Annotated in this window: 57 protein-coding genes and 2 pseudogenes (1 of these 59 cut by a window edge); 32 read left to right on the top strand and 27 right to left on the bottom strand. The window is 54.1% G+C overall.

All coding sequences use genetic code 11. The features are described 5' to 3' along the window. Together proQ and OK412_RS03825 are read right to left on the bottom strand one after the other, a co-directional pair. A protein-coding gene (proQ, locus tag OK412_RS03830) for an RNA chaperone ProQ (protein ID WP_010258776.1) crosses the window boundary here: on the bottom strand, positions 1-538 show its 5' portion. The gene continues 164 nt to the left of window position 1, outside the view; only the first 538 of its 702 coding nucleotides appear in the window; its start codon is at positions 536-538; its stop codon lies off the left edge, out of view. Positions 539-634: 96 nt separating this feature from the next. Next, entirely contained in the window at positions 635-1,135 is a 501-nt protein-coding gene (locus tag OK412_RS03825) for a GAF domain-containing protein (protein ID WP_010258773.1), read from the bottom strand. Between the two features lie 214 nt (positions 1,136-1,349). Between OK412_RS03825 and yebS the strand changes: the two genes are divergently transcribed. The 3 genes from yebS (at position 1,350) to rsmF (ending at position 6,786) form a co-directional block, all read left to right on the top strand. After that, on the top strand, positions 1,350-2,594 hold the full coding sequence (gene yebS / locus OK412_RS03820) for a membrane integrity lipid transport subunit YebS (RefSeq protein ID WP_022625536.1): 1,245 nt from the start codon (positions 1,350-1,352) through the stop codon (positions 2,592-2,594). Beyond that, positions 2,563-5,196, top strand: coding sequence for a PqiB family protein (locus tag OK412_RS03815; protein WP_010258767.1), 2,634 nt, complete (start codon positions 2,563-2,565; stop codon positions 5,194-5,196). Before yebS ends, OK412_RS03815 begins: the two co-directional genes overlap by 32 nt. 162 nt (positions 5,197-5,358) lie before the next feature. Then, positions 5,359-6,786: a 16S rRNA (cytosine(1407)-C(5))-methyltransferase RsmF gene (rsmF, locus tag OK412_RS03810; RefSeq protein WP_264352705.1), complete on the top strand. Its 1,428-nt coding sequence runs from the start codon at positions 5,359-5,361 to the stop codon at positions 6,784-6,786. 1 nt (position 6,787) lies between these two features. Here rsmF and OK412_RS03805 read toward each other — a convergent pair whose 3' ends face one another. The 4 genes from OK412_RS03805 to OK412_RS03790 form a co-directional block, all read right to left on the bottom strand. After that, positions 6,788-7,435 (bottom strand): metallophosphoesterase, encoded by a 648-nt coding sequence (locus OK412_RS03805; RefSeq protein ID WP_192034167.1) that lies wholly within the window; start codon positions 7,433-7,435, stop codon positions 6,788-6,790. A gap of 281 nt (positions 7,436-7,716) precedes the next feature. After that, the gene (locus OK412_RS03800) at positions 7,717-7,929 is read right to left on the bottom strand and encodes a DUF1272 domain-containing protein (protein WP_264352704.1); all 213 of its coding nucleotides are present in this window, start codon (positions 7,927-7,929) and stop codon (positions 7,717-7,719) included. A gap of 147 nt (positions 7,930-8,076) precedes the next feature. Further along, entirely contained in the window at positions 8,077-9,426 is a 1,350-nt protein-coding gene (locus OK412_RS03795; protein ID WP_033757897.1) for an MFS transporter, read from the bottom strand. Positions 9,427-9,567: 141 nt separating this feature from the next. Next, a complete protein-coding gene (locus OK412_RS03790; protein ID WP_010258753.1) occupies positions 9,568-11,598 on the bottom strand; it encodes a choline transporter in 2,031 nt (676 codons plus the stop codon). Between the two features lie 255 nt (positions 11,599-11,853). Between OK412_RS03790 and betI the strand changes: the two genes are divergently transcribed. The 8 genes from betI to OK412_RS03750 all read left to right on the top strand — a co-directional run bounded on the left by betI (position 11,854) and on the right by OK412_RS03750 (position 18,774). Beyond that, positions 11,854-12,447: a transcriptional regulator BetI gene (gene betI / locus OK412_RS03785; RefSeq protein ID WP_122458331.1), complete on the top strand. Its 594-nt coding sequence runs from the start codon at positions 11,854-11,856 to the stop codon at positions 12,445-12,447. 14 nt (positions 12,448-12,461) lie between these two features. Continuing rightward, positions 12,462-13,934 carry a betaine-aldehyde dehydrogenase gene (gene betB, locus OK412_RS03780; RefSeq protein ID WP_264352703.1) on the top strand — a complete coding sequence of 491 codons (1,473 nt, stop codon included), beginning with the start codon at positions 12,462-12,464 and terminating at the stop codon, positions 13,932-13,934. 23 nt (positions 13,935-13,957) lie between these two features. After that, positions 13,958-15,640, top strand: a complete 1,683-nt coding sequence (betA, locus tag OK412_RS03775) for a choline dehydrogenase (RefSeq protein ID WP_033779020.1) — start codon at positions 13,958-13,960, stop codon at positions 15,638-15,640. Between the two features lie 429 nt (positions 15,641-16,069). Beyond that, entirely contained in the window at positions 16,070-16,420 is a 351-nt protein-coding gene (gene mdtJ / locus OK412_RS03770; RefSeq protein ID WP_010258741.1) for a multidrug/spermidine efflux SMR transporter subunit MdtJ, read from the top strand. Then, the gene (gene mdtI, locus OK412_RS03765; protein ID WP_010258739.1) at positions 16,407-16,736 is read left to right on the top strand and encodes a multidrug/spermidine efflux SMR transporter subunit MdtI; all 330 of its coding nucleotides are present in this window, start codon (positions 16,407-16,409) and stop codon (positions 16,734-16,736) included. The genes mdtJ and mdtI overlap by 14 nt, the downstream gene beginning before the upstream one ends. Positions 16,737-16,936: 200 nt before the next feature. Next, on the top strand, positions 16,937-18,079 hold the full coding sequence (locus tag OK412_RS03760) for an acyltransferase family protein (protein WP_010258734.1): 1,143 nt from the start codon (positions 16,937-16,939) through the stop codon (positions 18,077-18,079). Positions 18,080-18,225: 146 nt separating this feature from the next. Further along, on the top strand, positions 18,226-18,486 hold the full coding sequence (locus OK412_RS03755; protein WP_010258727.1) for a hypothetical protein: 261 nt from the start codon (positions 18,226-18,228) through the stop codon (positions 18,484-18,486). A 102-nt stretch (positions 18,487-18,588) separates the two neighbouring features. Further along, entirely contained in the window at positions 18,589-18,774 is a 186-nt protein-coding gene (locus tag OK412_RS03750; protein WP_010258724.1) for a hypothetical protein, read from the top strand. 97 nt (positions 18,775-18,871) lie between these two features. Here the strand turns inward: OK412_RS03750 and OK412_RS03745 are convergent, their stop codons facing one another. Together OK412_RS03745 and adhP are read right to left on the bottom strand one after the other, a co-directional pair. Further along, positions 18,872-19,009 (bottom strand): hypothetical protein, encoded by a 138-nt coding sequence (locus tag OK412_RS03745; protein ID WP_010258717.1) that lies wholly within the window; start codon positions 19,007-19,009, stop codon positions 18,872-18,874. 213 nt (positions 19,010-19,222) lie between these two features. Further along, positions 19,223-20,245 carry an alcohol dehydrogenase AdhP gene (gene adhP / locus OK412_RS03740; RefSeq protein WP_264352702.1) on the bottom strand — a complete coding sequence of 341 codons (1,023 nt, stop codon included), beginning with the start codon at positions 20,243-20,245 and terminating at the stop codon, positions 19,223-19,225. Between the two features lie 966 nt (positions 20,246-21,211). Here adhP and OK412_RS03735 point away from each other — a divergent pair. The 9 genes and pseudogenes from OK412_RS03735 (at position 21,212) to OK412_RS23500 (ending at position 27,237) form a co-directional block, all read left to right on the top strand. After that, complete coding sequence (locus OK412_RS03735; protein ID WP_191919868.1) at positions 21,212-21,670, top strand: STM2901 family protein; 459 nt, start codon at positions 21,212-21,214, stop codon at positions 21,668-21,670. Further along, a complete protein-coding gene (locus OK412_RS03730) occupies positions 21,664-21,963 on the top strand; it encodes a DUF1493 family protein (RefSeq protein ID WP_033771984.1) in 300 nt (99 codons plus the stop codon). Before OK412_RS03735 ends, OK412_RS03730 begins: the two co-directional genes overlap by 7 nt. Positions 21,964-22,376: 413 nt before the next feature. Next, positions 22,377-22,679 (top strand): hypothetical protein, encoded by a 303-nt coding sequence (locus OK412_RS03725; protein ID WP_264352701.1) that lies wholly within the window; start codon positions 22,377-22,379, stop codon positions 22,677-22,679. Between the two features lie 6 nt (positions 22,680-22,685). Next, positions 22,686-23,906, top strand: coding sequence for a PfkB family carbohydrate kinase (locus OK412_RS03720; RefSeq protein WP_264352700.1), 1,221 nt, complete (start codon positions 22,686-22,688; stop codon positions 23,904-23,906). After that, positions 23,903-24,499: a 7-cyano-7-deazaguanine synthase gene (locus tag OK412_RS03715; RefSeq protein WP_264352699.1), complete on the top strand. Its 597-nt coding sequence runs from the start codon at positions 23,903-23,905 to the stop codon at positions 24,497-24,499. Before OK412_RS03720 ends, OK412_RS03715 begins: the two co-directional genes overlap by 4 nt. Before the next feature lie 217 nt (positions 24,500-24,716). Then, the gene (locus OK412_RS03710; RefSeq protein ID WP_319633950.1) at positions 24,717-24,932 is read left to right on the top strand and encodes a DUF2732 family protein; all 216 of its coding nucleotides are present in this window, start codon (positions 24,717-24,719) and stop codon (positions 24,930-24,932) included. Between the two features lie 499 nt (positions 24,933-25,431). Then, a complete protein-coding gene (locus tag OK412_RS03705; RefSeq protein ID WP_264352697.1) occupies positions 25,432-26,196 on the top strand; it encodes a hypothetical protein in 765 nt (254 codons plus the stop codon). Between the two features lie 66 nt (positions 26,197-26,262). Next, positions 26,263-26,846 (top strand): annotated as a pseudogene (locus tag OK412_RS03700) (phage baseplate assembly protein V). 20 nt (positions 26,847-26,866) lie between these two features. Continuing rightward, positions 26,867-27,237 (top strand): annotated as a pseudogene (locus tag OK412_RS23500) (baseplate assembly protein). Positions 27,238-27,391: 154 nt separating this feature from the next. On the opposite strand, the gene OK412_RS03685 reads toward OK412_RS23500, so the two are convergent. From OK412_RS03685 to copC, 5 genes are all read right to left on the bottom strand, one after another. Continuing rightward, a complete protein-coding gene (locus tag OK412_RS03685) occupies positions 27,392-27,832 on the bottom strand; it encodes a hypothetical protein (protein WP_264352696.1) in 441 nt (146 codons plus the stop codon). 21 nt (positions 27,833-27,853) lie between these two features. Beyond that, entirely contained in the window at positions 27,854-28,600 is a 747-nt protein-coding gene (locus tag OK412_RS03680) for a hypothetical protein (protein ID WP_264352695.1), read from the bottom strand. Between the two features lie 491 nt (positions 28,601-29,091). Continuing rightward, the gene (locus OK412_RS03675) at positions 29,092-29,439 is read right to left on the bottom strand and encodes a YebY family protein (RefSeq protein WP_010258700.1); all 348 of its coding nucleotides are present in this window, start codon (positions 29,437-29,439) and stop codon (positions 29,092-29,094) included. A gap of 28 nt (positions 29,440-29,467) precedes the next feature. Further along, the gene (gene copD / locus OK412_RS03670) at positions 29,468-30,343 is read right to left on the bottom strand and encodes a copper homeostasis membrane protein CopD (RefSeq protein WP_264352694.1); all 876 of its coding nucleotides are present in this window, start codon (positions 30,341-30,343) and stop codon (positions 29,468-29,470) included. A 5-nt stretch (positions 30,344-30,348) separates the two neighbouring features. After that, a complete protein-coding gene (gene copC, locus OK412_RS03665) occupies positions 30,349-30,726 on the bottom strand; it encodes a copper homeostasis periplasmic binding protein CopC (RefSeq protein WP_010258695.1) in 378 nt (125 codons plus the stop codon). A 151-nt stretch (positions 30,727-30,877) separates the two neighbouring features. Between copC and OK412_RS03660 the strand changes: the two genes are divergently transcribed. Both OK412_RS03660 and exoX read left to right on the top strand, forming a co-directional pair. After that, positions 30,878-31,111, top strand: a complete 234-nt coding sequence (locus OK412_RS03660; protein ID WP_010258692.1) for a DNA polymerase III subunit theta — start codon at positions 30,878-30,880, stop codon at positions 31,109-31,111. After that, a complete protein-coding gene (gene exoX / locus OK412_RS03655) occupies positions 31,108-31,779 on the top strand; it encodes an exodeoxyribonuclease X (protein ID WP_022625523.1) in 672 nt (223 codons plus the stop codon). The genes OK412_RS03660 and exoX overlap by 4 nt, the downstream gene beginning before the upstream one ends. On the opposite strand, the gene OK412_RS03650 is transcribed toward exoX, so the two are convergent. After that, positions 31,773-33,836: a prolyl oligopeptidase family serine peptidase gene (locus tag OK412_RS03650; protein WP_033769232.1), complete on the bottom strand. Its 2,064-nt coding sequence runs from the start codon at positions 33,834-33,836 to the stop codon at positions 31,773-31,775. The genes exoX and OK412_RS03650 overlap by 7 nt on opposite strands. A 126-nt stretch (positions 33,837-33,962) precedes the next feature. Continuing rightward, positions 33,963-34,619, bottom strand: coding sequence for a tellurite resistance TerB family protein (locus tag OK412_RS03645; RefSeq protein ID WP_010258682.1), 657 nt, complete (start codon positions 34,617-34,619; stop codon positions 33,963-33,965). Between the two features lie 166 nt (positions 34,620-34,785). Here OK412_RS03645 and purT point away from each other — a divergent pair, with 166 nt between their 5' ends. After that, a complete protein-coding gene (gene purT, locus OK412_RS03640) occupies positions 34,786-35,964 on the top strand; it encodes a formate-dependent phosphoribosylglycinamide formyltransferase (protein WP_264352693.1) in 1,179 nt (392 codons plus the stop codon). Positions 35,965-35,998: 34 nt separating this feature from the next. Here the strand turns inward: purT and OK412_RS03635 are convergent, their stop codons facing one another. Both OK412_RS03635 and zwf read right to left on the bottom strand, forming a co-directional pair. Further along, positions 35,999-36,637: a bifunctional 4-hydroxy-2-oxoglutarate aldolase/2-dehydro-3-deoxy-phosphogluconate aldolase gene (locus tag OK412_RS03635; RefSeq protein WP_010258674.1), complete on the bottom strand. Its 639-nt coding sequence runs from the start codon at positions 36,635-36,637 to the stop codon at positions 35,999-36,001. 214 nt (positions 36,638-36,851) lie between these two features. Then, positions 36,852-38,327 carry a glucose-6-phosphate dehydrogenase gene (gene zwf / locus OK412_RS03630; RefSeq protein WP_010258671.1) on the bottom strand — a complete coding sequence of 492 codons (1,476 nt, stop codon included), beginning with the start codon at positions 38,325-38,327 and terminating at the stop codon, positions 36,852-36,854. 364 nt (positions 38,328-38,691) lie between these two features. Here zwf and OK412_RS03625 point away from each other — a divergent pair, with 364 nt between their 5' ends. The 3 genes from OK412_RS03625 to OK412_RS03615 all read left to right on the top strand — a co-directional run bounded on the left by OK412_RS03625 (position 38,692) and on the right by OK412_RS03615 (position 42,438). Further along, positions 38,692-39,561, top strand: coding sequence for a MurR/RpiR family transcriptional regulator (locus OK412_RS03625; protein WP_187484296.1), 870 nt, complete (start codon positions 38,692-38,694; stop codon positions 39,559-39,561). Positions 39,562-39,678: 117 nt separating this feature from the next. Next, entirely contained in the window at positions 39,679-41,121 is a 1,443-nt protein-coding gene (gene pyk / locus OK412_RS03620) for a pyruvate kinase (RefSeq protein WP_033757915.1), read from the top strand. An 84-nt stretch (positions 41,122-41,205) separates the two neighbouring features. Continuing rightward, positions 41,206-42,438 carry an MFS transporter gene (locus OK412_RS03615; RefSeq protein WP_264352692.1) on the top strand — a complete coding sequence of 411 codons (1,233 nt, stop codon included), beginning with the start codon at positions 41,206-41,208 and terminating at the stop codon, positions 42,436-42,438. Between the two features lie 120 nt (positions 42,439-42,558). On the opposite strand, the gene lpxM is transcribed toward OK412_RS03615, so the two are convergent. The 3 genes from lpxM to znuA all read right to left on the bottom strand — a co-directional run bounded on the left by lpxM (position 42,559) and on the right by znuA (position 45,951). Next, complete coding sequence (gene lpxM / locus OK412_RS03610; RefSeq protein ID WP_022625518.1) at positions 42,559-43,533, bottom strand: lauroyl-Kdo(2)-lipid IV(A) myristoyltransferase; 975 nt, start codon at positions 43,531-43,533, stop codon at positions 42,559-42,561. A 125-nt stretch (positions 43,534-43,658) separates the two neighbouring features. Then, positions 43,659-44,990, bottom strand: a complete 1,332-nt coding sequence (gene mepM / locus OK412_RS03605) for a murein DD-endopeptidase MepM (RefSeq protein WP_010258653.1) — start codon at positions 44,988-44,990, stop codon at positions 43,659-43,661. A gap of 13 nt (positions 44,991-45,003) precedes the next feature. Then, positions 45,004-45,951, bottom strand: coding sequence for a zinc ABC transporter substrate-binding protein ZnuA (znuA, locus tag OK412_RS03600; RefSeq protein ID WP_033757918.1), 948 nt, complete (start codon positions 45,949-45,951; stop codon positions 45,004-45,006). Positions 45,952-46,028: 77 nt separating this feature from the next. Between znuA and znuC the strand changes: the two genes are divergently transcribed. After that, on the top strand, positions 46,029-46,784 hold the full coding sequence (gene znuC, locus OK412_RS03595) for a zinc ABC transporter ATP-binding protein ZnuC (RefSeq protein WP_010258646.1): 756 nt from the start codon (positions 46,029-46,031) through the stop codon (positions 46,782-46,784). Further along, positions 46,781-47,566 carry a zinc ABC transporter permease subunit ZnuB gene (znuB, locus tag OK412_RS03590; RefSeq protein WP_010258643.1) on the top strand — a complete coding sequence of 262 codons (786 nt, stop codon included), beginning with the start codon at positions 46,781-46,783 and terminating at the stop codon, positions 47,564-47,566. Before znuC ends, znuB begins: the two co-directional genes overlap by 4 nt. On the opposite strand, the gene ruvB is transcribed toward znuB, so the two are convergent. From ruvB to aspS, 6 genes are all read right to left on the bottom strand, one after another. Next, positions 47,567-48,571, bottom strand: a complete 1,005-nt coding sequence (ruvB, locus tag OK412_RS03585) for a Holliday junction branch migration DNA helicase RuvB (RefSeq protein WP_010258640.1) — start codon at positions 48,569-48,571, stop codon at positions 47,567-47,569. An 8-nt stretch (positions 48,572-48,579) separates the two neighbouring features. Then, positions 48,580-49,194: a Holliday junction branch migration protein RuvA gene (gene ruvA / locus OK412_RS03580; protein ID WP_003849207.1), complete on the bottom strand. Its 615-nt coding sequence runs from the start codon at positions 49,192-49,194 to the stop codon at positions 48,580-48,582. A gap of 96 nt (positions 49,195-49,290) precedes the next feature. Further along, complete coding sequence (ruvC, locus tag OK412_RS03575; protein ID WP_003849205.1) at positions 49,291-49,818, bottom strand: crossover junction endodeoxyribonuclease RuvC; 528 nt, start codon at positions 49,816-49,818, stop codon at positions 49,291-49,293. Between the two features lie 37 nt (positions 49,819-49,855). Continuing rightward, the gene (locus tag OK412_RS03570) at positions 49,856-50,599 is read right to left on the bottom strand and encodes a YebC/PmpR family DNA-binding transcriptional regulator (RefSeq protein ID WP_010258633.1); all 744 of its coding nucleotides are present in this window, start codon (positions 50,597-50,599) and stop codon (positions 49,856-49,858) included. 284 nt (positions 50,600-50,883) lie between these two features. Further along, positions 50,884-51,315 (bottom strand): dihydroneopterin triphosphate diphosphatase, encoded by a 432-nt coding sequence (gene nudB, locus OK412_RS03565; RefSeq protein WP_010258628.1) that lies wholly within the window; start codon positions 51,313-51,315, stop codon positions 50,884-50,886. After that, positions 51,315-53,093: an aspartate--tRNA ligase gene (gene aspS / locus OK412_RS03560; RefSeq protein ID WP_010670804.1), complete on the bottom strand. Its 1,779-nt coding sequence runs from the start codon at positions 53,091-53,093 to the stop codon at positions 51,315-51,317. The genes nudB and aspS overlap by 1 nt, the downstream gene beginning before the upstream one ends. A 211-nt stretch (positions 53,094-53,304) precedes the next feature. Between aspS and OK412_RS03555 the strand changes: the two genes are divergently transcribed. From OK412_RS03555 to cmoB, 4 genes are all read left to right on the top strand, one after another. Further along, positions 53,305-54,126: a DUF72 domain-containing protein gene (locus tag OK412_RS03555; protein WP_010670805.1), complete on the top strand. Its 822-nt coding sequence runs from the start codon at positions 53,305-53,307 to the stop codon at positions 54,124-54,126. 69 nt (positions 54,127-54,195) lie between these two features. After that, complete coding sequence (locus OK412_RS03550) at positions 54,196-54,591, top strand: MAPEG family protein (RefSeq protein WP_010258617.1); 396 nt, start codon at positions 54,196-54,198, stop codon at positions 54,589-54,591. A gap of 81 nt (positions 54,592-54,672) precedes the next feature. Beyond that, positions 54,673-55,401, top strand: coding sequence for a carboxy-S-adenosyl-L-methionine synthase CmoA (gene cmoA / locus OK412_RS03545; RefSeq protein WP_010258614.1), 729 nt, complete (start codon positions 54,673-54,675; stop codon positions 55,399-55,401). Next, positions 55,398-56,366 (top strand): tRNA 5-methoxyuridine(34)/uridine 5-oxyacetic acid(34) synthase CmoB, encoded by a 969-nt coding sequence (cmoB, locus tag OK412_RS03540; RefSeq protein ID WP_010258611.1) that lies wholly within the window; start codon positions 55,398-55,400, stop codon positions 56,364-56,366. Before cmoA ends, cmoB begins: the two co-directional genes overlap by 4 nt. A gap of 4 nt (positions 56,367-56,370) precedes the next feature. Here cmoB and OK412_RS03535 read toward each other — a convergent pair whose 3' ends face one another. Then, positions 56,371-56,991 (bottom strand): LysE family translocator, encoded by a 621-nt coding sequence (locus OK412_RS03535; RefSeq protein WP_033757930.1) that lies wholly within the window; start codon positions 56,989-56,991, stop codon positions 56,371-56,373. Positions 56,992-57,105: the final 114 nt, after the last annotated feature.

Genomic DNA, 57,105 nt, shown 5'->3' with positions numbered 1-57,105 from the left:
GTCGGGCTTCCTGCTCCGGACGTGGGGCTGGCTTGCGATGCTGTGAGGCGGTCGCACGCGGTGCAGTGGTCTGCGGACGCGGTTTACGCGCGGCTTCGCCTTCTGCAGGCTTACGTGCCGCGGGCTTGCGTGGACGACGCGGTGCCGCGCCCTCTTCGCTTTCGCCTGCTTCACGACGCGCGGCGCGCTGCTGGTCACGCTGCGCCTGGACGCGTGCTTTCGCTTCTTCCAGCTGCTTACGTGCATGCTCAACGTGTTGCTCATCCAGCACGCCACAGGCGTTACCGTCGAGATCGACACGGATAGCACCGGCTTTGATGCCGTACAGATAACGCCAGCTTGACGTATAGAGACGCAGCGCGGAACGCAGCTGTGTTTTGCTCAGACCCATTTCGCCCTGAACACGCTCGACCAGATCCTGAAAGATACCGATTTTGAGCGGACGCGCTTCACCTTCAGCGCTAAAGCAGTGCGGAAAGCGCTCCGCCAGAAAAGTGATGACTTCTTTACTGCTATTCAACTTAGGTTGATTTTCCATGAAATTTCCTGATTACAACGGGTTTGCCGACCAGCGCAGGCATGAACAGGCGACATTATAATGACAACATCGCTAAATGCCATGTGATCCAGTCGATTAGCTGCGCGTCAGCTGCAGATATTTTTCTAAGTCGCTGTTCGCAAGCACTTCACAAAGCCCATCAGTCAGTGTGACCAGCCCCGATTCGTCGTCGCTGTCAAAGCGATTGTACGCCACGCTGTCGATGTCCAGCACCCCAACCACAGTGCCATTCACTTTCAGAGGAATCACAATCTCAGCATTGCTGGCAGCGTCACAGGCGATGTGGCCCGGGAAGGCATGCACATCATCTACGCGTTGCACTTTTTCTTCTGCCAGCGCCGTGCCACACACACCTTTACCGACCGGAATGCGCACACAGGCGATTTTGCCCTGGAACGGGCCCAGCACCAGCGTATCCGCTTCCGTCAGCAGGTAGAAACCAGCCCAGTTCACGCCATCGAGACGTTCGTACAGCAGCGCGCTAAAGTTTCCCATCGCGGCGAGGAACGCCGTTTCTCCCGCCAGTAAGGCGCGCATATCGCGATTCAAATCGGCGTAAAAGGCAGTTTTGTTCATTATTTAACCGTTACCAATGACATCTGAACGGGGCATTAAAGACCGTTCGTTAAAAATAAGTTTTAAATATCCAGAGCCACAAGGTGAATCATAGCGTTAGTTGCTATACCCTTAGCATTCTGTGGATCGAAGCGTGATGCCCGAGACAGGCACACAGACAATGTCTTTATGACCGATATCTGTTACTTCTGAAGAGCGAAGATTGCATCACCCTATGAAAATTCACGCTATCAGCCAGACATTGCCTCACGCACGTTATCAGCGTTGCCCGCAATGCGATACCCTTTTTTCCTTACCGGATGTGAAATCTCATCAGTCGGCACATTGCCCACGCTGTAACGCCGAAATTCTCAGTGGTCGCGACTGGCCGATGACCCGTCTTATGGCGATGGCCGCCACCATGATTGTGTTAATGCCCTTTGCTTTCTCCCTGCCGCTGGTAGATATCCGGCTGCTTGGCATGCGCATCAATGCCAGCGTACTGGAAGGCATCATACAGATGACCCAGCAGGGTGATGTACTGACGGCCTCAATGGTGGCGTTCTGCACCATCGGCGCGCCGGTGACGCTGGTGGCGGGTATCTGTTATCTCGGTATCGGCCACCGGCTGGGCATGAACCTGCGTCCCGTGCTGCTGATGCTGGAGAAGCTGAAAGAGTGGGTGATGCTCGATATCTATCTGATCGGCATCGCCGTGGCGTCAATTAAAGTGCAGGACTATGCTTCGCTGGAGATTGGCTACGGGCTGGCGGCTTACATCGCCCTGACAGTGCTGAGCGTGCTGACACTGATCCATCTGAATATGGAGCAGCTGTGGGAGCATTTCTACCCACAGACGCCTGGCAATATGGCCCGTGACGATATGCAGGTCTGCCTGAACTGTCACAACACCAGCATACCCGATGAACGGGGCCGCTGCCCGCGCTGCCATACGCCGCTCGACTTCCGACGCCGCCATAGCCTGCAGAAATCCTGGGCCGCGCTCATCGCATCGATTGTGCTGTTGATCCCCGCAAATCTGATGCCGATCTCCGTGGTCTACCTTAATGGCTCACGGCGTGAGGACACCATCTTCTCCGGCATCCTGGGGCTGGGCGAAGGCAATATTCCGGTGGCGGCAATTGTTTTTATCGCCAGTATTCTGGTGCCGTTTATCAAGGTGCTGGTGATGCTGACTCTGCTGCTCAGCATTCATTTTCGCTGTGAACAGGGGCTGAGAACCCGCATCCGCTTGCTGCGGTTTGTCACCTGGGTTGGCCGCTGGTCAATGCTCGATCTGTTTGTCATTTCGTTAACCATGTCGCTGGTCAACCGTGATCAGCTGCTGGCTTTTACCATGGGACCGGCGGCGCTATTTTTTGGCGCGGCCGTCATCCTGACCATTATGTCTGTTGAGTGGCTGGACAGCCGCCTGCTCTGGGATGCACATGCAACAGGAAACGCCGACTACACCGACTAACGCAACGCTGCGTAATAAGCGCAAAATTTCGCCCTTCTGGCTGCTGCCGATTATTGCGATGCTGATCGCCTGCTGGCTGCTCTGGACCAATTATCAGGAGCGCGGCACCACCATCACCATCAATTTCCAGACGGCGGATGGTATCGTGCCGGGTCGCACCCCGATCCGCTATCAGGGCGTGGAAGTGGGCACCGTGCAGGGCATTAATCTCAGTGATGATTATCGCAGCATTCAGATTAAAGCCAGCATCAAGAGCGACATGCGCGATGCGCTGCGTGAAGATACGCAGTTCTGGCTGGTGACGCCTAAAGCCTCGCTGGCGGGTGTGTCGGGGCTGGATGCGCTGGTCGGTGGTAACTACATCGGGATGATGCCAGGTAAAGGTAAACCCAGCGAGTCGTTTACCGCGCTGGATACGCAGCCCAAATATCGGGTGAATACCGGCGAATTGATGATCCATCTGCATGCGCCCGATCTCGGCTCGCTCAACACCGGCTCGCTGGTCTATTACCGCAAAATTCCAGTTGGCCGGGTCTATGACTACAGCATTAACAGCAAATCCGATGGCGTGTCGATTGATGTGCTGATTGACCGTCGCTTTATCAATCTGGTGAAAACCAACAGCCGTTTCTGGAATGTGTCAGGCATGAATGCTGACGTCAGCCTGAGCGGGGCTAAAGTGCAGCTGGAGAGTCTGGCGGCGCTGGTCAATGGCGCGATCGCGTTTGACTCGCCACAGGGTGCGGAAACGGCCAAAGCTGAGCAGAATTACCGGCTCTATCCCGATCTGGCACATAGTCAGCGCGGCGTGCAGATCACACTGGATCTGCCTAACGGCAACAATCTCAAGGCGGGCAGCACCCCGCTGATGTATCAGGGACTGGAGGTCGGCACGCTGACCAAACTGAACCTGCAGGATGGCGGCAAGGTCACCGGCGAGCTGACGATTGATCCCTCTGTTGTCGGTCTGATGCGCAGCGGCACCCGCATTGAGATGCACAGTCCGAAAATCAGCCTGACGGATACCAGCCTCAGCGCGCTGCTGACCGGCAACACGCTGGAACTGGTGCCGGGTGAAGGCGAGCCGCAGCAGCACTACACCGTGCTGGCGTCCAATGAGACTCTGCTGCAGAAGCCCAATGTGCTGACGGTAAAACTCAGCGCGCCAGAGAGCTATGGTATCGATCAGGGCCAGCCGCTGATGCTGCACGGCATGCAGATTGGTCAGGTGATGTCGCGTACGCTGGATGAAAATGGCGTGAATTTCGTGGTGGCGGTCAATCCTGAAAATCGCAATCTGGTGCATGGCGACAGTAAATTTATCGTTAACAGTCGGCTGGATGTGAAGTTCGGTCTTGATGGCATGCAGGTATTAGGTGCCAGCGCCCGTGAATGGGTGGATGGCGGTATCCGGCTGGATCCGGGCAAAAAGGGTGAGCCAAAAAGTGCCTATCCGCTGTTTGCCGATGCTGAAAAAGCGGAAGAAGGCATTACCGGCGATGGCCCTTCTACCACGCTGATGCTGACCGCCAACAGTCTGCCTGACGTGCAGGCCGGCTCTGTCGTGCTTTACCGCAAATTTCAGGTGGGTGAGATCGTCAAAGTCACGCCGCGCGCTGACGCGTTTGATATTGCGGTACATATTCAGCCGGAATATCGCAAGCTGCTGACCAGCGAAAGCGTGTTCTGGGCTGAGGGTGGCGCACGCGTCAGCCTTAACGGCAGCGGCCTGACGGTGCAGGCATCGCCGCTTAACCGCGCGCTGAAAGGCGCGATCAGTTTCGACAATATGAGTGGTGCGCAGTCGGCCAAAGGGGCCAAACGCGTCCTCTATCCGTCTGAAACCGCCGCCCGCGCGGTGGGTAGCCAGATTACGCTGCACACCTATGACGCCAGCAAGCTCTCTGCCGGGATGCCGATTCGTTACCTGGGTATTAATGTCGGCCAGGTGGAGTCACTGTCGTTAAGCAAAGATAACAATCAGGTGGTGGCGAAAGCGGTACTCTATCCGGAGTATGTCAACGATTTCGCCCGTCTCGGCAGCCGTTTCTCGGTGGTCTCACCGGAGATTTCCGCTACCGGCGTGAATCATCTGGAAACCCTGTTGCAGCCTTACGTCAACGTGGATCCCGGTAAAGGCGGCGCCGCGCGCACGTTTGAGCTGCAGGAGAGCACCATTACCGACTCCCGCTACCTTAATGGCCTGAACATTTATGTTGATGCCACTGAGGCCGGTTCACTGTCGCTGGGTACGCCGGTGCTGTTCCGTGGTGTGGAAGTGGGTACCGTGACCGGCACCTCACTGGGTAATATGGCGGATCGTGTGCAGATCGCCCTGCGCATCAGTAAGAAGTACCAGCATCTGGTGCGTAATAACTCGGTGTTCTGGCTGGCATCCGGCTATAACCTGGACTTCGGTCTGGTGGGTGGCGTAGTGAAAACCGGGACCTTCCAGCAGTTTATTCGCGGTGGCATTCAGTTTGCGACGCCGCCGACGGTGCCGCTGGCGCCGCAGGCGAATCCGGATAAACACTTCCTGCTGCAGGATGAAGCGCCGAAAGATTGGCGTAACTGGGGAACGGCGATCCCGTCTCCGCGCTAAAGGCTATCTCAAACGGGCAGACTGTTCTGCCCTTTTGAGTGTTTAAAGTCAGCACCGGCTCAGGGATCATACGCCTTATTCACTTCCTCAAACGGGCAGCCTGGCTGCCCGTTTCCTTTCCTCATGGTACACTGCCGCCTTTGCCTTAACTGGAATGTGCCCGTGTCAGATGCTTCTTCGCTTTTCCCCGCCGATTTTCTCTCGTTAATTCGCCAGAGCCTGCCCGATGAGGCGAGCCTCGCGCAATTTATTGCCTACAGTCAGCAACCCCTGCGCCGCAGTATTCGCGTCAATACCCTGAAGATCAGCGTGGCTGACTTTCTGAGTCAGACGGCTAATTATGACTGGCAGCTGACGCCGGTGCCGTGGTGCGAAGAGGGATTCTGGCTCAGCCGGGAAGATGAGAGCCTGCCGCTGGGCAGCGTGGCTGAGCATCTCAGTGGCCTGTTCTACATTCAGGAGGCCAGCTCCATGCTGCCGGTGACCGCGCTGTTTGACGCTCAGCCAGAGGTCAGCGCCGTGATGGATATGGCGGCGGCACCGGGTTCTAAAACGACCCAGATTGCTGCGCGGATGGGCAATCAGGGCGTTATTCTGGCTAACGAATTCTCCTCCAGTCGGGTAAAAGTATTGCACGCCAATATCAGCCGCTGCGGCGTCAGCAACAGTGCCTTAACGCACTTTGACGCGCGGGTCTTCGGACCAGCCCTGCCGGAACAGTTCGACGCCATCCTGCTCGACGCCCCCTGCTCAGGCGAAGGGGTGATTCGCAAAGATGCTGATGCGCTGAAAAACTGGTCGCTGGCAAGTACGCATGAGATCGCCGCGACCCAGCGCGATCTGCTCGACAGTGCCTTCCACGCCCTCAAACCCGGCGGCACGCTGGTTTACTCCACCTGCACCCTGAATCAGATTGAGAATCAGCAGGTCATTGCCTGGCTGCTGGAGCGCTATCCGGACGCTGTTGAGGTTGTAGCACTCGATGGTCTGTTTGAGGGTGCCGGACAGGCCGCGACGCCCGAGGGCTATCTGCATGTCTTCCCACAGATGTTCGACAGCGAAGGCTTTTTCGTTGCCCGGCTGCGTAAAACCGCGTCGGTCGAGCCCTTACCGCTGCCGGGCTACAAAGTGGGTAAATTGCCCTTCTCCCACCTCAGCCGCAAGCTGGAAAGTGAGATAGCCCAGGCCGCCGCCGCTGTCTCTCTTAAATGGGATGCGTCGCTGGAGCTGTGGCAGCGTGATAAAGAGATCTGGCTGTTCCCGAAGGCCGTCACCCCGCTGCTGGGCAAAGTGCGGTTCTCGCGCATCGGCCTGAAGCTGGCAGAAACCTTTGCTAAAGGCTATCGCTGGCAGCATGAAGCGGTAATTGCGCTGGCAAAACCGGATGCGGCGCAGACTTTTGAGCTCACCGCAGCAGAGGCGGAAGAGTGGTATCGCGGCCGGGATATCTACCCGGAAACGGAACCTACCCGTAATGAGATGATTGTCACTTATCAGCAGCAGCCGCTGGGGCTGGCTAAAAAAGTCGGCAGCCGTATCAAGAACAGCTATCCGCGGGAGCTGGTGCGCGACGGACGCCTGTTCCGCTGAGTCACTTTATTTGCAGCATCGTCAGATGATTGCCAAACACTGCGCCGGTATCGATGTAATGCAGATTGGCAATCGTCAGCGACTGTTTCAGCGGCGTGTGTCCGAAGTAAAAGGCGTCTGCGCCACGGATGCCCGCCCGTTCGCCTGACTCCATCGCCTCCAGCCGCTGACGGCTCCAGACCACCTGCTGCCAGTCGAGTGGCTTATTCAACGCATATTCCCGGGCCGGATAATCAGCATGAGCAATCACAATAATTCGCTCTTCGAGTTGCAGATGGAGAATCAGCGGCAGCTCACGGCAACGCTGCAAGGCGTGACGCGCCGCAATCAACGCTGCACCACGCAGCCGAAAGAACCAGTCGCCACCGTTCATCTGCCAGAGCGCCATTTCCTGCCCCTGTAGTGCTGAAAGCGCCATCTCCTCATGATTCCCCCGCACGCAGCGAAACCAGGGCTCCTCCAGCAGCGCCAGACAACCCAGGCTGTCGGGACCGCGATCGATGATGTCACCCACCGAAATCAGTAAGTCCTGCTGCGGGTCAAACTGATGCTGCTGCAACAGCGCATCCAGTTCGCGGCGGCAACCATGCAGATCGCCGACCACCCAGATCCGTCGCCACGCTGCGCCATTCAGGGATTGGTAATACATCGCTACACCCGGCCTTTGTCTGCTGAAAACATCTTCAGAGTATAGTCAGGGCCGACACTGTACTTGCATGACGCGCTGGAAAGCAGAATGCAAATGAGGCTGGCTGAAAGGGAACAATAAGGTCGGGCCAGGCGATTAAAGAGAGGTGAAAGGTACGTCCCTCCCGGCGCTTATCTCCGGCACTCAGTAAAGGTGGTAGCTCTGTCAGGGACGAAATACATCATAATGCGATCAGGCGCGCCAGGCTATTCTGCCCCAACCATATCTGTAGTCATTTGGGATCAGCTACGCCTTTTAGCCGGATATTTCTGCAGTTTCTCTGCCGGACGCACCGGGCGGCGCACCAGCTCACCGCCGCAGTTAGGGCAAAGATGAGTGAGATGCTCAGCACAGTCAGCGCAGAAAGTGCATTCAAACGAGCAGATGCGTGCCGCCAGAGAAGATGGCGGCAGATCAACGTCGCAGCGTTCACAATTGGGGCGAAGTTCCAGCATGGTGTGACTCCTTAAAAAAGCGGTATGCGCCAGCTTCGCGGTTGCTGACCCCAATGTCGAGCCAGCAACCGGACAAGAGTGTGTCAGATCCGGACATCCTGCTTTAACGGTACAGTCAGCGGCGAATGGCATCCTGCTGTGCCGCTGCTATTTGTGCCGCTGATCCTCAGGAAGGTCATCAGGCAAATCCTCTTCGTCAGCTGTGCCATCGAACTCAGCACTCTCCTCTTCCGGCTCCTGACCGCCCATCGACGCATGAATCACCTCCTCTTCCAGCGTCGGGATCAGCGCGGCACCCAGTGGCGAGGTCGCCAGACTGTCAGGCATCACCACATGCGGCAACGGCACTTCGGTCGTCGGAAGCGGACCCGGCGCACGCACATAACTCAGTCCGCCAATCACCAGCGCACAGAGCATAAAGAAGAGATAGAGCATATTGCTGCCCAGCGGCTGCATCAGCGCACCGACCACCAGCGGGCCGATACTGGCGCCAATACCAAACGCCATCAGCAGACAGGCGGTTAACGAGACACGACGATCGGCGGCGACCTGATCGTTGGCCAGCGCCACCTGCAATGGATAGAGCGCAAACTGCATCATGCTGGCGGCAAAGGCGATGCCAATCATCCAGTGGAAGGTCAGATGCGGCAGTACCACCAGCGGCACGCAGGCCACGGCAAAGAGCATGGCAATAATGAATAACAGCCGCTGGCGGTCGTAGCGATCAGAGAGCCAGCTTAGCGGAAACTGCGACACCAGCCCGGCAAAAATCGTGAGACTCATAAAATAACCGGTCTGGCTGGTGGTGAAGCCTTTGCTGCTGCCATAAACCGGTGCCAGGCCATAGAACGCGCCAATCGCCATGCCGGTCACCAGGGTGGTGCCGAGCAGTTTGGGAATAGTGCGGATAAAATAGCCCAGCTCCATCGGCGCCGGTGTCATGGGCCGGACGTGAGTGCGGGTGGTCAGTGCAATCGGCACCAGACAGAGCGCGAAACAGAGCGCCACAATCAGCAGCGTGCTCACCCCAAACCCCGATTGCAGGCTCAGTATCACCTGTCCGCCACTGAGTCCAAGGTAGGTGGCGACCATATAGAGGCCGAAAATCATGCCGCGCTGGGAAGATTCCGCCTGATCGTTGAGCCAGCTCTCCAGCACCATGTACTGGCACATCATGCAGAGCCCGATAATCAGACGCAGAAAGACCCACAGCGGAATAAAGTCCGTCAGCCCGTGACCTACCACCGAGGCGGTAATGATCCCGGCACAGGCCACGTAGGCACGGATATGGCCGACGCGGGCAATCAGGTTGTGCCCCACTTTGCCGCCAATCACCAGCCCGATATAGTTAGCCGCAATAATCGCGCCGATCAGCGCACCATTAACCTGCTCACTGGCCAGTCGTAACGAGACGTAGGTAGTCAGTAAACCGGAACCCAGCAGCATCAGAAGCGTAGTGGTATAGAGCGGCAGAAACGTACTGAATATTTTTCCCATATGACTCCCTGTCTACGCTTTTCAGGCATCAGGCCAGCAAAGCCCTAAAGATAGTCGATTTCGGCAGGTGAAGCGGTATTGTTCATGACGACGGTAGCGAAAAAAAAGCCCGCCAGCAATTGCTCACTGACGGGCCCTGATTTAAGCGCTTGGGAAGCTGATGTTGCTGCCCGGCGCTTCACGGTTGAGATGGATGAAGTTCAGGTGTCGCTCATACTGATCCAGTATGTCGATGATCACCTGCTCTTTGCTGTAATCCATTAAGTCGTTACCCTGGCTGCCCTCCATCAGGAAGGTTTCCAGCCGGTAGTAGGTCGACTTACCGCTGCGGGCGCGATAGGTAAAGCCCGGAATCGAATATTGCTGCGGCCAGACCTGATAGATAAAGTCCTGCTCCTCGCCCAGATGGACGCGCAGATCCAGATAGCCAATCGGGTTGCTTTCATCCGCCTCAACGCTCTCCAGCGTGACCCGGCCATCCCGCAGCTCCAGCTCTTTCGCCACTTCCTGCATCGCCGGATAGATGGTTTTTTCCATCATCTGCTGGGTATAACGCGAGCCAGGGTAGTTCATCAGGCGCGACAGACGCTTCTTCCAGGTCAGGCGATCGGTCGCATGAGCCAGATAGGGCGCGGTGTCGCGCGTGGCGCTGGCCCGACGGTGATCTTCAATCTTCAGGGATTTAAACAGCCCCGCCATGACAAAGAAGATAACAAAGCTGAACGGCAGCCCCATGATCACCGTGGTGTTCTGCAAGGCAGTGATACCGTTGGTCATCAGCATGCTCAGGGTCAGTACCCCAATCGCCACAGACCAGAAGATACGCAGCCAGTTCGGTGCATCACTGTTGATGTCTTTCAGTCGCGAGGTGAAGTTACCCAGCACCAGCGAGCCGGAATCCGCCGAGGTGACGTAGAACAGCATACCGGTGATCGTCGCGACCGAGGCGCTGAGTTTAAACGCCGGATACTGCGCCAGCAGGCTGTAGAAGCCGCGCTCCGCATGGTTCATCACTTCCTGCGCAAACTCCGTATTGCCGTGAATGATCTGATACAGCGCGGCATTACCGAACACTGACAGCCACAACAGCGTAAAGGTAAACGGAATAATCAGCGTGCCCAGCACGAACTCGCGGATGGTACGACCGCGCGAAATACGCGCCAGGAACAGGCCGACGAATGGCGACCAGGCCACCCACCATGCCCAGAAGAAGAGCGTCCAGCTGTTCATCCACTGGGTCGGACGATCAAAGGCAAAGGTATTGAGCGTCATGCCCATGAAGCGATTGATGTAATCCCCGACGTTCAGCACCAGCGCATTCAGCAGGAACTCGGTGTTGCCGAAGAACAGCACAAACAGAATCAGTCCCAGCGCCATCACCACGTTCAGCTCAGAGAGAATACGGATCCCTTTATCGACGCCCGATGTGACAGAAATGGTGGCGATCACCACGGAAAGGACAATCAGCGCGGCCTGCGCGGTAAGGCCTTCCGGGATATCAAACAGCACTTTGAGGCCATAGTTAAGCTGCACGACCCCGATGCCGAGCGTGGTGGCGATACCAAAGATGGTGCCGACCACGGCGGCGATATCTACGGTGTGGCCAATCGGGCCATAGATGCGTTTACCAAAGATAGGATAGAGCGCTGAACGGATGGTGAGCGGCAGGTTATAGCGATAGCTGAAGTAGCCCAGCGCGATGCCCATCAACGCATACATTGACCAGCCGGTCAGTCCGTAGTGGAACAGCGTCCAGACCATCGCCTGGCGGGCCGCTTCCATCGTCTGCCCTGCCCCCTCCGGCGGCTGCATATACTGCGTCACCGGCTCGGCGACCGAGAAGAACATCAGGTCGATGCCGATCCCGGCGGCGAACAGCATGGCAGACCAGCTAAGGACGCTGAACTCGGGTTTGGAGTGCTCCGGCCCGAGCTTGATCGAACCAAAGCGTGAGCAGGCCATATAGAGCACAAAAACAATATAGAGCGTGGCAGCCAGCATGTAGTACCAGCCGAAGGTGGCGGAAACCCAGTTTACCGCCTTGAGGATCCAGCTCGCGGCCAGTTCACTGTAGAGAATCGTCACAAGTGAAAACGTCAGAATCAATCCGGCAGAGGTATAAAATACAACGGGATTGAGTCTGTCTTTTTCACCGGCAGGTGGATTATTCATCGGTTACCTCTGGTTAATGTCCTGAAAATACGCAATGGATAAGTCTTGCCGTCCACGGCTTTCCGGCCGTGCGGCCCTGTTTCGTTCTGTCACTTCCTGTTAATCGCTCAGGCAAAGCAGCCTATTTTAGCACTCATTGCCGTTTCGCTTTCGCTACATTTAAAGAACAGCATCCTAACAAAGTTTCTTTTTATATTGAACGTGCAATCAAAAAAAGTTTAAATAGGGGCTCGATTTGAGGGTGGAGCTGGAGCTATGCCAAAGGTAGGGATGCAGCCGATACGTCGTCGGCAACTGATTGATGCGACCCTGAGCACGATTAATGAAGTGGGGATTAATGATGCCACTATCGCCCAGATCGCCCGTCGGGCGGGGGTATCCACCGGCATCATCAGTCACTATTTCAAGGATAAGAACGGCTTACTGGAAGCCACGATGCGTGATGTGACGCGTCAACTGCGGGAGGCGGTACTGTCGCGGTTAGAACCGCTGGCCGGTGCCTCTGCAGAACAGCGGTTGTGTGCCGTCGTTGAGGGGAATTTTGATGATACCCAGGTGCACACGGCAGTGATGAAAGCCTGGCTCGACTTCTGGTCGAGCAGCATGCATCAGCCCCAGCTTAATCGCCTGGAGCGGGTCAGCAGCCGGCGGCTCTACTCAACGCTGGTGGTCGAATTCCGGCGTGAACTGCCGCTGGAGAAGGCACGTCTGGCCGCACACGGGCTGGCTGCCCTGATAGATGGTCTGTGGCTGCGCGCCGCGCTGAGCGGTAAGCCATTTAACCCGGTCATCGCCCTCACACTGACCACCCAATTCATCCGTCAGCAACTGGCTGGCGAGCACGAATAACGGAAGGAGAAAACATGTCCCGATTCACCGAGCAGAAACTCTACATCGATGGCGCTTATGTTGCCGCAGCGTCTGGCGAAACGTTCCAGACGATTAACCCGGTCAACGGCGAAGTGCTGGCAGAGGTTCATGCCGCCGGCCAGGAAGATGTCAATCGCGCCGTTGCTGCCGCCAGAAAAGGCCAGAAAGTCTGGGCCGCGATGACCGCCATGGAGCGCTCGCGTATCCTGCGTCGCGCCGTCGATATTCTGCGTGAGCGTAATGATGAGCTGGCAGAGCTGGAAATGCTCGATACCGGTAAGCCTTACAGCGAAACCTCAGCGGTCGATATCGTCACCGGCGCAGACGTACTGGAGTATTACGCCGGTCTGGTTCCGGCGCTGGAAGGTCAGCAGATCCCACTGCGTGAAACTTCCTTTGTTTACACCCGTCGCGAACCGCTGGGCGTGGTAGCTGGTATCGGTGCCTGGAACTACCCGATTCAGATCGCCCTGTGGAAATCCGCGCCCGCGCTGGCAGCGGGTAACGCGATGATTTTCAAACCGAGTGAAATGACCCCGCTCACTGCCCTGAAGCTGGCGGAAATTTACACCGAAGCGGGCCTGCCGGATGGCGTATTCAACGTGCTGCCGGGCATCGGTTCGGTCACCGGTCAGTTGCTCACTGAGCATCCTGGCATCGACAAAGTCTCCTTTACCGGTGGCGTCGTCAGCGGAAAAAAAGTGATGGCCAATGCAGCAGGTTCAACGCTGAAAGAGGTCACCATGGAACTGGGCGGTAAATCACCGCTGATCATCTATGATGATGCCGATCTCGATCTGGCCGCCGACATCGCCATGATGGCGAACTTCTACAGCTCGGGTCAGGTCTGCACCAACGGCACCCGCGTCTTTATTCCTGCAAAACTGCAGGCCGCATTCGAGGCGAAAATCAGCGAACGCGTTGCCCGCATTCAGGCAGGCGATCTGCGTGACCCGGCGACCAACTTTGGTCCGCTGGTCAGCTTCAGCCATCGCGATAATGTGATGCGTTATATCGAATCCGGCATCGCTGAAGGCGCTCGCGTACTGTGCGGCGGCAAACGTCTGACCGGTGGCGATTTCGACCAGGGTGCCTGGGTTGCACCAACCGTGTTCACCGACTGCCGTGATGAGATGAAGATTGTGCGTGAAGAGATCTTCGGACCGGTCATGTCGATCCTGAGCTACGAAAGTGAAGAAGAAGTGATCCGCCGCGCCAATGACACCGAATTTGGTCTGGCCGCCGGCCTGGTAACGCAGGATCTCAATAAGGCGCACCGCGTGATTCATCAGATCGAAGCAGGTATCTGCTGGATTAATACCTGGGGCGAATCAGCCGCAGAGATGCCAGTGGGGGGTTACAAGCACTCCGGCATTGGCCGTGAGAATGGCCTGATGACGCTGCAGAGCTACACCCAGGTGAAGTCCGTGCAGGTTGAGCTGACGCGTTTTCAGTCAGTCTTTTAATCACTTAACCTGAGGAACGATGAATGGAATTTGATTACATTATTATTGGAGCCGGATCCGCAGGAAACGTTCTGGCTACCCGTCTGACCGAAGAGAGCAACGTGAGCGTCCTGTTGCTGGAAGCGGGCGGCCCGGATTACCGCTTTGATTTTCGCACCCAGATGCCTGCGGCCCTCGCCTTCCCGTTACAGGGCAAACGCTATAACTGGGCTTATGAAACCGAGCCAGAGCCTTACATGAACAATCGCCGCATGGAGTGTGGTCGCGGCAAAGGTCTGGGCGGTTCATCACTGATTAACGGCATGTGTTATATCCGCGGTAACGCGATGGATCTCGATAACTGGGCCAGCGAACCTGGACTGGAGAACTGGAGCTATCTGGACTGCCTGCCTTACTACCGTAAAGCGGAAACCCGCGATATCGGCCCGAACGATTTCCACGGCGGCGACGGCCCGGTGTGTGTTGCAACGCCTAAAGCGGGCAACAACGTGCTGTTCGAAGCGATGATTGAGGCGGGCGTGCAGGCAGGTTATCCGCGCACTGACGACCTTAATGGCTATCAGCAGGAAGGTTTCGGTCCGATGGATCGTACCGTCACACCAAATGGTCGTCGCTCCAGCACCGCGCGTGGCTATCTCGATATGGCCAAAGGCCGCGCCAACCTGAAGATCATCACGCATGCCACCACCGATCGCATCATCTTCGATGGCAAGCGTGCGGTCGGCGTGGAGTATCTGCAGGGCGACAGCAACACCATTAACAAAGTGACCGCGCGCCGTGAAGTGCTGCTGTGTGCCGGCGCTATCGCCTCGCCGCAGATCCTGCAGCGTTCTGGCGTGGGTTCTCCTGAGCTGCTGAAGCAGTTTGATATCCCGGTGGTTCACGACCTGCCGGGCGTGGGTGAAAACCTGCAGGACCATCTGGAGATGTATCTTCAGTATGAGTGTAAAGAACCGGTCTCAATCTATCCGGCTCTGAAGTGGTGGAATCAGCCGAAAATTGGTGCGGAGTGGATGTTTAACGGCACCGGTATCGGCGCCAGCAACCAGTTTGAAGCGGGTGGCTTTATCCGCAGCCGCGAAGAGTTCAGCTGGCCGAACATCCAGTATCACTTCCTGCCGGTGGCGATTAACTACAACGGTTCCAACGCGGTTGATGCCCACGGCTTCCAGTGTCACGTCGGCTCAATGCGTTCTCCAAGCCGCGGTCATGTACGCCTGAAGTCACGCGATCCGCGTCGTCATCCGGCCATTCTGTTTAACTACATGTCGCATGAGCAGGACTGGCATGAGTTCCGCGATGCGATTCGCATCACGCGCCAGATCATCAATCAGCCGGCGCTGGATAAGTACCGTGGCCGTGAAATCAGTCCGGGACTGGATTGCCAGACAGATGAGCAACTGGATGAGTTCGTGCGTAACCACGGCGAAACCGCCTATCACCCGTGCGGCACCTGTAAGATGGGTAACGACCCGATGTCCGTCGTTGATGGCGAAGGTCGTGTGCATGGACTGGAAGGCTTACGCGTAGTGGATGCGTCGATTATGCCGCTGATCATCACCGGTAACCTGAACGCCACCACTATCATGATTGGCGAGAAGATTGCCGATAAGATTCGTGGTCGCGATCCATTGCCGCGCAGCACCGCCGCTTACTATGTCGCGGGTGATGCACCCGTTCGCACGGTTCCGCAGCGCGCTGAATAATACGTGACAGCGTCACTTAATAATAGCCGGGCACTTTTGTTGCCCGGCTATTTTTTTCATTACGGTTTACCACAGATCCTTTTCCACACATCACCCTTTTCAAATCATCAAACCTTAACAGACATCAAACAAAGCAGCATCTGCTGTTGATTTGGTTATGTGCAGAATGCTATAAATCCAGCGTCTATTTAACCGGAGGCACTATCCGTCCACTGATGAGAAGCAACAATGTGGATGTGTTGTAAATTTTATGAGCAGAATGTTCATGTCAAACCCCCTGTATTCCCCCTCTTGCCTTTCTGGCTGGAACGCCGCCGATCAGCACTGGCGTAACGCCCTGTAGTCCCCTCACCACTTCGAACTGTTCTGAGTCTGCCCGCACGTTGTGCGTTGTTGCAGGTCGTCATTTATCGTTGCTGGAGAGCACCCATGCGCGCCTGGGTTTTATTATCACTCGCTATTGTTACGGAAATTATTGGTACCCTTTTTATGAAATGGTCCAGCCTCAATGGCAGCCATTCCGGCTACCTGATGATGCTGGGCATGATTGCCTGTTCTTATATTCTGCTGAGTTTCGCCATTAAACGTATCGCCCTGGGCGTGGCTTATGCGCTGTGGGAAGGTATCGGCATCATGCTGATTACGTTATTCAGCGTGCAGCTGTTTGGTGAAACGCTGTCAGCGCTGAAAATCTGTGGGCTGGTGACGCTGATCGTCGGAATTGTGTTGATCAAAACCGGCACCCAATCATCAGCGGAGGTTAATCATGCTCATCGCTGATCTTGTTCATGCGTCCTGGCTGGCGCTGGCTATCGTGCTGGAGATTGCCGCTAACATATTCCTTAAATATTCTGATGGGTTTAAGAAACCGCTGTACGGTCTGCTTTCACTTTGCTGTGTCCTGCTCGCGTTCAGCGCACTCGCTCAGGCGGTCAAAGGTATCGATCTCTCGATCGCCTATGCGGTCTGGGGCGGTTTTGGGATTATCGCCACTGTCGCGGCCGGATGGGTGTTGTTTGGTCAGCGGCTGAACCGCAAAGGCTGGGCCGGCCTGACCCTGTTGCTGGCCGGTATGATCCTGTTAAAACTGGCCTGATCGGCCCTCTCAATCAGTGATATTGATTAAGGGTGTGCCACTGCACGCCCTTAACTTCCTGTGCTTTCCCGCCCTGTTTCGGTTGATTTTCCCCTCTTTCCTGTGCTCGGAATCTTCTTACTTTTGTAAAGGCCCGTTTACATATCTGTTGCCTTGAGGCTTAGTGAGCGCCGAAGGTCGGATAAAAACGAGGAATAGTTATGTCTGCAACACGAGGTTGGTCTACGGAGCTGGAGGGATTACGCGGCATCGCTTCTCTCTGGGTATTAGTTGGCCATATCAGCTTACTGGTTCATTGCCACATCACGCTTATTTCATCCCCTGGCATCGGGGTCGATCTGTTTATTCTGTTATCGGGTTATCTGATGGCGAAAAACTACGTCGAGCGTCAGCAGAAAGAGCCGTGGCAGAGCACAGAGACCATCAAGAAGTTCTGGATCCGGCGCTTCTTCCGCATCGCCCCGCTCTACTATCTGCTGTTAATCATCGCCCTGATTTATGGCCCGTGGTTTGGCGAGATGCGTGACACCATTGCTCATTTCTATTCCGGCACCGCCACTGAGTCGTCGCGTTACAACGACCAGTCGCTGGCAAACATTCTGACCCACTTCAGTTTCCTGTTCGGCCTGCTGCCCGAATATGGTTTTAATACTGTGCTGCCTGACTGGAGCATCGGGCTGGAGATGCAGTTCTATCTGCTGTTCCCGTTCATCATGCTGGTGACGCTGCGCTTTGGTTATGCCGCATCGCTGATTGGCATCATGGCGCTCTGCTGCGCTGGCCGGTATGTGCTGGCAGATTATTATGAGGCGTTTGAGATGCCTTCAATGATCCTGATAAAGCTGAATATGTTCCTGTCGGGGATGCTGCTGGCCGAGGCGATTCGCCGTAAATCCCTGCTCTACGTCGCTTTTGCGCTGCTCGGCCCGGTTGCCAGCGTGGCGATGGGCTTGGGCGCGATTAAGCTGCAGGTGATTATGGAAGCGCTGATGATCGTCGGTATGACGGCGATTCTGTGGCAATACCCGCAGGGCAGCCTGATGGCAACGCTGATTGCTCTGCCGCGTAAGCTGCTGAACAACCGTCTCAGCACCTGGCTGGGCGACGTGTCGTTTTCTGTCTACCTGCTGCATCTGCTGATTGTAATCCCGCTGATCGCACTGCTGCTCAATCACACCGACATTGAGTTTAAGAGCGACATGATGCGCTTCCTGATTGTCTGCGTCTCTGCCATCCCGGTGACCTATGCGCTGGCCTCTTTACTCTATAAGTATGTTGAGAAGCCCGGCATTCAGATTGGTAAGCGCGTGCTGAAGCCGAAGCTGGCCGATCAGACCAGCTGAGTTTTACGCAGGCCATCCCTTTCTTAAAAGCCCCTGACGGGGCTTTTTTATTGCCGCTTCACATGGCCTCACCTGAGCGGAAGTCAGCACACCCGCTGAGGTGAACTACACTTTGCCGGTTAGCAATCTGACTCAGAGGAGAGAACATGAGCATTCAGCATCTGCTGCTATCCACCGACGGTGGCGCAGTGATCATTGAAGCAGAACAACTCGAAAGTGAGCTGGTTATCCCGCCCCACCTGCAGACCCTGACCGGCGGTGAAGCTGACAGCGATACCGGCCATCGGGTGGCGGTAACAAAGCACTACTGCAAGGGACGCTACTATGCGGTTGCCCTTGATCGTCATGCGGCCAGCAATGAAATTGACGACGTGATCGACCTGCTGCATCCGGCCCCGCTCGATTAGTCTTTGTCAGACCGAACCCGTACATGTTCCGCTGAACTGCTGGCGGGAAAGCTCAGTATTGCCGGTGTGCGGCATTTACCTATTCAGAAGAGGATAAGCATTATGCAAAAGAAGAAGTGGTTTGTTTCTTACGTGATTAAGCCCAAAGGTGAAAATCATGTCACGACTCACGCCTTTATCGAGGGCGACGATGTCGAGGAGGCGCTGGAAGCCTTTATGTTCGAAACCAAAAAAAGCCTGTCGCTGGAAACCGAAGAGCTGACTCTGCTTTCGGTGAGCCTGGTGTAGACTCTGATTAACCTCGCGATTGCGGGGTTTTTTATGTCCTGTATCAGGATCAGTTATCTATTTATATTATTTATAATTTCCCTGGTGCGGCACTCAATTACTTACTGGGATACGGCCAGGCGTGATCAACGCCAGTTGATGAAAGCAGACCGGTAACCGCCAGATACGCCAGTATCAGGACAAACAGCACAATCGCTGCAATTTCAATGGATTTGAGTAAGTGATGCTTAGCCATAAATAACCCTCCTTCAGATGTGTGTAATCAGACTTCACCCCATAAACTATAATGTTACCGGTAAAGTTCAAGTGAAAATCACATCATGAAACATAAAGCCGCGCTTATTAATGCTTTAACGGAATGTGCTCTTACGTATTCAGAGGGAGGGAACTGGCCTTACAGGCATAAAAAAGCCCGCACGGCGCGGGCTTCTGCGATTATCAGCACGGATTATTCAGCAGACTGACCGCTAAAGTCGATTACCATCCTGCCGCGGATCTTGCCCTGAATCATCTCATCGAAGATGGCATTGACCTCACCAATCTTCCTTTTGGTCACCTTCGGCACCACCTTCCCTTCTGCCGCAAACTGGAAAGCTTCCGCCAGATCGTTACGCGTCCCGACCAGCGATCCCACCACCTGGATGCCATCGAGCACCAGACGCGGAATATTCAGGCTCATAGCTTCCGGCGGCAGTCCGACAGCCACTACCCGACCACCGGCCCTGACCGCATCGACAGCAGAGTTAAACGCTGCTTTGGCAACGGCCGTTACCACAGCCGCATGCGCCCCACCGGTTTGTTCCTGAATAAAGCGAGCCGCATCTTCGCTGGCCGAGTTTACAACCAGGTCGGCGCCCATCTCTTTCGCCAGTGCCAGTTGCCCATCACTCACATCAACCGCGATCACTTTGGCGTTAAAGACGTTTTTCGCATACTGCAGGGCGAGGTTTCCCAGCCCGCCCAGACCGTAAATCACCAGCCACTGACCCGGTTTTACCTCGGACACTTTCACCGCTTTATAGGTGGTGACACCGGCGCAGGTGACACTACTGGCGGCGTAAGGATCAAGCCCGTCGGGGACTTTCACCGAATAGTCTGCAACGACGATACACTCTTCAGCCATGCCGCCATCGACGGTATAACCGGCATTGACGACCTCTCTGCAGAGCGTTTCGTTACCGGAGTTGCAGTATTGACAGTGCCCGCAGCCCTTAAAGAACCATGCCACGCTGGCACGATCGCCAGGCTTAAGTGAGGTCACATCTGGCGCGACTTCCTCAACAATACCGATACCTTCATGACCCAGCGTCACGCCGGTTTTATCACCGAAATCCCCGTTCTTCACATGCAGATCGGTATGGCATACGCCACAGCATTCCATCCTGAGCCGTGCTTCGCCCGTTTTGAGAGGACGCAGCGTCTTCTCAACCACTTCAACCTTGTGTTCACTGTTAGCAATTGCCGCTTTCATAAACGATGCTCCTTTTGATTGAAGCTTTAAGGATAAGCCAAACCGCGGTGATGACAAGATGACAGGTAAGCTTTGGGTGCGAGGCTGGCAGGGTTGTTTCTGCTTTTGCAGAGTGGAGTGGGTTTTTGGGATGCAGACCGGGCACCTTAAGCTAATAGGGTTATTTTGCGTTCGCTTTTCCACTCAAATTTTCAGCTCACTAATATGTCAGGATTTTATCAACACCATCGGTTAAATTTAATATACACATAAGAAACTACAATAACCCATGCAAAACTAAGAAGTGCTGCATACTGCGGAACAAAGCAGATGAAGATATACACGCCAGCCACAATAACTGCAGCAGGTAATAAATAGAAAAAAGACTGAATCAGCCATAAAATAGCACGCTTCATTTATTCAGAATCTCATATAGAGCGTCAGCAATTTTCCCTTCGCTGTTATACATAGGCTTCACCCAATATTTTTTTATTTTTATCCTCAATTTCAACAACCTATATGAATTAAAGATTTCATAACTAAACATCCTGTAATTCAGCCATAGAGCACCCCATAACTTATATTTACTTTTTTCACAAATCAACCCATTGGTTTCGCAATAACTAAATATCTGTAATGAGGCGCGTTGACCTTTATATATTGACAGACTCTTTGCTTTTTCTTCTCGCTGGAAAATCCTGCCATAGTAGCAATGATGAGATGAACGTTAGTAAAACTGCATTTAAAGCATGCATCAAGTGATCCGCCATTGCGATGCTAGCTACTGTGGGCTGAGGAATAAGATGCATAGATCATGCTGCGTCAACGACCCGAGCGTGCGCATCGTGATCGTTTGATACCAGCGGAGCGACAACTATGGCTTTGAGAGTCGCAAAATGCATCAGATAGCGCCAGCCAGCATCTGGCAGTGACCGGAATTGATGTGATACAGTTTTGACCATTACAGTACCCATTTAAGGGAATGGTATGGATACAACGGAGCAGTTAAACGGAACTTACTTCTATGGCGGACTTACTAACCTTTCTGCAGGAGAGCTTTATTTCTGGATAATGATTGATGTGACTGCAGAGCACTTCAGCGGTACAAAGGATATCATCGCTCTGGTTGCGGTTTACTCGGGACAAAATACGATTGACGTATCCGGTAAGCTAAACGGAGCATGGAAAGGCACCTCTTATGCTTCGGTCTATTCTCGAAAGCTGTTACGGGATTACCGTCTTCCATTCAGATTACCCACGTGGATACAGAACCCTAAAAACCCTCTTCAAATTAAAATGTTAATGACTCACAAGCTGGGGACGTTCGTCGGTCGTACAATCCCGGTTTTAGGCTGGGTAATTATGGCCGCTGATGTGGCAGAAATTGGCTGGAAAACTACGGCAAAATATAACCTTCTTGCTCATAAGGAAGACAAGATATGGTAAACGAGGATATAGAGAAAGCTGTATTTGCGCTGGTTGAAGATTATAACGGCAGAAGTTTGTTTACGTTCAGACGCTATAAGCTTGAACTGGATACCGATCTGAACAATGACTTTCGCATGGATCCTCTTGACGCGTATGAATTGCTAGAGCGGTATGCTGAAACATTTGGCATTAGTCCCAGTACTATCACGTTTGCCGAATATTTCCCGGAAGATTTCAATGCGCCGCACGATCCGCTGACTATTCGTCTGTTAATTGAGTCTGCACAGGCCGGACGCTGGTTGGGTAAATAATTCACGCCTGCAAACGCAGGCGCCTATCTCTTCTGTTTGTTGCGGCCTCTTCCAGAGGACAAGGGCGGAAAACGTTAATCTCTTACCCTCTGCAGTAATTTATCTTCTTCAGGCACTCTGAAGTAGTTTCTGAACGTTACACACAAAAAAAAAGACCGAATACTATTGATAGACAATAAAATCAATCAGTTACGCATCAACTTGGCGATGATATGGCTCAACAGGCAGGAACCAATTTTTGCATGAATAGTGATAGTAAACTTATTACATTAAAAACACTTACTATTCAGAACTTTAAATGGCATTAAATGTTTTATAATGTGATAAAGATCACAATAATCCTTTAGGGCTCTTTAACTTGCAAATTATTTAGGATAATTCTTATCATCCATTTCCTAATGAAAGGATTTCTCATGAGTGGTTCAGGTGGCGGCGTAAGTAGTTCAGATATAACAACACCTTGTAACAATCTTAAATTCAGAACAGACCTTGCTTCTCCCAAAGCGGCAGCAATGGATTTAGAAATTGGCGACATATTAGATGTTATGGTTCAAGAAGATGGCATAGTTGTTATTTTTGGTGGAGTTATAGTGGGCGGCATCGCCTGTAAAGAAAGTGCACGATTGAAGTTCTGTCTGTCTCAAGGAAATACTTATAAAGCGAGCGTGCTTAATAAAAATTTGGGGCAGATTAGAGTTTATGTATATCCGGAGTGATAAAAAATGCTCAATGTTATAGGTGGTATTTATCGTGAAAGATGTATAAAGCCTTCATGGGATGATGTTTATGGCTCTGGAGGTAGAGCTGCAATAGCTATCGCGAACATGGGAAGCAGAGTCAATTTGCATGCATATGTGAGTGACAAATCTTTAAGTGAATTCAAATTTAAACTTGCTCTTATAGAAGGTAACATTATTGAAGTTAAAGAATTATCTTACGATAATGAAATCTGTTTCAATTATTCGCATGGTTTAGACCCACTGAACCCACCAATAGTTAAAAGAAAAGAAAACATTAAGTTAAAAGCTGATAATGTCCTCGTCTTTGGAATGTTAGAGTGTGAATTTGAAATCAAAGCCGAATTTGCGGTGTATGATCCTCAAAATACTTTTAGCACCCAGCCTTTTTCTAAAAATGGATCTACAGCAAAGCACTTAGCATTAGTACTTAACGAGAATGAAGCAAGAATTCTTGCTGGTGGAGATTTATCTGAAAGTATTAATGACATCATCGACCTGCTCCATATTAAAGAATCAGCTGAAGTAATTGTAGTAAAATGTGGACCTTCAGGTGCTATTGTATCCTATAAAAATAAAAAAATAACAATTCCCGCATTTAAAACTAATAGAGTATGGAAAATTGGATCTGGCGATTGTTTTTCTGCCCATTTTGCAAACAATTGGATAGAGAATAAAGAATCACCGGAGAATGCTGCTTATAATGCTTCTTTGGCTACTGCCTTTTTTTGTGAAAGTTCAACTTTGCCATCTCCCTTCATGCTTAAAGAATTTAAGCCTGAGCCCATTAAGTATATAGAGAAAAGTGTAGACCCAACAGTTTATATAGCTGGTCCATTTTTTACACTATCTCAACTATGGCTAGTTGAACAAGTAAGGTTTAATTTAATCGAGATGGGGATAAATGTAATATCTCCCTATCATGATATTGGAATGATCCAAGATGAACATCCTAATGATTTTCATGAAATATGTAAGTTAGACTTGGAAGGAATAGAAAATTCTGACATTGTATTTGGAATAGTTGATGGACATGACACTGGAACGATATTCGAATTGGGTTATGCCACGTCTTTGAAAAAGAGAATAATTTTATACTCAGAAAACGTTTCGAATAGCGATTTGGTTATGTTTCACAATGAGCGCACTATAATAGTCGATGATTACGTAACAGCTATTTACAAGACCCTTTGGGCAAACTTATGAATAATAAAGTTGGACTTATTTTATCTGGCGGTATGGATTCAACCTGCCTAGCTTGGTGGTTGAGACCGACCGTTGCCTTTACTATTGATTATGGACAATTGGCTGCAAAAGCAGAGATTGAGGCCTCTATTGAGATTTGTCGAGCTTTAGATATTGAGCACCATATAATTTCTATAGACTGTCGACAACTTGGCTCCGGTGACATGGCAGGAAAATCAGCTGATAATAAAGCTCCAGCAACTGATTGGTGGCCTTACAGAAACCAAATGCTAATTACTTTTGCAGCCATGAAAGCAATTTCTTTGGGAGTAAACAAACTTTTGATAGGCTCTGTGAAAAGTGATGGCTTTCATCAAGATGGAACTCAATATTTTATTGAAGCAATATCTAAATTAGTATCCCTACAAGAAGGAAACATTACTATTGATGCTCCAGCAATAAACCTTGACACTTTGGAATTAATAAAAAAATCGTCAATACCCTATGGAGTACTAAAACTCTCTCACAGTTGCCATAAGTCAATCACCCCATGCAACCAATGCAGGGGGTGTAATAAGCACAATCAAGTCCTACATGAACTAGGGCATTATTGACTTGATTTATAATTACCTATGTTAAAGGGCGTCATCAACACGCCCTTAATTTAATAAACGTCCTTATCAGTTGAAGTTCAGGGTAGCCAACACTTTTCATGTAATCTATACATCACTAATTAAATAACTAAACTTAGCATTTGCATTATTAAATCTAATTTTTTTACCCGGGAGTAAAGAGACATCCTAAACGTCATATTTGCCATCTACACCTAAGATGCAGCTACCCTTGCTAATTCTACTTATACTTTCGTCCACAACCCATGCACCAAAAATATTTATGTTGCTGAATGATGTGCGTCGTGAAGAGCGCTGCGGTCGTTCTGACCTCATGATATCCCTCCTTAACATCCTGGCCTCGAATATTCGCCGGGATGAATTGATCTGTGTCGAAGCAGCTGAACTACTTAATCAGGAAGCGGAAAAAATCTAGGCTCAGGCTGAGGAGGCGCATTGATGGCTGACTCAATGGACATCGCGCAGCAACCTGTCAACCCCGGTACGTAAAGACATGGCGCTGAGCATTGGTCGCAAGGCTGCGCGCAAGTCAGCAGTTGAACATCAGGCACAGGACGTCACGCCCTTTAAGCCCCGCAAAACGCAGCCGGTGCGCAGCATAAAGGGCTGTATAAAAGGCTGTATAAAAGGGCGAGATGTTTGCAAAGGTGCGCACGGCTAAGTATATGAAGACGCATGCCAGCCTGAATGAGACTGTTATCGAGTTTGCGGGTAACGTGCAGCATATGGCCCGCATGCATCATTACGGACTGCGCGATCAGCCAGCCCGTGGGGGTAAATAAATTCTATATGAGGCAAGACCGCTGCTGGACTTGCCGAAAGGTTATAGTGAAACGTTACAATATCTAATGATTGAAGCGCTGGGATTTGGCAGGTAACATTCTAGAATGTTTGTCGTTTATTATGGAGTTGTCATGTTTGAAAATTTCCTGTCGCTAGGTTCTCTTATATCTGTAACCTTAAGTTTCGCCCTTACCATTAAAGCATTAAATATAAATTACGTTAATAATAGTAGTGTAATAAAGTCAGAGATAACAGGTAATAACAACAACGTTTATGTAAATTACTCAGATTATTCAGGAAAAATCTCCAGCTTTAAACGTTTATGGGTTTGTATTGAGTTGATAATCTTGGCATTATTTCCAGTTTATCCTGATTTCTTCATAGATTCATTATCCACATTTTCCATATGTGCTTTATTTATTTGTGCGACCGGTACGTATAAAAACATCTCAGAAAATGTTAACAATGGAATTTACAGTCTTTTCTATCTAATTGGAACGGCGGTCATAAGTTTCTTTTCTATTTCTGCGTTATCTATAGTGCATGCCAATAAATATATATTCACTGACTATTATCTACGTGCTTATGAAACCATAGTCGGGGGGGGGTATATCCATGGATACTCGCAAGGGATAACCTCGATTATTGGAGAAGGTGTGACCTACCTTGGGCTTTCAATTCTTTTTATTTCACTAATTCATTGTTGCTTTGGATTTCTAAATAGAGATAAGAATTTTGACGTGACATTTGATGCTATATTTCGCTGGGTGCCAGCCTCATTATTTGGCCATTTTTTTGCTTGTGGAGGCGTGATTGCTATTTTAAATCTTAACTTCAATTACATTACATGGATGTATCAAAACGTTTGGTACTATTTCTTTTCTTACTTCCTCTGATGTTTAGCTGTCCATGAACAAACGCTAAATCTTTTTTTTCTCTGGTTGATGGGGATAGATAGCCCCATCAACTTACAAATATCTAAAATTCAGCGCCTGTTACGCAATCTGATCCGCATAGGAACCGTATCGGCCGTCAATCTTGACGGCGGGTTGTCCCATGTCGATACCGGAAAAAAATATTACCGGCTGGCTGCACTTGCTGAGCACACACATGTGTAGAACCCGCTCGTGGAATGCCCCGTCAGTTGGTGAGCAGGTGCTTGTTCTCTGCCTGGGCGGCGAACTCGATACCGGTTTAGTACTTCCGGGCATTTCTCAGATGACAACCCTGCTCTGTCTGCCTCGGCCGATGCGCTGCACTGGTGATTTCTCGACGGCGTGGTGATCGAGTACGAGCCGGAAACCGGTGCTCTGACCGCAACCGACATACAGACGGCAACCAATAAAGCAGCGGTAAAAATCCTGTTCGACTCGCCAGAAGCTGAATGCACAGCGCTGCTCAAAACTGCTCAGTTGGAAGTCACCTAGGGCGGCACGATGAAAGGCAACGTAAGCATACCGGCGGCAATCTTTCCTCCAACGGCAAGGTATGGCGTTCGCATTTATATCCGGACGACAAAGACGGAAAAACGGGAGCGCCAGTATGACAACCGTATAATACATCGGCATGGAAAGGGAAACCGGCGGCATGCTGACCGACCTCGATCACATCAGGCAATCCGTGCGTGACATTCTGCTGTCCCCTGTCGGCACCAGAGTGGTGCACCGTCAGTATGGTTCTCTTTACCCACACTGATTGACCAGCCGCAAAAAGAGGAGCTGCGCCTGCAGATTATGTCGGCTAACTATATGGTGCCTTTGAGGCGAAGCTCACCGCATACGTTATCGCGCAAAAGCGACTTGGCCGCGACCATTCGCCTGTCTGCGCTCTATGCCGCCATACACGTTGAGAGCGTGCAGCGCGCCAACCTTATCAAGCCTTCCGCTGACGTGGTGCTCGACAAACGCAGACCGCTTACTGCACGGGTTACACGCTGACCTTGGGAGGCATCGCTTACGGCATGGATGAACTACATGCAGGCAGTACAGGTGCTTATATTGCCGAATCGAATATTGCATGGACAGAAAAGCCTGAATAAAAATCTATTTTACGCCCAAAGCTTTCAGTTAAAACTTTTCAATGGAAAAATGTTTAATTCTGCCATTCAATCATCTCATCAAGCCTGGAAAGGATGTCGGAAAAATAGCTTTCATCGATAGCGAATCCCCCTTTTACCTGCACACTATCCGCATGTGCCTCAGGACGGAGAACATACTCAATGACCACAACGTCATCACCCTTTACCTTCCTGAGCAGCATATTTAGCTGATTTAGGTCACTACGAAACTCAAAAGGTTCGATTTCTAGTTGGCCAATAACAGCCTGATAGTGGGCAGCAAACTGCTCCTTTAGTTGTTTAAGTTTTCCAATAGTAAATTCAGTCTGATACTGTATTTTCACACCAGTGACAGAAAACTCAACAAAGGACTTAATCCAATCCCAATTATGATTAACCGGATCGACTTCGTTATCGACAACCCGTTCAAAAGGCGACACCGCAAAAATGAATTCTTCATCTCTGATATCAAACATATGTACGTTCCTGTCGGTTAATCAAAAATACTTAAAATGAGTTATCGTCCAATCTGATACCCTTACCACAACCTCAAGAGTGTACTTCTTATACTCAGTGATATTTTTCTTACGGTGTAATTTATACATTTCCGTTTCATAACGATACATACCCTCTCCGTTGCGAGGATCGGCCATGCGTCTGCCATAGCGGATAGCTCTTTCCTGAATATGTAACGGAACATAGCGACCCGGCTCATACATGTGCCTCGCCGCTGTTTCGGTCATTTTCAGGTTACACGCCGATAAACCCGTTTTTAACCTGGCACGCAGGAACATTATTGTTGCCTGGCTGAGTCTGGCACTTATAGCAGCTCGTGTACCAGCCTCCAATAATGCGCGGCCAGCGCGGAAATTTCGAAATACACCAAACGCAAGAAGCGCTATGTCTGTAGGATCAATCAGTGGCGTTTCGAGAGGTGCCTCTTCAAGTCGAACAAAATGCCCCTGCACATCGTATATCTGCCACAGACCGGGAGCCTGAGCCACAGAATAACCAATGCACATGCCGCTGGACTCATCCAGCACCGGCTGTGCGTTTCGTGGCAGCACACGTGGTCTCAATTCAAAAAATACGTTGCCCGATAGTGGTGACTGAAATGTGTAATATCTGCCAGGTTCTGTGATTGCATTCCCTGCATTCATTATCGTTCCCTCATTTTCATGTGACTTAATAGAGTGCCACAGGATAGTAGAGCGGTCATTACCGAGTACTGCAACGCCGTTCACTCAGCAAACTTCTCTCGCACGGGCTGCACAGCCTATACCTGATGCTCCTGGCAGGGCTTCAACCATGAGTAAAACAGGTGGCAGATTATCGCCACGGTGTCCCTTTCATAGAGAGGTAATAAAGCAGGGCTGTAACTTATATGAATAGGAAAAATGGCAATGACATAATGGAATGGCGTCTTGCAGAAGAGTGGAGAAGAACACAACGGAAAAAGACTAAGTTATTGATTGAAAATCATTAACTGATGGGCGGCATCTGACAAAAAAAGACCGAATACGATTCCTATATTCGGTCCAGGGAAATGGCTCTCAAGGAGCCGTGCGCTAAAAGTTGGCATTTATGAAGGCGATGTCGCCTTGCCATTTAACATTAGAACAGCGCGGTGGAATTGCCAGCAAACGGGAGGCGCAGGACCATAAACCGGATCAGTTTGTGATCGCAACGGCAAAAAAGAGGGGTTGGGCGCAGCGCGATGCTGCACCCGACAGGTTTATTTACCGCACAGCGCCTGGGTGCGCTCAACAATCGGCTGCAGACTCATCATCTGGCCCGGATGCGCTTTATCTTCAACCTGAATCACGCTGATCGGCTGCGCTTTCACCTGTTTGTTTTTGAACAATGTGTCGGCGATATCGTTCAGGGGGTATGTCATCAGCGTGCTCGGATTGATGGCAAACATCGCACCATCTTTCTCACAGGTCAGCATCACCTCTTCACGGTTAAACGGCCACTTCTCTTTACCGATCTCAAAGCGGCTGACGGTAATGATTTGTGCCGCCAGCGCCTGGCCGCATACGGATAACAACAGGATTGCGGGGATCACTTTCTTCAGCAACATAACTACCCTTTTCTCTCTTAAACCACATTCAGGCTGGCGACAGCGTGGCAAATACGCTGACCAGCCCAACCACTCCGCACGCCAGCAGCAGTTCAAGCTGCGTCATGCGAATAAATTTTTGCTGCGTCCCGCTGCCCGCCAGGCGGAATCGCGGCACCAGCCAGTATCGGTTAATCAGCGCCACCAGCACCATCAGGGCAACCAGCAACACTTTACACAACAACAATACAATGTAGCGTGAATCGTGCCACGTCAGCGGCCAGCCCGCGATCATCACGCTGTTTATCAGGCCGCTCAGCAGCGTTAACGCCACCGCCAGATGACCATAGCGCGAAAAGCGCATCATGGTGCGGATAGCGTCGGTGCGGCGATCGATCTGGCGCGCCTCCCGCATCAACAGCAACAGAGGCAGTAATCCGCCCGTCCAGAACGCCGCGGCAATCAGATGCAGTGCATGATTGAGCTGCTGAAACAATCCCGGCCAGCTATCGCGCATCGCGGCATGACCAATCAGAGCCATGCAGGCCAGTTGCAGCACGCCCGCCAGCAGTAACACCTGCTGACGCAGCCGCCCGGTCAGTAGCAACCCGGCAACGGCCAGCAGGCTAAACAGGATTTCCCACAGCCACACGCCACCGAAGTGCGTGCCAATCACCGCCAGCCAGATATCGACATCGGCCAGATTGGCGCTGTCGCCGCTCATCAACACATTCTGGCAGGCCAGCATCGCCAGCGCACTCAGCAGCGCCAGCCAGGCGCTCCCTTTCACCAGCGGGTTTAATCGTCGCGCCAGCAGGGGTCGATAGCGTCCGGGTGCCAGCAGCGCACTGTAACAGGCGCTGCCGGTCAGCAGCATCACGGCGGCAAAATGCAGCGCGCGCAACAGGATCCAGAGGGTGGTCACCGGAGTTACTTCACGCTAAAGCGATAGCTTCCTGCGGTTTTATGTCCATCCACCGACAGCACATGCCAGTTAACCTGATAGCTGCCCGCTTGCAGCGGCTGAGACAGGCCCACAATCAACCGGTTTTTCTGGCCAGATTCAACGCGGGCTTTAGCAGTGGCGACAGGCTTCTGTTCACTATCCAGCAGCGTGACGCCGCTGAATGCCGCTTCAATATCTTCACTGAAGTTCAGCGTCAGCGCATCGGTGGATGTCGTTACCTGCGCTTTAGCCGCCGGGATAGAAGACTGGAGATGCGCATGCGCTGCCGCCAGCGAGCTGAATGTCATCAGTCCGGCTGTCGCCAGCGCAATAACCATGCGGGAAATCAGTTTTTTATGCATAAGATCATCCTTTTAACCGCCGCCAGGGCGATAAACGTGGCAAAAGGATACGCTGCTGTATTTGCACTGTCGAGGCCAGCGATGCGATCCTTTATCCTTGATTCAGACCGCCGAAAACATTACTTTTGCCCGCTATCGTCAGGAGAATATTATGAGCCATAACCTTGCCCTGCTGTCCCAGGAAGAGAAAGACAAGATTAATGTCGATTTGGCGGCAGCGGGTGTGGCGTTTAAAGAGCGCTATAACATGCCGATCGTCGCCGAAATGGTGGCGCAGGAGCAGCCCGAAGCGCTGCGTGACTGGTTTCGTCAGCGTCTGATGCACTACCGCCAGGCGTCGCTCAGCCTGTCGCGCCTTCCTTATGAACCGAAGATGAAGCAATGATATTTCGCGTTATTGATACCGAAACCTGCGGTCTGCAGGGTGGCGTAGTCGAAGTGGCGTCCGTGGATGTGGTCAACGGTCAGATTGTGAATCCGATGAGCGATCTCACCCTGCCCGATCGCCCTATCAGCCGTCAGGCGATGGCCGTGCATCGCATCACCGAAGCGATGGTCGCCGGTAAGCCAACCATTGAAGAGGCGATCCCACGCTATCACGGCAGTGCTTTTTACGTGGCGCACAACGCCAGTTTTGATCGCCGGATGCTGCCGGAGATGTACGGAGAGTGGATCTGCACCATGCAGCTGGCGCGTCAGCTCTGGCCGGGCATTAAATATGGCAACCAGGCACTGCGTCATTCGCTGAAGCTGGATGTCACGCCGCCCGCCGACCTGCATGCTCACCGCGCGCTCTATGATTGCTATGTTACGGCAGCACTGCTGATTCGTATTATGGAGACCTCCGGCTGGAGTGCCTCCGAGATGATTGTGCGGTCACAACCTGCGGCCCAGCGCGACGACGTTCTGCCCTTTGGCAAATACCGCGGCCAGGCGATCGCGGTCGTTGCGCGCAAGGATCCGGGCTATCTGAAGTGGATGCTGGATAACGTCAGCGATCTGCGCCCGCCATTGCGGCAGGCGCTGCGTAAGTACCTGACCGAATCTCAGTAATCCTGGGCTGGCGGTAAGGTGCCCTGCGCCAGTCCCAGCAGGAAGGTGTATTCCATCGCGATCCCTTCATAGGCTTTGTAGCGCCCCGACTTGCCGCCGTGACCCGCATCCATGTCGGTGCAGAGCAGCAGCAGGTTATTGTCGGTTTTCATCGATCTCAGCTTCGCCACCCACTTGGCTGGTTCCCAGTATTGCACCTGCGAATCATGCAGGCCGGTGGTGACCAGTAGATGAGGATAGGCTTTCGCCTCGATGTTGTCATAAGGGCTGTACTGGCGGATATAACGGTAGTATTCAGGATCATTAGGGTTGCCCCACTCGTCATACTCGCCAGTGGTCAGCGGAATCGACTCATCCAGCATCGTGGTCACCACATCCACAAACGGCACCTGGGCAACCACGCCGTGGAACCGCTGCGGTGCCAGGTTAATTACTCCGCCCATGAGCAAGCCACCCGCGCTACCGCCCATGGCATAGAGTCGTTCCGGGTGTCCGATGCCACGCGCCACCAGCGCGTTAGTGACATCGATAAAATCGGTGAAGCTGTTCATTTTGTTCAGCAGGCGACCGCCGTCATACCATTGCTGCCCCAGCTCACCGCCGCCGCGCACCTGTATCAGCGCATAGACAAAGCCGCGATCCAGCAGGCTCAGGCGGCTGACGCTGAAATCGGCATCCATACTGCTGCCGTAGGCACCGTAGCCATACACCAGCATCGGATTCTGCCCGGGCTGATAGTGTTTGCGGTGATAGACCAGCGATACCGGCACTTCGGTGCCATCGCTGACTTTGATCCAGTGGTGTTCGCTTTTGTAATCTTCCGCGTTAAAGCCTTTCACCGCGCTCTGCTTGAGGATGCGGCGTTCGCCGGTATCCATATCCAGTTCAAACAGCGTGGTCGGCGTGGTCATCGATGAATAGCCGTAGCGCAGTTTGCTGGTGCGCGGCGTCGGATTGTAGGCCAGCCAGGTCACATAGGTCGGGTCGTCAAAGGCGATGCCGCTGGTTTCACCGCTGGCCCAGTTGATCTGCCGCAGGCTGGTCAAGCCGCGCTGGCGCTCCTCGACCACCAGCCAGTCCCGAAACAGCTGAAAATCTTCCATCACCACCTGTTCCCGTGCCGGGATCAGGGTTTCCCAGCGTGATTCGTCCAGATAGCGGCTGCGGTACAGCCCGAAGTTCTCGCCTTCCCGGTTGGATCGAATGAAGAACTGATGATCGTAGTGGTCGATGCTGTACTCATGATCGCGGCGGCGTGGCAAAAACACATGGGGCTGCGCGTCGGGGAAGTTCGCATCAATCAGCTGAATTTCGCTGGTGTTGGTGCTGTAGAGGGCAATCATGATGAACTGCTTGGAGGTGGTCTTATGTACGCTGAGATGATAAGTGTCATCCTGCTCTTCATAGACCAGCTGGTCGTCGAACTGCGGCGTACCCAGTTCGTGTCGCCACACCTGATAAGAAAGCAGCGTCTGCGGGTGTTTTCGCACATAGTAGAGGGTGCGCGAGTCATTACCCCACGCGAAGCTGGAAGAGGCGTTGCTCAGCACTTCAGGATACCAGCTGCCACTCTCCAGGTTACGAAAGCGGATGCCATATTGCCGGCGAGACAGGAAATCTTCAGCCAGCGCCATGACCCGGTTATCCGGACTGATATGCAGTGCGCCCATGGTATAGAAATCACTGTGCGAGGCGCGCTGGTTGGCATCCAGCAGCAGGCTCCACTCGCCAGACTCATCGCTCGCGGCGGGCTGGCGGTAATAGGCCGGGTATTCGTTACCGCTCTGGTAGCGGCTCTGATAACGGTAGCCATTTTTCACATAGGGCACTGAGTGATCTTCAGGCGGCAGCCGATCGATAATCTCTTTTAATACCCGGTCCTGCAGTGGCTGCTGTGACGACATGATTTTTTTGCCGTAGTTGTTTTCGGCACGCAGGTAATCAAGGACCTCGCTGTTTTCGCGCTTGTCGTCGCGCAGCCAGTAGTAGTCGTCAACGCGCGTCTCGCCGTGCAGCGTCATCTCATGGGGTATTTTTTTTGCGATGGGTGCTTTCATCCATCCGTCTCCGTGAACGTAATGATCTGTAAGCGTAACACTTCAGCAGCGGGAAGCCAGGTATAGGTTGAGAAGCAGCCGCTGGCAGATCACATCCTGTGACCCGCCAGCGGAATATCAGAGGGATTAACTGGCGGGTAAACGGGCTTTCTCAGCCTCAAGATCCTGCTGGATGCCGTCGCGAACATCCTGGGGGATTTTCAGCGCGTCGCCCAGCGCGGAGAGATAGCTGCGCTCCATGAAGTGATCAACGTCGATAGCGGCACAGCTCAGGAAGTAGAGCTCCAGCGCCTCTTCCTCGTTTTTCACATCGGCGGCCAGCCACTGCGGATCCAGCGGGCGGTTCATCGCTTTCTGGATCAACTGTTCCGCTTCCTGACCGTAGCCGGACTGATGAATATTCTGCTCAATCGCTGCACGTTCCTGATCGTCAATGTGCCCGTCGCTTTTGGCGGCAAACACCAGCGCCGTCACCAGACGTTCGGCCCGCAGGTTAACCGGCGTTTGCGCCACGCCAAAGTCAGGTTCATTCTGGTGTGCTTCGCTGACCCGCTGCTTGTATTTGTTCCATAGCACCGCGCCCGCAGCCGCACCGCCACCGATAATCAGCGCCTTGCCGCCATATTTAGTCAGCAGTTTGCGCGACGATTTACTGGCAATCAGCATACCCGCCAGGCCGCCCAGCGCACCCGGCGCCAGCATGTCGCTTAAGCCGCCACCCGATTTGCCCTCACCGCCCTTCTTCGTCAGTACCGACTGAATTTGTTGCAACCAGTTATTCATCATCCACTCCTTTTAAGATGTCAGTTCGCTATCCTGACGAAAAGGATGTCAGGAAACGTCAGAGCGGGAAAAGTAAGGCAAAAGGTCGTGCCAGATGGACGAAAGATGAGAACGCAAACGTTTTCGTTTATACTTGCGCGCGAATTTTGACTGCTTAGGTGAATGTATGACGACTCTCGGAACAGCGCTGCGTCCGGCAGCAACGCGTGTGATGCTATTGGGTTCAGGTGAACTGGGTAAAGAGGTGGCGCTGGAGTGTCAGCGTCTGGGTGTGGAAGTGATCGCGGTTGATCGTTACGCCGATGCCCCGGCGATGCACGTCGCCCATCGCAGCCATGTGATTAACATGCTGGATGGCGCGGCACTGGCAGCGTTAATCGCTGAAGAGAAGCCTGATTTTGTCGTACCGGAAATCGAAGCCATCGCCACGGAGACCCTGGTTGAGCTGGAGCAGCAAGGCCAGCGCGTGGTGCCGACTGCCCGTGCCGCGTGGCTGACCATGAACCGCGAAGGGATTCGTCGACTGGCGGCTGAAGAGCTCTCTCTGCCGACCTCCCGCTATCGCTTTGCCGATAGCAAGGCACGCTTTGATGAAGCGGCTACCGAAATCGGCTTTCCCTGCATTGTGAAGCCGGTGATGAGTTCATCCGGCAAAGGTCAGAGCTTTATCCGCAACGCCAGCCAGCTCGATAACGCCTGGGACTATGCGCAACAGGGTGGCCGCGCGGGTGCCGGACGCGTCATTGTCGAAGGCGTTGTCGACTTCGATTTCGAGATCACCCTGCTCACCATCAGCGCAGTCGATGGCATTCATTTCTGTGCGCCGATTGGTCACCGTCAGGAGGATGGCGATTATCGTGAATCCTGGCAGCCGCAGCAGATGAGTGATGTGGCGCTGCAACGGGCGCAGGATGTTGCCGCGCAGGTGGTTCAGGCGCTGGGTGGCTATGGTTTGTTTGGCGTTGAGCTGTTTGTCTGCGGTGATGAGGTGATATTCAGCGAAGTTTCGCCGCGTCCACACGACACCGGCATGGTGACGCTGATTTCGCAGGATCTGTCAGAGTTTGCGCTGCACGTGCGGGCGTTTCTCGGTCTGCCGATTGGCGCGATTCGCCAGTATGGTCCGTCAGCGTCCGCCGTTATTCTGCCGCAACTGACCAGCCAGAATGTGCAGTTTGTGAATGTCGAAGCGGCGCTGGGTGCCGGTCTGCAACTGCGTCTGTTCGGCAAGCCGGAAATCAGCGGTCAGCGTCGTCTGGGCGTGGCGCTCGCCAGCGGTGACAGCACCGATCAGGCGATTGCGCGTGCCGTTGCCAGCGCAGCAGCGGTCACGGTTCAGGGGTAAACGTGTGCGGTGAGCAGACGCTCACCGCCATAACTTACTTCGCGCCTTCAACAGCTTCGCGTGCCAGGCGGGTGATGCGATCCCAGTCGCCCGCTTCCAGCGCGTCGTTGGGCACCAGCCAGGAACCGCCGATGCACAGCACGCTTTTCAGCGCCAGATAGTCACGGTAGTTCGCCGGAGAGATGCCGCCGGTCGGGCAGAATCGCACCTGCGGGAAGGGTCCGCCAATCGCCTGCAGCGCTTTAACGCCGCCGTTTGCTTCTGCCGGGAAAAACTTGAACTCGCGCAGACCGTAGTCCATACCGGTCATTAACTCAGAAACGGTGCTGATGCCGGGAATCAATGGCACCGGCCCTTCAACGGCCGCTTTCAGCAGCGACTCGGTGACGCCAGGGCTGATCACAAACTGCGCACCTGCATCGGTCACTTCCTGTAACTGCTGCGGATTAATCACCGTTCCCGCACCGACGATCGCATCCGGCACTTCTTTAATCATCGCACGTAAGGCATCCATCGCCACTGGCGTGCGCAGCGTCACTTCCAGCACTCTGACACCGCCTGCCACCAGCGCTTTTGCCATCGGCACGGCGTGTTCCAGTTTGTTCACAACGATGACCGGCACCACAGGTCCGGTGGTCAGAATCTGTTCTGCACTCGTTTTCCAGTTTTTCATCAGTTCCCCTTGCTTGATAACACCGGGATTGCGACCCGGTCATGGAGCATCGGCTCCTGCCCTGTAAATTGCGTCACTACCATACATGATCAACTTCCTGAGCGTCTATCATCCTGCGACCAATTTGAAACGGCAGTTCAATTTTATTCGTGTTGACTGGCCCGGTTTAAGGGCGAAAAAAAAGCCCGCGTTGCGGGCTTCATCATCACTTCCGTTATTCGAACTCGTTCCACGAACGGCCATCGCGGGTAATCATCGCCACTGAGGCCACCGGGCCCCAGGTGCCCGCCTGATACGGCTTGGAAGAGTCACCATCCGCAGCCCAGGCGTCGATAATGGAATCGACATAGGTCCATGCGGCTTCCACTTCATCGCGACGCACAAACAGCGCCTGGATACCGCGCATGCTCTCCAGCAGCAGACGCTCGTAAGCATCGGCAAGGTGCGACTGGTTAAAGGTCTCGGAGTAGCTCAGATCCAGCTTGGTGGTCTGCAGTTTGTGCTTGTGATCGAGGCCCGGCACTTTGTTCAGGATCTCGATATCCACCCCTTCGTCCGGCTGCAGACGAATCGTCAGCTTGTTCTGAGGCAGCTCGGAGTAGGAGTCTTTAAACAGGTTCATTTCCGGGTTTTTGAAGTAGACCACGACTTCTGAACACTTGGTCGGCAAACGCTTACCGGTGCGCAGGTAGAACGGCACGCCCGCCCAGCGCCAGTTGTCGATATCGACACGTATTGCCACGAAGGTCTCTGTGGCGCTCGACTTATTGGCACCCTCTTCTTCCAGGTAGCCAGGCACTTTTTTGCCCTGCACAAAGCCGGCGGTGTACTGGCCGCGAACGGTTTTCTCACGCACGTTGGTCTGATCGATGCGGCGCAGCGAGCGCAGCACTTTAACTTTTTCGTCACGGATGCTGTCGGCGCTGAGATCGGACGGCGGCGACATGGCGATCATGGTCAGAATCTGCAGCAGGTGGTTCTGGATCATGTCGCGCATCTGGCCCGCTTTATCGAAGTAACCCCAGCGGCCTTCGATACCCACTTCTTCGGCCACGGTAATCTGGACGTGGTCAATGGTGCGGTTATCCCAGTTATTCACGAAGATAGAGTTAGCAAAGCGCAGCGCCAGCAGGTTAAGCACGGTCTCTTTGCCAAGATAGTGGTCAATACGGAACACCTGGCTCTCATCAAAGTACTCACCAACGCTGTCGTTGATCTCCTGCGAGGTTTCCAGTGAGGTGCCCAGCGGCTTCTCCATCACTACGCGCGCCGGTTTAGCATTCAGCTTCGCGGTGCCGAGCCCCTGGCAGATGGCGCCAAAGGTGCTGGGTGGCATGGCGAAGTAGTTGATGGTGGTGCGATTTTTCTGGTCCAGCATCTTGCCCAGTTTCGGGAAGTGCGTGGTGTCGTTGACATCGAGGTTGCAGAAGTCGAGACGATTGCTGAGTTTGTCCCACAGCGCTTCGTCAATCTTCTCCTTCATGAAGGTTTCCAGCGCTTCACGTACCACTTTGGTGTATTCCGCTTTATCCCACTCGGCACGGCCGACACCAATAATGCGGGTTTCCTCGTGGATCTGCCCCGCTTTCTCTAACTGGTACAGTGAAGGCAACAGTTTACGGCGTGCAAGATCGCCTTTGGCACCGAAAATCACCAGATCGCATGCCTGGGCTGTTTGTGTTACCGCCATTTTCCTCTCCTCGTTGCAGGATAGTCCGGTGGTGATGCATCCTCTGCCACCGGGTCCAGGTTATTATTTTCTTTGAGCACAATGTACTTTTTTCCCCGCGCCAGGTAAACCGACTCGCCGGGTCAACCGCATTAACTCTGTACCGGATGTGCTAAGCGCGTGTGATGACACGTGCGTATTGCCGGTTTTTTCTGTGTCTGTTGGTGTCAGGAAAATCAGGCACCGGTCAAAGTATCCCAAAAAAAAGGGCAATCGACTTGTCCGCCGTTGCGCCTGGCAGGTGCTGACACGATATAGTCTCTGTAAATTGACTCTGACGACAGGGATAATTGAAATTGGTAAAAGTGATTATGGTCATCGGCTTATGAATATGCTGGAAAAAATTGAGGCGCAGTTCGCCGCGCTCAGCAATGCGGAACAGAAAGTCGCCCGGCAGATTCTGGCTGCGCCTCAGGCGGCGATGCACTCCAGCATTGCGACCCTGGCGCGCGAAGCGTGCGTCAGCGAACCCACGGTGAATCGCTTCTGTCATCGACTGGGCGCGCGCGGCTTTCCCGACTTTAAGCTGCAACTGGCGCAGAGCCTGGTGAAAAGCAGCAACTGGGTCAGCCGGGGCGTGGAGGACGATGACAGTGTGGAGAACTACAGCCACAAAATCTTTGACTCGGCGCTGGCAGGGCTGCAGCGGGTGCGGGATCAACTGGATAGCGCCCAACTGCAGCAGGCCGTCACCCTGATTACTCAGGCTGACAAACTTGCCTTTTTCGGGCTGGGGGCTTCCGCTGTGGTGGCGCATGACGCCTTTACCAAATTTCTGCGCTTTAATCTGCCGGTCATCTGGTCAGACGATATTGTGATCCAGCGCATGAGTTGCATAAATAGTCGAGCCGGTGACGTTTTTGTTCTCATTTCGCATACTGGACGCACAAAAAATATGGTAGAACTGGCTCGCCTGGCCCGTGTAAACGGTTCCACCGTTATAGCCATCACCTCTGCCGATTCTCCCCTTGCCCATGAAGCAGCGATAGCTTTAGTGCTTGATGTACCGGAAGATACGGATATCTATTTGCCGATGGTATCGCGCCTGGCGCAGTTGACCGTGATCGATGTGTTGGCGACCGGTTTCACTCTGGAACGGGGTGCGCCCTTCCGGGAAAACCTGAAACGCGTGAAAGAGGCGTTGAAAGCGTCGCGTTACGAAAAGCACACCATTCGGGAAAAGGATGATCAGTAAAAAAAATTAACATCACATTTACAATGTGAGTCGTATCACAACCCGTCGATCATATAGAATAGATAACCATGCTGTGTCCACAGACCAGGGCACGCTTAAATGTTTACGGAGTCCTCGATGTCAAGACGTCTCAGAAGAACCAAAATCGTTACAACCCTCGGCCCGGCCACCGATCGTGATAATAATTTAGAAAAAATCATCGCTGCCGGCGCGAACGTTGTACGACTCAACTTCTCTCACGGCACGCCAGAAGATCACCAGATCCGCGCCGATAAAGTGCGTGAGATTGCCGCAAAACTGGGTCGCCACGTGGCCATCCTCGGTGACCTCCAGGGTCCAAAAATTCGTGTTTCAACCTTCAAAGAAGGCAAAGTTTTCCTGAATATCGGCGACCGCTTCCTGCTGGATGCCAATCTGGGTAAAGGCGAAGGGGATAAAGAGCGCGTCGGTATCGACTACAAAGGCCTGCCTGCAGATGTAGTGCCGGGCGATATCCTGCTGCTGGATGATGGCCGCGTGCAGCTGAAAGTGCTGGAAGTTCAGGACATGAAAGTGTTTACCGAAGTCACCGTGGGTGGCCCGCTGTCGAACAACAAAGGCATTAACAAACTGGGCGGCGGACTCTCAGCTGAAGCGCTGACCGAAAAAGATAAAGCGGATATCATCACTGCCGCCAAAATCCGCGTCGACTATCTAGCCGTCTCTTTCCCACGCTGTGGTGAAGATATGAATCTGGCACGTCGTCTGGCGCGCGAAGCGGGTTGTGACGCCAAACTGGTCGCAAAAGTAGAACGTGCCGAAGCGGTCGCCAGCCAGGAAGCGATGGATGACATCATTCTGGCCTCTGATGTGGTGATGGTGGCGCGTGGCGATCTGGGCGTTGAGATTGGCGATCCGGAACTGGTCGGCATTCAGAAAGCATTGATTCGTCGTGCCCGCCAGCTTAACCGCACCATCATTACCGCGACCCAGATGATGGAGTCGATGATCACTAACCCGATGCCGACCCGCGCAGAAGTGATGGACGTGGCGAATGCCGTGCTGGATGGCACCGATGCCGTGATGCTCTCTGCGGAAACCGCAGCGGGCCAGTATCCGGCTGAAACTGTCTCAGCGATGGCGAAGGTCTGCCTGGGCGCGGAGAAGATCCCGAGCGTCAACGTCTCCAAGCATCGTCTGGACGTGCAGTTCGACAACGTTGAAGAAGCGATTGCTATGTCGTCCATGTACGCCGCGAACCACCTGCAGGGCGTCACCGCGATCATCACCATGACCGAGTCGGGCCGTACCCCGCTGATGACTTCACGCATTACCTCGGGCCTGCCGATTTTTGCCATGTCACGCCATGAACGCACGCTGAATCTCACCGCGCTCTATCGCGGCGTAACGCCGGTGTTCTTCGACAGCAATAACGACGGTGTGGCTGCCGCGCACGATGCGGTTAACCTGCTGCGCGACAAAGGCTTCCTGGTCTCTGGCGATCTGGTCATTGTGACGCAGGGCGATGTGATGGGCGCCACCGGCACCACCAATACCACACGTGTGCTGCGCGTGGATTAATTGAGCCCGGGTTTACATTGTCGGTGTAGAATAAACGACGCGACTGCCTGCCAGTCGCGTTTTCTTTTCTGACAAGGAGGCCAGATGGCCCGTTTCCACCCCATCAGCCAGCTTACCGGCCGAATTTTACTCTTTCCTCTGGCGTTAGTGCTGTTCGAGTTTGCCACCTATATTGCTCATGACATGATCCAGCCTGGCATGCTGATCGTCACCAGCGAATTTTCCGTCGGCCCTGAATGGGTCTCCACCTCCCTGACCGCCTACCTGATTGGCGGCGTGGTGCTGCAATGGCTGCTGGGTCCTCTCTCTGATAAGTTTGGCCGGCGACCGGTAATGCTCTTCGGCATCCTGTTTTTTGCCGTCGCCTGCATGCTGATGCACTGGGTCAGCTCGATTGAAGAATTTGTCAGCCTGCGCTTTATTCAGGGCATCAGCCTCTGCTTTATCGGCGCGGTCGGCTATGCCGCAATTCAGGAAGCTTTTGATGAGGCGCTGGCGGTGCGCATGATGGCGCTGATGGCCAACGTGGCGCTGCTGGCTCCGCTGGCGGGTCCGCTTGCCGGTGCAGCCTGGCTCACCATTGGCAGCTGGCGCAGCATGTTCTGGCTGTTTGCCGCCTGCAGCCTGGTCGCCTTTGTGGTGCTGTGGCGTGTGATGCCCGAAACCGCTGGTGACCGCAGTCACTCCATCGCCCTGCCCAATCTGGCGCGCAACTATGGCCGGCTGATGAAAGACCGGCTGGTGATGTTTGGTTCCTTCGCTATCGGGCTGGTGTTTATCCCGATCCTCACCTGGGTTGCCCTTTCGCCGGTGATCCTGATGCACGACGAAGGTCTGTCGCGTATGCAGTACGCCCTGCTGCAGCTGCCGGTGTTTCTGGCGATGATCGCCGGTAACCTGACGCTGAGTAAGCTGGCGGGACGCGTGCCGATTGAGCAGCCGGTGAAGTTCGCCGCCTGGCCGATTCTGATTGGTCTGAGCCTGGCGCTGGTGGCGAGCCAGATGAACAGCCACGGTTATCTGCTGATAACCGCTGGCCTGAGTCTCTACGCCTTTGGTGCTGGCATGGTCAATGCCGGACTGTATCGCCTGACGCTCTACGCCAGCAACGAAGGCAAAGGCAGCGTGGCAGCGATGCTGGGGATGATCAGTATTATGACGCTGGCGGTGGGAATTGAACTGGCGAAAAGCGGCTACTTCAGCGGCGGCACGCTGTGGTTCTGCCTGGTCAACTTTATCAGCGGCGTGCTCTGGTTTGGCCTGGTGATCCTGTTTATGCGCGAGCGCAAACGTCGCAGCAGGCTGGAAGCGTTATAAACAGGCTGCCCAGCCACAGGTTTGCCCTGAGCAGGCCGCTCAGAAGCTCAAAGCGACGGGAGCATACTCCTGTAGCCAGCGATTAAGTGATAAGAAAAGGCCGCTTTCGCGGCCTTTTTGCTATTTGCGCGGATAGAGATCTTTGCGCGAATAGGGCTCGATGTCACCCTCTTTACGGGTCTTCAGCAGCTTGAGGATCCAGGTGTACTGCTCGGGATGCGGGCGGACAAACACTTCCACTTCTGCATTCATCTGGCGAGCCAGCTGGTGATCGTCGGCTTCCAGCAGATCGTCCATCGGCGGACGCACATAAATCTCAAGCTTATGCGTTTTGCTGTTATAAACCGGGAACAGCGGCACCACACGCGCGCGGCAGACTTTCATCAGTCGCCCTACCGCAGGCAGCGTCGCTTTATAGGTAGCAAAGAAATCGACGAACTCACTCTGCTCCGGGCCATGATCCTGATCGGGCAGGTAGTAGCCCCAGTAGCCCTGGCGGATTGAACTGATAAAGGGTTTGATTCCGTCGTTGCGCGCATGCAGCCGTCCGCCATAACCGCGGCGTGCGGTGTTCCACGCATAGTCCATCAGCGGATCGCTCTGGTTATGGAACATCGCCGCCATCTTTTGACCTTCTGACGCCAGCAGCATGGCGGGGATATCCACCGCCCAGCCGTGCGGCACCAGGAAAATCACATTCTGCTGCTCCGCTTTCATCTGGTCGATAATTTCACGACCATGCCACTCTACACGTTCACGGATACGTGCCGGATCGCGCAGCACCAGCTCGGTCATCATTGCCATCGCCTGCGGTGCCGTCGCAAACATCTCATCGACCAGCGTCGCACGCTGCGCCTCGCTGAGTTCCGGCAGACAGTAATAGAGGTTAATCAGCGCACGGCGCCGTGCACCCTTTGCCAGCTTACCGGCGAATTTGCCTAACCGACCCAGCAGAGGATCGCGCACTTTCGGCGGTAGCATCGCCATCGCGGCCAGACCACCAATCGCCAGCCAGCTGCCCCAGTATTTAGGTTTGAGAAAAGAACGTTCAAAAACGGGAATAAATTCAGTGTTATTTTTTTTACGGGTTTCCATGCACTCGCCTCAAGCAATGACCGGCTAATGATAGTGACGACCTGAAAATTTGCAATCATCCTGCGCCATATAGCAAAAAACCGACGGGAAACCCGTCGGTTTTTGCGCGATTTGACGAAATTCGCTTACTTCAGACCCAGCTGAGGCAGCCAGGATTTAACCTGTGCCATGTAATCGCTGCGATCTTTACCGGTCAGGCCTTCCATGCGCGGTAGTTTCGCCGTTAATGGGTTGACCGCCTGATTATTGATCCAGATTTCGAAATGCAGATGCGGCCCGGTAGATCGTCCGGTGTTGCCTGACAGTCCAATACGGTCGCCACGCTTCACTTTCTGACCTGGCTTCACCAGCACTTTCTTCATGTGCATATAGCGCGTCATATACTGACGGCCATGACGAATGGCGACGTAGTTACCCGCGGCACCGCCGTTCTTCGCCACCACTATTTCACCATCACCCACTGCCAGCACCGGCGTACCGATCGGCAGCGCAAAGTCGACGCCTTTATGAGGCGCAATGCGGCCAGTAACCGGGTTAAGACGACGCGGATTAAAGTTAGAGGAGACACGATACTGCTTAACCGTCGGGAAGCGCATAAAGCCGCGCGCCAGACCGGAGCCGCTGCGATCGTAAAACTTGCCATCTTCGGCGCGGAAAGCGTAATAGTCTTTACCCCCGCTACGCAGGCGCACACCCAGCAACTGACTTTGCGCACTCTTGCCATCCAGCATTTCGCGTGACATCAGTACGCTGAACTGGTCACCCGCACGCAGCTTACGGAAGTCCATCTGCCACTGCAGCGCTTTGATCACGGCGCTGGCTTCGGCACTGCTCAGTCCGGCACGCTGGGCGCTGGCGGCAAAACTGCCGCGCACTTCGCCCTGCATCACGCTGTTGCGCCATTCACCCTTCTGCATCTCCGCATCCATCTTAAAGCCACCTTTAGGGGTGCGCTCATAGGTGCGGGTTTCACGGCGGGAAATTTCCCAGCTCAGGGTTTTCAGGCCGCCATCATCATCCAGCGTCCAGCTCAGCTGCTGACCAACCTGCAGATTACGCAGGTCGCGATCGCTCATCACCAGCGCATTAATGTCACTGATGTCGATGCCATACTGATTCAGGGCACTGCTCAGGGTATCGCCGGATGAAACGGTGTAGTCGTGAACACCGGCCGTTTCGGGCACGTCAGTGTCCACATCGTCCGCAGGCAATTCTTCTTCCGGTTCCGGTGTGCTCTGATCGATAGGCTCACTGGCTTCCGGCAACAGCGTGCGGAAGGTGTTCTTATCCAGTTCAATGTTTTTGACGATGGGCGTCACATCATCCGAAGGATGATAAACGTAAGGCCGCCAGACAGCGACGGCCAGAGTGACTACAGTTAAAGAACCCAGCATTACGCGGTGGGGGCGCGGCAAATTATTAAATGCGAGGGCGACAGAGCGGGCTATCTGCTGCACTTTTACCTATTCCTCATGCTCCATTCAGGCAGCTTTCATACTGGCTCGACAGTTGTGAGAGGAATTTCACATAGCTGTCTTTGGCTAAGCTGATGTCTGTTCCCAGGGGATCGAGCGTGCCTTTACGCACCTGCGTTCCGCGGGCGACAGCATCGATGACTGCTGGCCTGAATTGTGGCTCAGCAAAGACGCAGACCGCCTTTTGCTCAACCAACTGTGTTCGTATCTGATGTAAACGCTGAGCGCCCGGTTGAATTTCAGGATTGACGGTAAAGTGCCCGGTGGGCGAGAGACCGTATTGTTTTTCAAAGTACGTGTAAGCGTCGTGAAAAACGAAATATCCTTTATTTCTGACCGGAGCGAGTTGTGCGCTAACGCGTTTGTCCGTGTCCGCCAAAGCTACCTCAAACTGCTGGAGGTTGGCGTCAAGTTTGGCTTTATCTTGCGGCATAAGTTCCAATAATTTTCCATGGATTGCAACCGCGGTCTTGCGCGCAATCTCTGGCGACAACCACAGGTGCATATTAAACTCGCCGTGATGATGGTGATGGGCATCGGCCTCCTGTTCTTCGGATTTTTCCGCTGTGTGTTCATCTTCATCTTCACCACCGCTAATCAATAACGGTTTTACCCCGTCGATGTTCACCATCGCGAGGTTTTTTTGGGCCGGAAGTTCAGCCGCAGACTTCGCCATAAAGGCTTCCATTTCAGGCCCGACCCATACAACTAAGTCCGCGTTTTTTAAGCGTTTTGCATCTGAGGGCCGCAGGGAATAGTCGTGTTCAGAGGCACCGTCCGGTAGCAGAACATCAACCGGTGTGACACCATCGGCAATGGCCGCAGCGATAAACCCTACCGGTTTGAGTGAAGCCACGACATTCGCCTGAGCTGGAAGGGTTAACGAAGCTGTAACGGAGAAAGCAGTTAAGGCGAAAATTGCGCCCTTTTTATTATGTAACATATTGCGTCATTCCATCGTGACCATGAGGTGGAATGTGATATTATAACATTCGAAATTCTGTGCAACCTGTAAATACTATGACCTCACTTGTCACACTCGATAATGTTTCGATAAAGTTTAACCAGCGCAATGTGTTATCCGGTGTCAGCCTGGCACTGCAGCCTGGCCGCATCCTCACCCTGCTGGGTCCTAACGGTGCCGGAAAATCAACGCTGGTGCGTGTGGTGCTGGGACTGCTCGCTCCCACCACCGGTTCCGTTCAGCGTGATCCCGGTCTGCGAATTGGCTATGTGCCACAGAAGCTGCACATCGACCCGACCCTGCCGGTGACCGTTGAACGCTTTATGCGTCTGACCCGTGGCAGCAAAAACGCCGAGATCCTGCCGGCACTGAAACGCGTGCAGGCGGGTCACCTGCTCAACGCCCCGCTGCAAAAGCTTTCCGGTGGTGAAACCCAGCGTGTGCTGCTGGCGCGCGCCCTGCTGAATCAGCCTCAGTTGCTGGTACTCGATGAGCCTACCCAGGGTGTGGATGTGAATGGTCAGGTGTCACTCTATGACCTTATCAATCAGTTACGTGTTGAACTGAACTGCGGCGTACTCATGGTCTCCCACGATCTGCATCTGGTGATGGCCAAAACCGACGAAGTGCTGTGCCTTAACCATCACATCTGTTGTTCCGGCACCCCGGAAGCGGTATCGCAGCATCCGGAATTTATCGCCATGTTTGGTCCGCGCGGCGCGGAGGAGCTGGCGATTTATCGTCATCATCATAATCACCGTCACGACCTTCAGGGACGTATCGTTTTACGCAAAGGACAGGGTCCATCATGATTGAGTTGTTATTACCGGGCTGGATAGGCGGTGTGATGTTAGCGCTGGCTGCCGGTCCGCTGGGATCGTTTGTTGTCTGGCGCAAGATGTCCTATTTCGGCGATACTCTGGCACATGCCTCTCTGCTGGGCGTGGCATTTGGCCTGCTGTTTAACGTGAATCCTTACTACGCGGTGATTCTGGTTACGGTCTGCCTGGCGCTGGGACTGGTCTGGCTGGAGCGTCGTCCACATCTGGCTATCGATACCCTGCTGGGGATTATGGCGCACAGCGCGCTGTCGCTGGGCTTGGTGGTGGTCAGCCTGATGAAGAACGTTCGCGTCGATCTGATGGCTTATCTGTTTGGCGATCTGCTGGCGGTGACGCCAGACGACCTCTGGATGATGGGTGGCGGCGTGGTGATCGTGCTGCTGGTGATGGCGTGGCAGTGGCGGTCGCTGCTGTCGATGACCATCAGCCCGGAACTGGCACAGGTGGACGGCGTCAATATCCAGCGTACCCGTCTGATCCTGATGCTGGTCACGGCACTGACTATCGGAGTGGCAATGAAGTTCGTGGGTGCGCTGATTATCACCTCACTGCTGATTATCCCCGCTGCGACCGCTCGTCGCTTTGTGCGTTCACCGGAAGGCATGGCGGCCGTCGCCGTAGTCATCGGGGTGATTGCCGTCACCGGCGGCCTGACCTTCTCCGCCTTCTACGACACCCCTGCCGGGCCGTCAGTGGTGCTCTGCGCCGCCATCCTGTTTATTTTCAGTATGGTCCGGAAACCAGCAGTCTAATTACTCTTCGCGCGTAATGCCGAAGTGACGATAAGCGTGCTGCGTGGCCATCCGGCCACGCGGTGTGCGCTGAATGAAGCCCTGCTGAATCAGGAAGGGTTCAATCACATCTTCGATGGTTTCGCGCTCTTCACCAATGGCAGCAGCCAGGTTATCCAGCCCCACCGGCCCACCCATAAATTTGTCGATGATCGCCAGCAGCAGTTTACGGTCCATATAATCGAACCCTTCGCTGTCTACGTTAAGCATATCCAGCGCGCTGCAGGAGACTTCACCGCTCAGGTCACCATTTGCCCGCACTTCGGCGAAGTCACGAACGCGGCGCAGCAGGCGGTTGGCGATACGCGGTGTGCCGCGGGCGCGACGGGCGATCTCTAACGCCCCTTCGTCACTCAGCGCCAGACCCAGACAGGCGGCGCTGCGGCCCACGATGTGCTGCAAATCTTTAACCTGGTAGAACTCAAGCCGCTGCACAATGCCAAAACGATCGCGCAGCGGCGAGGTCAGCGAGCCAGCACGCGTAGTGGCGCCAATCAGGGTAAACGGCGGCAGATCGAGCTTGATTGAGCGCGCAGCCGGGCCTTCGCCGATCATGATATCCAGCTGATAATCTTCCATCGCCGGGTAGAGTATCTCTTCCACCACCGGTGAGAGGCGATGGATTTCATCGATAAACAGGACGTCATGCGGTTCAAGGTTGGTCAGCATCGCCGCCAGGTCGCCCGCCTTTTCCAGCACCGGACCTGAAGTAGTGCGAAGATTAACGCCCATCTCGTTGGCCACGATGTTCGCCAGGGTGGTTTTACCCAGTCCCGGCGGACCGAAGATCAGCAGATGATCGAGCGCATCGCCGCGCAGTTGCGCTGCCTTGATGAAAATCTCCATCTGCTCACGCACCTGCGGCTGACCGACATACTCGGTCAGCATCTTCGGGCGAATAGCGCGGTCAATAACCTCTTCTTCGCTGATACTGGCAGCGGAGATCAGGCGGTCGGCTTCTATCATGACTTACCTCAAATGGCGGCGCGTAGCGCTTCGCGGATCAGGGTTTCGCAATCCGCATCCGGTCGACCGACTTTACTGATCATACGGCTCGCTTCCTGCGGTTTATAACCCAGTGATACCAGCGCTGCAACCGCTTCGGATTCCGCATCATTGGTTTCCGGCTCGGCGCTCGGCGTGGTCAGCGTAAACGCAGAATCGCCGCCAAACAGGTCGCCGTGCATTCCTTTGAAGCGGTCCTTCATTTCGACCACCAGACGCTCAGCCGTCTTTTTGCCCACGCCTGGCAGTTTCACCAGTGACGCGATCTCCTCTTTCTCGACAGCGGTCACAAACTGCTGCGCCGACATGCCGGAGAGGATCGCCAGCGCCAGCTTAGGTCCGACGCCATTCACTTTAATCAGTTCGCGAAACAGCGCGCGCTCCTGCTTGCTGTTAAAACCAAACAGCAGCTGAGCATCTTCACGCACCACAAAGTGGGTAAAAATCACCGCTTCGTGCTGAAGTTCAGGCAACTCATAAAAACAGGTCATGGGCATATAAATTTCATAGCCGACGCCGTGTGCCTCAAGCAGCACCAGTGGCGGCTGCTTTTCCAGAATATTGCCCCGTAAACGACCTATCACCTGAACGCTTCCTTAACTAACGAATGTGGCGGATTTTATAACATAAAAAAGGCTGGATGAATATCCAGCCTGTGAGTGCGGCCTGAGCGATGACGGCTAACCTGAGCGTAACCGTCCGCGCGTCAGCACCAGCTTACTGTCACTCATGCGAGCCGCATTCTGAGCCACATGACAGTGCGTAATGGCAATCGCCAGCGCATCGGCGGCATCCGCCTGCGGGTTCGCCGGTAGCTTCAGCAGGGTTCGCACCATGTGCTGCACCTGACTTTTCTCGGCGCTGCCGATGCCAACCACGGTCTGTTTTACCTGACGGGCGGCATACTCAAACACCGGCAGATCGTGGTTTACCGCGGCAACAATCGCGGCACCACGCGCCTGGCCGAGCTTCAGTGCGGAGTCTGCATTCTTCGCCATAAACACCTGTTCAATGGCGAAGAAGTCGGGTGAAAACTGCGTAATGATTTCACAGACGCCCGCATAAATCAGCTTCAGACGGGCGGGCAACTCGGTGGTATTAGTGCGGATACAGCCGCTGCCCAGATAAGTGAGCTGGCGGCCAGTCTGACGAATAACACCATAACCGGTGATGCGTGAGCCGGGATCAATACCCAGGATAATCGACATTACGCCTCTTTGGTTAAAGTGATTACGGTAGACGCCATTACAGCGTTTCCGCTACCTCGTCGGAGATTTCACCGTTGTGATAGACCTCCTGCACATCGTCGCAATCTTCCAGCATGTCGATCAGACGCAGCAGTTTAGGTGCGGTTTCCGCATCCATCTCTGCTTTGGTGGTCGGGATCATTGCCACTTCTGCAGTGTCCGCTTTCAGGCCGAGCGCTTCCAGTGCATCACGCACCGTACCCATCTCTTCCCATGCGGTGAAGACATCAATCGCGCCGTCGTCATAGCTGACCACATCTTCTGCGCCCGCTTCCAGAGCCGCTTCCATCACCGCATCTTCATCCTGACCCGGCGCATAGGAGATCACGCCTTTTTTGTTGAACAGGTAAGCCACGGAGCCGTCGGTGCCGAGATTCCCGCCGGTTTTGGTGAAGGCGTGACGCACTTCGCCCACGGTACGGTTACGGTTGTCACTCAGGCATTCAATCATGATGGCCGAGCCGCCAGGACCGTAGCCTTCATAGATGATGGTTTCCATGTTGGCATTGTCATCGCCGCCCACACCACGCGCGATAGCGCGATCCATGGTGTCACGCGTCATATTGTTCGCCAGCGCTTTATCCATTGCTGCACGCAGACGCGGGTTTGAGCCCGGATCGCCGCCGCCCAGCTTGGCCGCCGTCACCAGCTCACGAATGATTTTGGTGAAGATTTTGCCGCGCTTGGCATCCTGCGCCGCTTTACGGTGTTTGGTGTTTGCCCACTTACTGTGTCCTGCCATTTTAAATTTTCTCCGATCTTTTACAGGGTGCAGGCTATCCTGCTTGCGAGCCTGTTTACCGTCCGTACGCATACAGGTGACTGACAACCTGAATGCCCCGAGGGCGAGCGTCGCGAAGCATCCTCACGTACAAGCGTACGCTGACGACGTCGCGCGGGCGGTGAACAACCTCACGGTGCCGATTACGCCTGACTGTTCAATATGTTGGTGAAGTCCTGTTAAAACTCACCAGATTCATAAAATTTAATCTATCCGCCGCCGGAATACCGGGCGATGGCGAGCATTCAGATAAATTCTTCAATTGCCTGGCGGTTACTCCATGATCGGGTTAATGCTGCAGCGTCAGCGGGTGCCAGCCAGCGAAACGCCAGATGCTCGGTGAGCATCACATCGCGCTCCGTTGGCAGTTGCAGGCGAAACCAGTGCTCGTGATTATGAGTGACATCAGGGGCGTAGCGATGGCGGAAATGGGGAAAGATTTCAAAGTCGATCTGACGCTGACAATCCTCCACCTCCAGCCGCTCGGCCAGCACGTCGATGCCGATTTCCTCATTCACTTCACGACACGCGGTCGCCAGCGGTGACTCTCCCGCCTCCAGGCTGCCGGTGACCGACTGCCAGAACGTGGGATCGTCACGCCGCTGCAGCATCAACACCCGGCCAGTATCGCGCGCCGAAATGACGACCAGCACTGAAACCGGGTGTTTATAGCCCATTATTTATTCTCAGGCTTTTCTTTTTTAACGACCTGAATGCCGAGCTCCAGCAGGGAAGCCGGATTAGCTTCGCTTGGCGCTTCGGTCATCATGCAGGCGGCCGCCGTGGTTTTCGGGAACGCAATGACGTCACGAATATTATCGGTGCCGGTCAGCAGCATGGTCAGACGATCCAGACCAAAGGCCAGGCCCGCATGCGGTGGCGTACCGAACTTCAGCGCATCCAGCAGGAAGCCAAACTTCTCACGCTGCTCATGCTCTTCGATACCCAGAATGCTGAACACCGTCTGCTGCATTTTGCCGTTGTGGATACGCACTGAACCGCCGCCCACTTCATAACCGTTGATCACCATGTCGTAGGCATTCGCCACGGCACGGGTTGGATCGGCGGCCAGCTCTTCTGCGCTCATCTCTTTTGGCGCCGTGAACGGATGGTGCATCGCAGCCAGACCGCCCTCTTCGTCCTCTTCGAACATCGGGAAGTCGATTACCCACAGCGGTGCCCAGGCTTTCTCATCAGTGATGTTCAGCTCGCGGCCCACTTTCAGACGCAGCGCACCCAGTGCATCCGCGACCACTTTGGCGCGATCGGCACCAAAGAAGATAATGTCGCCATCCTGAGCGCCGGTGCGGCTCAGAATGCCTTCCACGATCTCCGCATTCAGGAATTTGGCAACCGGGCTCTGCACGCCTTCCAGGCCGTCAGCACGGACGTTAACCTTCATCCACGCCAGACCTTTGGCGCCGTAAATCTCCACGAACTTGCCATATTCATCAATCTGCTTACGGCTCAGCTGTGCACCGGTCGGCACGCGCAGCGCGGCAACACGGCCCTTTTCATCGTTAGCCGGACCAGAGAAGACCTGGAACTCCACGTTTTTCAGCAGGTCGCCGACGTCCACCAGCTCCATCGGGTTACGCAGATCCGGTTTATCAGAACCGTAGCGATGCATCGCTTCCGCAAAGGTCATCTGCGGGAACTCGCCGAGGTCAACGCCCTGCACGTCCTGCCACAGATTGCGGATTAAACGCTCCATGATTTCACGCACCTGTGGCGCGGTCATAAAGGAGGTTTCCACGTCGATTTGGGTAAATTCTGGCTGACGATCGGCACGTAAATCTTCGTCGCGGAAGCATTTAACGATCTGATAGTAGCGGTCAAAACCAGACATCATCAGCAGCTGTTTAAACAGCTGAGGTGACTGCGGCAGCGCATAGAATTTGCCTTTATGTACCCGGCTTGGCACCAGATAGTCACGCGCGCCTTCCGGCGTCGCTTTGGTCAGCATCGGGGTTTCGATATCCAGGAAACCTGCGTCATCCATAAAGCGACGAACGAAGCTGGTGATTTTTGCGCGGGTTTTCAGACGCGTCACCATCTCAGGGCGACGCAGATCCAGGTAGCGGTACTTCAGGCGCGCTTCTTCGCTGTTGGTCTGATTCGAGTCCAGCGGCAGTGGCTCAGAGCGGTTAATAATAGTCAGTGCCTGGGCAAACACTTCCACTTCACCGGTCGCCATGTCGCTGTTTTTGTTCTTCTCATCACGCGCACGCACGGTACCGGTGATCTGGATACAGAATTCGTTACGCAGTTCAGAAGCCAGCTTAAATGCGTCCTGGCGATCGGGATCAAAAAACACCTGCACGATGCCTTCACGGTCGCGCATATCGATAAAAATCAAACTGCCCAGATCGCGACGGCGGTTTACCCAGCCGCAAAGCGTGACTTGCTGACCCACATGAGACAGATTGAGCTGTCCGCAATATTCTGTACGCATAACACTATCCTTTTAACTTCGCCGCTGCATCTGACAGCATCCGGCCGCGTTACCTGTTGCGATGCTGTCGCAAAAATGGCGGTCATTATAATGGAAAAAGCCAGACAGGATAAGCAGATCCGCGCCAAAGCGCCGATTTCCTGTGTGCATTTGCCCCCCAGCCTGACCATAGCGGATAATGGGGTATCTTAATCTGCAGCCAGGAGCGCGCGTGACACTTCGTATTGGCCTGCCCCAGTGGCAGCATTCACACTGGAAACGCTGGGGCATCGAAAGCCTGGCGGACTATGCCCGCTATTTCCATTGTGTAGAGGGAAATACCACGCTTTATGCGCTGCCGAATCCGGAAACGGTGATGCGCTGGCGCGATATGACGCACGATGCGTTTCGCTTCTGCTTTAAGTTTCCCAATACCATCAGCCATCAGGCGGCGCTGCAGCACAGCGATGACCTGCTGACCGATTTCCTGCGCCTGATGGAGCCGCTGGCCGATCGCATCGGTCAGTACTGGCTGCAATTGCCTGCCAGCTTCTCCCCGACGCAACTCGACGACCTGTGGCGCTTTCTCGACAGCCTGCCGCGCCGTTTTCACTATGGCGTCGAAGTCCGCCATCCTGCTTTCTTCGCTAAAGGGGATGCTGAACGGGCGCTGAATCGCGGCCTGCTGGCGCGCGGCATCAATCGCGTGATGCTCGACAGCCGTCCGGTTCACGCCTCCACCTCGCAAAGTCCGGCCGCGCTGGTGGCCCGCGCGCAGAAGCCCCGGGTGCCGCCTCATGCGCTGCGAACCGGCTCACAGCCGATGGTGCGGTTTATCGGCAGCGATAGCGTGGAAGAGAGCGTGCCGCTGTTTCAGATCTGGCGTGACAAACTGACAGAATGGCAGCAACAGGGCGACGCCATGCTGTTTCTGCACACGCCCGATATGGGCCAGGTCTTTCCGCTGGTGCAGGCACTCTGGCCGCAGCTGCAGCAGATCGATCCGGCTATTGGCAATGGACCGGACTGGCCGCAGCAGACGTCACTGTTTTGATTCCTGCCCAGGACAGCAGGCTGTGCGCCCGTTAGAATAGAAGCATTATGGACAGTCGCAGGGGTGGCAATGGTTAGCGCGTTATATGTGGTGATGGGTGCATTACTGGTGATGAAATTCACGCTGGACGTGGTCCGCTATCGCCGATTCTACCGTGTGGCGTATGGCGATGGCGGCTACCACGACCTGAAAATGGCGATTCGCATTCACGGCAACGCCATCGAAACCATTCCGCTGGCGCTGTTTCTGCTGGTAATGATGGAGATGAACGGCGCCGATATCTGGATGGTGCATCTTACGGGTCTGCTGTTCTTTATCAGTCGCCTGCTGCACGCCTGGGGTTTGCGCAGCAGCGCAATGGCAGGCCGCAAATATGGCATGCTGCTGACGCTGTTTTCCCTCTGCGGCATGGTGATTTTTAACCTGATCTATATGCCGTGGGAACTGGTGCTGACGCTGCATTAAGCTGGCCTGGGTTAAGGGGTGCAGCCCGCCCCACTTTCTGCGAGAATAGCGCCCTTTCCGTCGTCTCTTCGGATTTTCGATATGTCTGACCGCGATCAACTCTTCTCAGCGCCCATTGCAAAACTGGGCGACTGGACTTTTGACGAGCGTGTAGCTGAAGTCTTTCCTGACATGATTCAGCGCTCGGTGCCGGGCTACTCCAACATCATTTCGATGATTGGCATGCTGGCAGAACGTTTTGTTACCCCGGACAGCAAGGTTTATGACCTGGGCTGCTCGCTGGGCGCGGCCACCCTGTCGGTGCGCCGCAATATTCAGGTGCCGGGTTGCCAGATCATTGCAGTGGATAACTCCCCGGCGATGGTGGAGCGCTGTCGTCGCCATCTTGATGCGTTTCGCGCGGACACACCGGTAACGGTGCTGGAAGCGGATATCCGCGACATTGAGATTGAAAACGCCTCTCTGGTGGTACTCAACTTTACACTGCAGTTTCTGGAACCGCCTGCGCGTCTGGCGCTGCTGGAAAAGATCTGGCAGGGACTGAAACCGGGCGGCGCGCTGGTGCTGTCAGAGAAATTCAGTTTTGAAGATGCCGAAGTCGGTGAGCTGCTGTTTAACATGCATCACGACTTCAAGCGCGCCAACGGCTACAGCGAACTGGAAATCAGCCAGAAACGCAGCATGCTGGAAAATGTGATGCTGACTGACAGCGTTGAAGCTCATAAAGCCCGTCTGAAACAGGCCGGTTTCTCGCACGCCGAACTCTGGTTCCAGTGCTTTAATTTTGGATCTCTGGTGGCGTTGAAATGATCGACTTTGGCCGTTTTTATCAGCAAATTGCGGTGGGACCGCTGGCGAAGTGGCTGGAAGTGTTACCGGCGCAAATCAGCGAGTGGCAGCGTGAAAACCTGCATGGGCACTTCCGCGACTGGTACAAGTCGCTGGAGTATCTGCCGCTGCTGGAGCCTCAAAAGCTTGACCTGCTGCACAGTGTTACTGCCGACCGCGATGACATCAGCGATCGCCATCGTCAGGGTATTGAGAAGTTACTGCGCAACCTGATGCCGTGGCGCAAGGGGCCCTATTTCCTTTATGGCACCCACATCAACACCGAATGGCGTTCGGACTGGAAGTGGGAGCGCGTACTACCGCACATCTCTCCGCTGGCCGGCCGCACAGTGCTCGATGTGGGCTGCGGCAGTGGCTATCACATGTGGCGGATGATTGGCGCGGGTGCCCATCTGGTGGTCGGCATCGATCCAATGCAGCTGTTCCTGGTGCAGTTCGAAGCGGTGCGCAAGCTGCTGAACGACGATCGCCGGGCGCATATGCTGCCGCTGGGCATTGAGCAGTTACCGGTGTTGCAGGCGTTCGATACCGTGTTCTCGATGGGCGTGCTCTATCATCGCCGTTCGCCGCTGGATCACCTGTTACAGCTTAAGAATCAGCTGGTCAGCGGTGGCGAACTGGTGCTGGAGACGCTGGTGATTGAGGGCGATGTGAATCAGGTGCTGGTGCCTGGTGAGCGATATGCGCAGATGCGCAATGTCTTCTTCATTCCGTCAGCTGAAGCGCTGAAAAGCTGGCTGGAAAAAAGCGGCTTTGTCGATGTCCGGATTGTCGATTTCGCCCTCACTACCACTGAAGAGCAACGCCGCACCGACTGGATGACCAGCGAGTCTCTGGCTGAATTCCTCGATCCCGATGACCCCAGCAAAACGGTCGAGGGCTATCCGGCGCCTCTGCGCGCCGTGCTGGTCGCCACCAAACCGTAATGCCCTAGCGGCGAGACAACGCCAGTTTCGCCGCAAATCCTATAAACACGCAGCCGGTCAGGCGATCCATCACCTTCAGCACCCGCGGTTTGCGCAAATGACCGGCGAAATAGTGGCTGCCGCCAATCAGTACCGCATTCCAGATCAGCCCCAGCAGCATGTGTGCCAGCGCCATCAGACTACACCAGAGCGCCACCGACGCCCCCGCCGGGATAAACTGTGGCAAAAAACTCACATAGAAGATGCCCACTTTGGGGTTTAGCAGATTGCCAAGCAGCCCGCGGCTGAAACAGGCAAGATAGCCCTGTTGCAGCGCCGGTTGTTGCGAGTCGATTGCTGCCTGGCGGGGTTTCAGCAACAATTTCAGCCCCAGATAAAGTAACCAGGCGGCACCCAGCCACTTAAGCAGGTTATAGGCCATTTCGGAGGCCAGCAGCAGCGCGCCTAAACCGAATCCCACCGCGACACCCCAGACCAGACAGCCAAGCGTGATACCCAGTGCCGTCACGCTGGCGCGCTTTGCACCCTGAGCGACTGCTGAGCGCAGCACCAGCGCAGTATCAAATCCCGGCGTCAGCGTCAGTATGGTGATGGCAAACAGAAATGAAAACAGCGTGGTGGTCATGGCGTTCTCCCTGGAGGTAACAGCCGGTCAGCAGCGTATGGGTGTCCTGCCAGCGTAACAGGCCCGTCGAATTATCTCACCCTGGACACTCTCCCTGTTCGTCAGCGTGTGCCA

Origin of the sequence: Pantoea sp. JV6 (genome assembly GCF_025910055.1) — a bacterium.
GTDB lineage: Bacteria > Pseudomonadota > Gammaproteobacteria > Enterobacterales > Enterobacteriaceae > Pantoea > Pantoea agglomerans.
This window is presented reverse-complemented; position numbering and strand designations above follow the sequence as displayed.

Coding starts and splice junctions, on each gene's coding strand:
- OK412_RS03825 (WP_010258773.1), bottom strand. CDS start 1,135: ATGAACAAAACTGCCTTTTACGCCGATTTGAATCGCGATATGCGCGCC.
- yebS (WP_022625536.1), top strand. CDS start 1,350: ATGAAAATTCACGCTATCAGCCAGACATTGCCTCACGCACGTTATCAG.
- OK412_RS03815 (WP_010258767.1), top strand. CDS start 2,563: ATGCAACAGGAAACGCCGACTACACCGACTAACGCAACGCTGCGTAAT.
- OK412_RS03805 (WP_192034167.1), bottom strand. CDS start 7,435: ATGTATTACCAATCCCTGAATGGCGCAGCGTGGCGACGGATCTGGGTG.
- OK412_RS03800 (WP_264352704.1), bottom strand. CDS start 7,929: ATGCTGGAACTTCGCCCCAATTGTGAACGCTGCGACGTTGATCTGCCG.
- OK412_RS03795 (WP_033757897.1), bottom strand. CDS start 9,426: ATGGGAAAAATATTCAGTACGTTTCTGCCGCTCTATACCACTACGCTT.
- OK412_RS03790 (WP_010258753.1), bottom strand. CDS start 11,598: ATGAATAATCCACCTGCCGGTGAAAAAGACAGACTCAATCCCGTTGTA.
- betI (WP_122458331.1), top strand. CDS start 11,854: ATGCCAAAGGTAGGGATGCAGCCGATACGTCGTCGGCAACTGATTGAT.
- betB (WP_264352703.1), top strand. CDS start 12,462: ATGTCCCGATTCACCGAGCAGAAACTCTACATCGATGGCGCTTATGTT.
- betA (WP_033779020.1), top strand. CDS start 13,958: ATGGAATTTGATTACATTATTATTGGAGCCGGATCCGCAGGAAACGTT.
- mdtJ (WP_010258741.1), top strand. CDS start 16,070: ATGCGCGCCTGGGTTTTATTATCACTCGCTATTGTTACGGAAATTATT.
- mdtI (WP_010258739.1), top strand. CDS start 16,407: ATGCTCATCGCTGATCTTGTTCATGCGTCCTGGCTGGCGCTGGCTATC.
- OK412_RS03760 (WP_010258734.1), top strand. CDS start 16,937: ATGTCTGCAACACGAGGTTGGTCTACGGAGCTGGAGGGATTACGCGGC.
- OK412_RS03755 (WP_010258727.1), top strand. CDS start 18,226: ATGAGCATTCAGCATCTGCTGCTATCCACCGACGGTGGCGCAGTGATC.
- OK412_RS03750 (WP_010258724.1), top strand. CDS start 18,589: ATGCAAAAGAAGAAGTGGTTTGTTTCTTACGTGATTAAGCCCAAAGGT.
- OK412_RS03745 (WP_010258717.1), bottom strand. CDS start 19,009: ATGGCTAAGCATCACTTACTCAAATCCATTGAAATTGCAGCGATTGTG.
- adhP (WP_264352702.1), bottom strand. CDS start 20,245: ATGAAAGCGGCAATTGCTAACAGTGAACACAAGGTTGAAGTGGTTGAG.
- OK412_RS03735 (WP_191919868.1), top strand. CDS start 21,212: ATGGATACAACGGAGCAGTTAAACGGAACTTACTTCTATGGCGGACTT.
- OK412_RS03730 (WP_033771984.1), top strand. CDS start 21,664: ATGGTAAACGAGGATATAGAGAAAGCTGTATTTGCGCTGGTTGAAGAT.
- OK412_RS03725 (WP_264352701.1), top strand. CDS start 22,377: ATGAGTGGTTCAGGTGGCGGCGTAAGTAGTTCAGATATAACAACACCT.
- OK412_RS03720 (WP_264352700.1), top strand. CDS start 22,686: ATGCTCAATGTTATAGGTGGTATTTATCGTGAAAGATGTATAAAGCCT.
- OK412_RS03715 (WP_264352699.1), top strand. CDS start 23,903: ATGAATAATAAAGTTGGACTTATTTTATCTGGCGGTATGGATTCAACC.
- OK412_RS03710 (WP_319633950.1), top strand. CDS start 24,717: ATGCAGCTACCCTTGCTAATTCTACTTATACTTTCGTCCACAACCCAT.
- OK412_RS03705 (WP_264352697.1), top strand. CDS start 25,432: ATGTTTGAAAATTTCCTGTCGCTAGGTTCTCTTATATCTGTAACCTTA.
- OK412_RS03685 (WP_264352696.1), bottom strand. CDS start 27,832: ATGTTTGATATCAGAGATGAAGAATTCATTTTTGCGGTGTCGCCTTTT.
- OK412_RS03675 (WP_010258700.1), bottom strand. CDS start 29,439: ATGTTGCTGAAGAAAGTGATCCCCGCAATCCTGTTGTTATCCGTATGC.
- copC (WP_010258695.1), bottom strand. CDS start 30,726: ATGCATAAAAAACTGATTTCCCGCATGGTTATTGCGCTGGCGACAGCC.
- OK412_RS03660 (WP_010258692.1), top strand. CDS start 30,878: ATGAGCCATAACCTTGCCCTGCTGTCCCAGGAAGAGAAAGACAAGATT.
- exoX (WP_022625523.1), top strand. CDS start 31,108: ATGATATTTCGCGTTATTGATACCGAAACCTGCGGTCTGCAGGGTGGC.
- OK412_RS03650 (WP_033769232.1), bottom strand. CDS start 33,836: ATGAAAGCACCCATCGCAAAAAAAATACCCCATGAGATGACGCTGCAC.
- OK412_RS03645 (WP_010258682.1), bottom strand. CDS start 34,619: ATGAATAACTGGTTGCAACAAATTCAGTCGGTACTGACGAAGAAGGGC.
- purT (WP_264352693.1), top strand. CDS start 34,786: ATGACGACTCTCGGAACAGCGCTGCGTCCGGCAGCAACGCGTGTGATG.
- OK412_RS03635 (WP_010258674.1), bottom strand. CDS start 36,637: ATGAAAAACTGGAAAACGAGTGCAGAACAGATTCTGACCACCGGACCT.
- zwf (WP_010258671.1), bottom strand. CDS start 38,327: ATGGCGGTAACACAAACAGCCCAGGCATGCGATCTGGTGATTTTCGGT.
- OK412_RS03625 (WP_187484296.1), top strand. CDS start 38,692: ATGAATATGCTGGAAAAAATTGAGGCGCAGTTCGCCGCGCTCAGCAAT.
- pyk (WP_033757915.1), top strand. CDS start 39,679: ATGTCAAGACGTCTCAGAAGAACCAAAATCGTTACAACCCTCGGCCCG.
- OK412_RS03615 (WP_264352692.1), top strand. CDS start 41,206: ATGGCCCGTTTCCACCCCATCAGCCAGCTTACCGGCCGAATTTTACTC.
- lpxM (WP_022625518.1), bottom strand. CDS start 43,533: ATGGAAACCCGTAAAAAAAATAACACTGAATTTATTCCCGTTTTTGAA.
- znuA (WP_033757918.1), bottom strand. CDS start 45,951: ATGTTACATAATAAAAAGGGCGCAATTTTCGCCTTAACTGCTTTCTCC.
- znuC (WP_010258646.1), top strand. CDS start 46,029: ATGACCTCACTTGTCACACTCGATAATGTTTCGATAAAGTTTAACCAG.
- znuB (WP_010258643.1), top strand. CDS start 46,781: ATGATTGAGTTGTTATTACCGGGCTGGATAGGCGGTGTGATGTTAGCG.
- ruvB (WP_010258640.1), bottom strand. CDS start 48,571: ATGATAGAAGCCGACCGCCTGATCTCCGCTGCCAGTATCAGCGAAGAA.
- ruvC (WP_003849205.1), bottom strand. CDS start 49,818: ATGTCGATTATCCTGGGTATTGATCCCGGCTCACGCATCACCGGTTAT.
- OK412_RS03570 (WP_010258633.1), bottom strand. CDS start 50,599: ATGGCAGGACACAGTAAGTGGGCAAACACCAAACACCGTAAAGCGGCG.
- nudB (WP_010258628.1), bottom strand. CDS start 51,315: ATGGGCTATAAACACCCGGTTTCAGTGCTGGTCGTCATTTCGGCGCGC.
- aspS (WP_010670804.1), bottom strand. CDS start 53,093: ATGCGTACAGAATATTGCGGACAGCTCAATCTGTCTCATGTGGGTCAG.
- OK412_RS03550 (WP_010258617.1), top strand. CDS start 54,196: ATGGTTAGCGCGTTATATGTGGTGATGGGTGCATTACTGGTGATGAAA.
- cmoA (WP_010258614.1), top strand. CDS start 54,673: ATGTCTGACCGCGATCAACTCTTCTCAGCGCCCATTGCAAAACTGGGC.
- cmoB (WP_010258611.1), top strand. CDS start 55,398: ATGATCGACTTTGGCCGTTTTTATCAGCAAATTGCGGTGGGACCGCTG.
- OK412_RS03535 (WP_033757930.1), bottom strand. CDS start 56,991: ATGACCACCACGCTGTTTTCATTTCTGTTTGCCATCACCATACTGACG.